The following is a 57,671-nucleotide window of genomic DNA, read 5'->3' on the forward strand; positions in this document are numbered from 1 at the left end:
TCCTGAAGCGGGCGCTGCCGAGCGATCCCACGGCCGAGATCCTGCACCTGACCGACCGGCTGGCGGGAAACGGAACAGGGCCGGCGACCCGCGGCGGGATCTGGTTCTCGGCCGACGGGTCGCGAGCCCTGCTGCTGGTCCAGACCGCCGCCCCCGGCTTCGACCTGGACGCGCAGCGGCGGACCCTCGACCGCATCCGCGCCGCGTTCGACGGCGCCCGCGCGGCGCGCGGCGCGGGTTCCGCGCGCCTGCTGATGACGGGTCCGGGCGTCTTCTCCGTCCAGGTGCGGGACACCATCGAGGCCGACGTGATGCGATCCTCCGTGCTGGCGACCCTGATGGTCGCGGGCCTGCTGTTCGCCGTGTACCGCTCGCCGCGCGTCCTGGCGCTGTCGCTGCTGCCGGCGGCGAGCGGCGCGCTGGCCGGCGTCGCGGCGGTCAGCCTCGGCTTCGGGACCGTCCACGGGATCACACTCGGATTCGGCGTGACGCTGCTCGGGGAGACGGTCGACTACGCCATATACCTGTTCACCCAGACCCTGCCCGGCACGCCGCCGGACAGGACGCTGCGCCGGATCTGGCGGACGCTGGTGCTCGGCGTCATGACGTCGGTGGTCGGCTTCGGGGCCATGCTGTTCTCCAGCTTCAACGGCCTGGCGCAGCTCGGACTGTTCTCGATCACCGGGCTCCTGGCGGCGCTCTGCGTCACCCGCTGGGTATTGCCGACGCTGCTGCCGGCAGGCTTCGCCACGGAACGGCCGGCCCGGATGGCGCCGGTCCTGACGGCGCTGACCGGCGCGGCGCCCGCGCTTCGGATACCGCTGGCCGCGGCGATGCTGGTGTCCCTGGGCTGGCTCCTCCATCAGGGCGACGACATCTGGTCCGGCGAGCTGTCGAGCCTCAGCCCGATCGCAGTGGCCGACCAGCAGCTGGATGAACGCCTGCGCCGAGACCTGGGCGCGCCCGACGTCGGCCATCTGCTGGTCGTCACCGCGACGGACCGGGACGGCGCGCTGGCCGCCGCCGAGAGGCTGGCGGGACCGCTGGAAGAACTGGTCGGCCGCAACGCCCTGGAGGGGTACGATACGCCCGCCCTGTACCTGCCGAGCCAAGCGACCCAGCGGGCACGGCAGGCGGCCCTGCCGGAACCGGACACTCTCCGCCGCACCCTGGCGCAGGCCCTCGACGGCCTGCCCTTCAGGCCGGACGCGTTCGAGCCGTTCCTGGCCAGCGCCGCCGAAGCCAGGAATGCGCCGCTGCTCGACCCGTCGAGCCTGGACGGCACGGGCCTCAAGCTGAAGCTCGACTCGCTGCTGGTCCGCGGCGGCGAAGGCTGGACCGCCATGCTGCCGCTCCGCGGCGTCACCGATCCCCAGGCGATCTCGGGGCGTCTCGGCCAGGATGCCGTCCTGCTCGACCTCAAGGCCGCGTCGAACGAACTCTACCGGACCTATCGGCAGGAGGCCCTGGTCCTGGCCCTGGCCGGCAGCGTCGCCATCACGGTCCTGCTCGCGGCCGGCCTGCGGTCGGTCCGTTCGGTGACCGTCGCGGTGGTGCCGGTGGCGGCGGCGGTCGTCATCACGATGGCCCTGCTGACCGCCCTGGGCCAGCAGCTCTCGATCTTCCACCTGGTCGGCCTGCTGCTGGTCGTCGGCGTCGGGTCCAACTACTCCCTGCTGTTCGAACGTCCCGAACCCTCGGCGGTCCTGCGCGAGCGAACCGTCGCATCCGTCACCATCGCGAATCTCTGCACCGTGATCGGCTTCGGGATGCTGTCCTTCTCCAGCATTCCGGTGCTCCACGGCATCGGCATGACGGTCGCGATCGGCGCCTTCCTCAGCCTGGTCTTCTCGGCGGTGCTCGTCGGCCGCCGAACGCCGGGGGAGGTCCGCCATGGCTGACCGGCGCGCCTGGCGGCCGTCACCGCTGATCCGCGGCTCCGTGGGGCTGCACGTCGCCGCAGCGGTCGGAGCGGCCGCCGTCCCCACCGCCTGGCCATGGGCCCTCGCGGCCGTCGCCGGCAACCATGCGCTGCTCGGCACCCTCGGCCTGTGGCCGCGCAGCGGCCTGCTCGGGCCCAACCTGACCCGCCTCCCGGAAGCCAATGCCCGGCTGGGACAGGTCGGGCTGTGCTTCGACGACGGGCCGGATCCGGAAGTCACCCCGGCGGTGCTCGACCTGCTGGACCGCGGAGGCACGACGGCCAGCTTCTTCTGCATCGCGGACCGTGCCGCCCGCCATCCCGCCATCGTCCTGGAGATCATCCGGCGCGGCCACTCGGTCGAGAACCACACCCGGCGCCATCCCCATGGGTTCGCGGCCTTCGGTCCCGCCGCGATCCGGCGGGAAGTCGGCGAGGCGCAGCGCATCCTGGCGGATCTGGCCGGCCGGCCGCCCCGCTTCTTCAAGCCGCCGGCCGGACTGCGCAATCCCCTGCTAGAACCCGTCCTGGCGGGCCTGGGGCTGCGCCTGGCGACCTGGACGCGGCGCGGCTACGACGCGGTGCGGCGGGACCCCGCCGGGGTCGGCCGGCGCTTGACCCGCAACCTCGCCGCCGGGGACATCCTGATGCTGCATGACGGTTCGGCCGCCCGCACGACGGCGGGGCGGCCGGTCGTGCTGGAGGTCCTGCCCGATCTGCTCGAGGCCTTCTCCGGCCACGGGCTGCGGGCGGTCTCGCTCGACGTGGTTCCGGATGACTGACGCCCTGTTCCGGGATCTGGTCGAGGCGGCGGCGCTCCCCTATCGGGAGAGCGGCCGCTACGCGTGGCACTTCGCAAAGGGCAAGCTCGGCGGAGATCCCGTCTTCCGCTTCCTGCTGCGCACCCCCGTCCTGCCTTCCGCTGGCCGGCTGCTGGACCTGGGATGCGGACAGGGGGTGCTGATGGCGCTCCTCCGGTCGGCTGCCGCCCGCCACGCGGAAGGGACGTGGCCCGCGGACTGGCCGCCGCCTCCCCGGAACCTCGATCTCCGGGGCGTCGAACTGGGAGCCCGCCGGGCGCGGACGGCGCAGGCGGCGCTGGGCGACGGGGCGGCCGTCGTCCACGGCGACATACGCGAGGTGCCCCTGCCCCGCAGCACGGCGATCGTCATCCTGGACGTGCTGCTTTACCTGGGCCGCGACGACCAGGCCAGGGTTCTCGCCCGTTGCGCCGAGGCGCTGGAGCCGGGCGGCGTGCTGGTGCTGAGGGAGGCGGATGCCGGCGCGGGAATCCGGTTCGGCGTCACCCGGTGGGCCGAGCGGGTCGCCTGCTGGTCGCGCGGCCAATGGCGGCAGCCCCTGGTCTATCGTCCGGCGCCGGAATGGGCGGCCTTGCTGGAGGGATTGGGTTTCACGGTCGCGATGACCCCGATGAGTTCGGGCACGCCCTTCGGGAACATGCTTTTCGTCGCCCGCCGGGAGGCCGCCATGCCTGCAAACTACCCTTCCGTTGACTGAACTGTTAAGAATGCCATTTCGTTGTCGATGACTCCGGCCATTCCGTCCGTACTTGCTCCACAATCGCGAAGCAGCCGAAATTGCAGCCACTTACCGTAAGCCGCATGTGCGTCGTCAACAGCTTGGGGTCCGGACGGGAAGCCACCCTGGAGGCGCTGCGCACCGGCCGTGGCGGCTTGAAGCCCTGCACGTTCGAGACGGTGACGCTGGAAACCCATGTCGGGGAGGTGCCCGGCGTGGATGATGCCGGTCTTCCCGCCGATCTCGCCCCCTATGACTGCCGCAACAACCGGCTGGCGAACATGGCGATCGGCCAGGACGGCTTCGAGGCGGCCGTCGAGGCGGCGCGCGCGAAATACGGTCCGCACCGCGTAGGCGTCTTCCTGGGGACCAGCACCTCGGGCATCCTCAGCACCGAGGTGGCCTATCGTCACCGCGACCCGGCGACCGGCGCCCTGCCCGCGGACTTCAACTTCGCGGCGACCCACAGCACGGGCTCGCTGGCGGATTTCGTCAGCCGGCGGCTGGGGCTGGAAGGTCCCGCCTTCGTCGTCTCCTCCGCGTGCGCCACGACCGCCAAGGTATTCGCCAACGCCGCCCGCATGATCGAGGCGGGCCTCTGCGATGCCGCCGTGGTCGGCGGCGCCGACTCCCTGTGCCTGACCACCCTGTACGGCTTCCATTCCCTGGAACTGGTCTCCCCCGGGGCGTGCGCCCCGTTCGACATCGCCCGCGACGGGGTTTCGCTGGGGGAAGCCGCCGGGTTCGCCCTGCTCGAACGTGGGGAAGCCGCGGCGCATGACGGCGCGGTCAGCCTGCTGGGCGTCGGCGAGAGCAACGACGCCTATCACATGTCCACGCCCCATCCCGAAGGGCTCGGCGCCAGGCTCGCCATGGAAAGGGCGATGACCCGCGCCGGACTGAAGCCGTCGGACATCGACTATGTCAACCTGCACGGCACCGCGACACCCTATGGCGACGCGGCGGAGGACCGGGCGATCACGGAGCTGTTCGGCACCGCCACGCCGGTCAGCTCGACCAAGGGCTATACCGGACACACGCTGGGTGCGGCCGGCATCGTCGAGGCCATCATCAGCGTGCTCTGCATGCAGGCCGGCTTCATGCCCGGCAGTCCGCAGACCCGGACGCCCGACCCGGCCCTGGGGAGCCGCTACCTGCTGGCCAATGAGGCCGCGCCCCTGGACAGGGTCATGACCAACTCTTTCGGTTTCGGCGGCACCATTTGCAGCCTGATCTTCGGTTGGGCCCGCTGATGCATGTCTTCGTCGAAGGCGTCGGCGTCCTCGGGCCTGGATTGCCCGGCTGGCAAGCCTCCCGCGGCATGCTCGCCGGCCGCGTTCCCTACGTCCCCGCCCCGACCGTGCTGACGGCCAGCCCGCTGCTGCCGCCGGCGGAACGCCGCCGGAGCGTTCCGACGGTGAAGCTGGCCATGGCCGTCGGCATGGAGGCGATCGTCCATGCCGGGCGGGATCCCGCCGCCGTGGCCACCGTCTTCACCTCGTCGAGCGGCGACCCCGACACGATCCACCGGATCCTGGAAACCCTGGCATCCGACCAGCGCGAGCTGTCGCCGACGCGGTTCCACAACTCGGTCCATAATGCGCCGGCCGGCTACTGGAGCATCGCCACCCAGTCGCGCGAACCTTCGACCAGCCTTTCGCACGAGGACGGGAGCTTCCAGGCAGGCCTGCTGGAAGCGGCGGCGGAAGCCGCGGTGGACGGCTGGGACGTGGCGCTGATCGCGTACGACCTGCCCTACCCCGCGCCGCTCGATGGCGTCCGCCGGATTTCCGACCCGTTCGGCATCGCCCTCCTCCTGGCGCCGCAGCGGACGGAACGCTCGCTCGCCCGCCTCGACGTCGCCGTATCCCCGGCCTCGGCCGAGCCGACCCGGATGACCGATCCGCGCCTGGAGAGTCTCAGGACGGGAAACCCCGTGGCCCGCGGGCTGCCCCTGCTCGCAGCACTCGCCCGCGGGGCGGACGACGCGGTCGTCCTCCCTTACCGCCCGGACAGGCGGATCACCATCGCGGTCGGACCGCCATGCCGATGACCCGCGACGACATCGCGGCGCTGATCCCGCATTCCGGGTCCATGTGCCTGCTCGACGCCGTCCTGTCGTGGGACGAGGGCACCATCCTGTGCAGGACCGCCAGCCACCGGCTTCCCGACAACCCGCTCCGTTCCGGCGGACGCCTGGCGGGAATCTGCGGCGTCGAGTATGCCGCCCAGGCCATGGCTCTCCACGGCGGCCTGACCGGCGGCGGCTCGCGTCCGTCCGCGGGCTATCTCGCGAGCATCCGTGACCTGGCCTGCCATGTCGGGCGGCTCGACGACATCGCGGACGACTTGGCCATCGGGGCGGAAAAGCTTCTGGGAGAGGGCAACCGGGTGATCTACGCCTTCACGGTCCGCGCGGGCGGCCTCGACCTGCTGACCGGCCGCGCGGCGGTCGTCATCGACGCGGACAGGACATGAGGCGGGCGCTCGTCACCGGCGGCAGCGGCGCTCTCGGCGCGGCCATTTCGAGGACGCTCGCCGGTGCCGGCTGCCATGTGGCGATCCACGCCAACGGCGGCGGCAGCCGGGCCGAGGCGCTCGCGGCCGAGATCGCCGCTGCCGGCGGCTCGGCCGAAACCGTCACCTTCGACGTGACCGACGCCGAGGCGACGACGTCGGCCTTGGAGTTGCTTCTCGAAGCCGGCCCGATCCAGATCCTGGTGAACAACGCCGGCATCCACGAGGACGCGGTCATGCCGGGCATGCGCCGCGATCAGTGGACCCGTGTGATCGACGTATCGCTGAACGGCTTCTTCAACGTGACCCAGCCCCTGCTGATGCCGATGATCGGCACGCGCTGGGGCCGGATCGTCAGCGTCTCGTCCGTGGCGGCCATCGCCGGCAACCGGGGGCAGACCAACTACGCGGCGGCCAAGGCCGGGCTCCACGGCGCCACCCGGTCGCTGGCCCTGGAACTGGCGCCGCGCGGCATCACCGTGAATGCGGTGGCGCCGGGAATCATCGCCTCCCCGATGGCGGAAGCCGCCTTCGATGCCGAGACGATCAAGCGGATGGTGCCCATGAAGCGGGCGGGACGGCCGGAGGAGGTCGCGGACCTGGTCGGATTCCTCGCGTCGGACCGGGCGTCCTATATCTCCGGCCAGGTGATCTCGATCAACGGGGCGATGATCTGAGCCGCCGCAAGGCCAGCCAGGGCAGCCGCGCGATGAAGCCCAGCATCAGACGCACATGCATCCAGGTCAGCAGGGCATTGTCGCGGACATAGTTAAAGTGGGATACGCCGCCCTCCTCGGGCTTGAAGTAGCGGACGGGGGCCGGCACGTTGATCGGCCGCAGGCCCCGCCAGCACAGCCGCACGGAGGCTTCCGGATCGAAGTCGAAGCGGCGCATCCAGCGGTTTCCTTCCATGACGGCCCGCAGCGGCGCGATCGGGTAGACGCGGAAACCGAACAAGGAGTCGCCGATGCCGGTCCACAGCGTCTCCAGGTCGGCCCACCAGTTGGAGATCTTCCGGCCGCCGACCCGGAGCCGCGGGGCCGCATCGTCGAACACCGGCTTTCCCAGGACCAGCGCGTCGGGATGGGCCTGCGAGATCGCCTGGAACCGCGGGATCAGGTCGGCCGGGTGCTGGCCGTCGGCATCCATGGTCAGGGCATGGGTGAATCCCTGCCTCTCCGCCTCGCGCAGGCCATGGAGCACGGCGGCACCCTTGCCGGCATTGGTCGGCAACGCCAGCACGCGCAGGCCGGGATCGCGCTCCGCCAGGCGGCGGAGTTCCTCCCCCGTACCGTCGGTGCTGCCGTCGACGACGACCCAGACCGGCGTCCAGTGGCGCCGGGCGGCCCGGACGGTCTCGAACAGCTTCGCCCCGGTATTGTAGCTGGGTATCAGGACGAGGTGGGTGGTCGACGGCGACGTGATCAAAGCTCCGACCTGTAATAGCTTTCCAGGTTCCGCACCAGGCCGCGGACATCGGCCGTCGGTTCGAAGCGGCGGCCCAGCCTCACCTTGTAGACCAGCGGGAACTCGGGCTTCCGGAAGAAATCCCAGCCTTTGCCGAGGAAACGCGAGTTGCTCTCGATGAGGATGGTCTGCACCGGCACGCCGGCGATCTTGGCGATCAGCGCGAAGCCGCCCTTCAGCGCGTTGATCGGCGGACGCTCGGTGCGCGTCCCTTCGGGGAAGATCAGGAGCTGGCATCCGCCCCGGACCTCGTTCGCCGCCGCCTTGACCAGCGACGACGGCGCGTCGTTGCGGATATATCCGGCCATCCGGGCTCCGCTGCCGAGAAGCAGGTTGTCATAGACCTTGGCCTTGGCGATGCAGACGACCTGTGGCAGCCGGGAGATGACCAGGACGGCGTCGAGCAGCGACGGGTGGTTGGGGCAGATCACCAGGCCGGCATCGTCGCGTAGCGCGTCCAGCGCGGACAGGTCGCACTTCAAGATGCCGCAGGCCCGCATCACGGCGAGATACCAGCGGAAGCCCGACTTGATCATGAAGCGGCTCAGCGGACCGCCCAGGCGGCGCGGCAGCACCAAGTCCAGGAGCGCCGCCGGCAGGCTCCAGGCCAGGGACAGGCAGGCGAAGAGGAACAGCAGGCCGTAGAACAGGAAATACTCCCGGACCCGCCGTATCCAGCCGAACATGATCAGGTCGTTTCGGCCGCCGGAACGCGAACGTTCCGCCGCCGCTTCCGCCAGGCCAGGAAGTTGCTTTTGAAGTCCAGCGCCGCGTTCATATAGTAGATCGCCTTGAATATCCTGAGCCGGGACTTTATGGGCGAGGGACGGAACACGTCGCCGGCCAGCAGCGACAGCAGGGCCTCCTCCACCCTGAAGACGTTGCGCGGTCCCATGAAGAGATTGCGCAACGCCGGGGTGGTGACGCGGTAGATGTACCAGGAGAAGGTGCCGATGCCCTGCCGGATCTCCTTCTCGAACCTTTTCAACGCCGCGGCCTGCCGCGCCGGTTCCCGCAGGCAGAGATCGACCGTCTCGGCGCCCTTGAAGGCGCTGTTCATGGCGAGATAGACGCCGGTCGAGAACACCGGATCGATGAAGGCGAAGGCGTCGCCCAGCATGATGTAGCCCGGTCCCGCCATCCGCTCCGCCTGGTAGGAGAAGTTGCCGGTCCCGGTCACCGGCCCGGTCAGCTCGGCATCCCTCAGCCGCTCGGCCAGGGCCGGGCACAGGGCGATCGTTTCCTGGAAAAAGGTGGTCTGGTCGGTCTTGCGAGACTTCAGGTAATAGGGCCAGCAGACCGCTCCGACGCTGGTCGTGCCGTCCGCCAGCGGGATGAACCAGAACCAGCCGTGATCGAACCAGAATACGGTGATATTGCCAGCGGCCTTGCCGGGCAGCCGGTGCGCGCCGGTGAAATGGCCGAACAGGGCGGCACTGTTGTGCTTGCGGTTCCGGTGCTTGATGCCGAACCGGGAGGCCAGCAGCGTGTCGCGGCCGGACGCATCGACCAGGAAGCGGGAGCGCAAGGTCCGCAGGCCGCCGTCCTCTTCCCTGGCGGTGACGACCGCTCCGCCTTCCGCCGGAAACTCGACGTCGGTCACCTTGCAGCCTTCGACGACGGTCGCACCCTTGGCGGCGGCGTTCCGGATCAGGATATGGTCGAACTCCGACCGGCGGACCTGGAAGGCATAGGGCAGGCGCTTGTCCCAGGCGTTGGCGAACTCGAACGTGATCGCCTTGCCGTGGTAGGGCGACACGAACTCGGCGCCGTATTTCAGCATGCCGACGCGCTCGACCTCCTCCAGGACCCCGAGCTTCTGCAGCAGCGGGAGATTGAGAGGGAGCAGAGATTCTCCGATGTGGAACCGGGGATGGCGATCCTTCTCCAGCAGGACGACCCGGTAGCCCTTCCCGGCGAGGAGTGCCGCGGCGGTCGATCCGGCGGGGCCGCCCCCCACCACGAGGACGTCGCAATCGTGACCGGAGCTGTTCGACATCATCCGCTTGCCGCTCTCTTCCGTTACCCGACCATGGGCCCATGAGAGCTGCTTGTACCAAAGCAGCCGATCCACCCGCTAGCAGCAAAAACCGGTCGAAGCCGTTCGTCTGAAGCAGTAACGAGGAATAGTCGCGAAGTGTCCGCCGTATAGACCCTGGCACATCGCCGGGAAAACCGGCCGGATCGGGGCAAATCTGCTTGATCGCGGAGTACCGTCCACCCAGAATGCCGCCGCGATCGCAGGCAGGCGAACAACTCGGCGGTGCATGTTGCGTTTGTGGAAGGCTCTTCTTGTCGGCACTGTCGCTCCCGTGGCGGCAATGTTCTCCGCTGCCGGGTCGGCCGGAGCACAGGAATCGGACAAGCCGCTGTTCGAGATCGGGATCGGCGGGGGCTTCGGCCTCGTCCCGGATTATCCCGCCTCGGAGCAGAGCCATGTCCAGGGCGCCGCCCTGCCGTTCGTGATCTATCGCGGTGACGTCCTTCGGGCCAGCCGCGAGGGGCTTCAGGGCCGGGTCTACCGCTCCGACCGCGTCACCTTGGAGATCAGCCTGGAAGGCGCGCTCGGCTCGTCGGCGGACGACAACGACGCCCGCGAGGGAATGCCCGACATCGACCTGCTGGGCGAGATCGGTCCCGGCCTGCGGATCAACCTGCTCCGCAATGCGGACCGTACCGACCGGGTCGACCTGACGCTGCCCTTGCGGGGCGTCTTCTCGACCGATCTCTCCCGGGTCGAATATCGCGGCCTGGTGTTCGCGCCGGACATCGCTTATGCCAAATACGGCCTGTTCGACCGGGACGACCGGCTCCGGATCAGCGTCGGGCCGATCTTCGCGACCAGCCACCTGATGGATTATTACTATCAGGTCGATCCCCGCTTCGCCCGTCCGGGCCGGCCGGCCTATGACGCGGAGGCCGGATACCTGGGATCGCGCCTTCAGACCTCGCTGACCATGCCGGTGACCGATCGCATCTCGGTCTTCGGGGCCTTCCGCGGCGAGGTTTTCTCCGGCTCGGCCAACGAGGACAGCCCCCTCTACAAACGCGACGTGAACCTGTCCGTGGGCGCCGGCCTGACCTTCTCGATCTACAGTTCGGCCAGCAGGTCCACCGCGGCGGAAGGGCTGCTGGATTGACCACGACGTCTCATCATCGGGAGCCTTGACGGTGTCGAACGATCGGAAACGCAGCGCCGCGGAGCCAGTCGAGCCGCATCCGGTGATGCCGGACTATTACGGCCGGAAGACACAGCGGGCTGGCTTCGTCCGTCACCTGTTCAACGAGACGGCCCATCACTACGACCGGATCAACCGGCTGTTCTCCATGGGCTCCGGCGCTTGGTACCGCCGCCACTGCCTGCGGCGGGCGGGGCTCCGGCCGGGCATGAGGCTGCTCGACGTCGCGGTCGGAACCGGGCTGGTCGCCCGCCAGGCGGTCGGGCTCTGCGGCTCCGGCGCCGACGTGATCGGCCTGGATCTCAGCGAATCGATGCTGGCCCAGGCGCGGCGGTCGCTGGACATACCGTTGATCCAGGGGTTGGCGGAGGATCTGCCGCTGGCCGACGCCAGCGTCGATTTCATCACCATGGGCTACGCGCTGCGGCACGTCGCCGACCTGACGGCCACGTTCCGCGAGTTCCACCGGGTGCTGAGACCGGGCGGAACGGTGCTGCTGCTGGAGATCAGCCGCCCGACCCGCCCGATGACCCGGCACGCCATGAGCGCCTATCTCGGCTGGGCCGTGCCGCTGCTGTCGCGGCTGACGGGCGGCGGGGCGAGCGGCCGCACGCTGATGCGCTATTACTGGGAGACGATCGACCGGTGCGTGGCGCCGGAGGTCATCACGCAGGCGATGACCCATGCCGGGTTCGCACAGGTTCGCTGCGACGCCGAGTTCGACCTGTTCAGGAACTACAGCGGACGGAAGGACGGCAGCGGCTTTTCCTGAAAAGGCGAATGGACGGACCGGACCGGCAGCAACTTCCATCGCCCTCCGCTCCACCCGTTAGTATCCATGCTTCCTGACCAGTAGTCGTTATCCATCTTCTCGCATGCTGACGGTCGCTTTTTCACCGATAGTCGGCGCCCGACGCCCCCTCGCCGGGGCGGAGACAACTGAGGGAACGACATGACGACTAGAGCGATCATTTTCCTGATGGCCGGTTTGACAATGCTGGCGGGCTGTGCCAGCCAACAGGAGGCCCGCACCTCCACGCAGGGCGCCAACGCATCGGCGGCCCCTTCCGAACCGGGCGCACGCATCGTGAAGTCCCGCGACGGCAGCTTCGAAGGAGAGGTGATCGGCACGCCGTCACCCAGCAGCCGTTTCGCCAAGCTCCAGATCGGCATGACCATGCGCGAGGTATCGAGCCTGATCGGCGCACCGGACGACATGATCCGGCATGAGACCGGGAAGCGCTGGATTCCCTTCTACTTCGGCAACGACGCCCAGCGGCTCCAGGTGATCTACAGGAACGAAGGCTGCCTGACCTACACCGGCGGCAATGTCTTCGGCGGCGGTGACAACGAATTGATCCGCATCACGGTCGCACCGAAAGGCGGCTGCCTGGATACCTGAGGCACGGGCGGCGCGGTAGCCAAAGGCCGGGCGATGGTATCGGCGGAGCTGGAAAAGGTTGGCGATCGGGTCAGGGATGGAGCGGTCGGTCAGGATGGAAGCGACCATCCGGCCGGTCACCGTGTCGAAGCCATGTGCAGCTTGCGCCACGTTCGCCGCCTGCTGGTGTTGAGTTTCTCGACCAGCCACTCGCCCGGCCCGCTCAGCTTCAGGCCGGAACTGTCGACCAGCAGGTGGATCGGTCCGCCAGTGACACGAGGCTGCGCCGGCAGCTATTGGCTCCGATCCCGTCGGTCAAGGATGGAGAGATAGCTGCGCTGGCCCTGACGGGATCCGGAACCGGCAGGTCGATGCCGAGCAACCGGAGGAGCGGAGCGATCAGCCCCTTGGTCTTCTACAACCCTTGGTAGAATACGGCGCGTAACGTCAGAGCTGCCGTAATTGCCACGTCGGAGTAGTGTGGCTGACCGCCCGGCGCCGTCCGGGGCGCCGCTTTCCGGGGTTCTAAGCCCAAACCCTCGAAATTTTTGGAAGCTTTGCCGATCAATGGGTTAGCCTAACCTGACGTTCGCCAGCAGGGCTTCCGGGTCGATCGCGTGCTTGCCGCCGCGAAACGTGTAGTGCCCGAGCAAGTGGATATGCTGCCAAGCCACCGGGGAGATTTTCTGCAGCAGTGCGAGTGCTTTGCGGTCGTCCTCCCGGCGGTACCGCTCCAGCAGCGTCGAGAGCAGGACCGAGTTGTAGGCGATGATGACGTTGGCGACCAGCCGGCCGCACTGGTTGCTGATCGCGATCGCGAGGTCGGTCCGCCCGATCAGTTGCTTGCCGCCGCTGACCTGGGTGAGCACCGCGCGCAGCTGGTGGTAGGCCTCAATGCGGTTCTGGGAGCGGTGGACGTCACGCTGCAGCTGTGGGTCGCGGAGGTAATCGAGCGTGTAAAGGCTGCGGATCAGCTTGTCGTACTCGAAGACCGCCTTGCGGGTCCGGTCGTGAGGGGACAGGGCACACAGTTTCCGCACCAGGATGGCCTGGCTCATCTCTTTGAGCCCGAGCGTGGCGACGATCCGGTCGATGCTGGCTTTCTCCGCGACGATCAACGCGCGGTCGATCCGGCCGGCTGGCTGAACCAGACAGTCCTGGTAGTCCTCGATCGGGTTGCCGCAGTACAGGTGCTTGAGCTGTGCTTGCCGGCGGGTGAACCGCGGCGCCAGCTTCAGCCCGAACCAGTGGAGGATGGCGAAGTTGGCGCGGTTGATGCTGTGCATGTCGCCGGTGATGGTAGTCGGTGCGATGTCCGAGGTGTTGTGGTAGCAGATGTCGAAGACGTAGTGGCTTTCATGCTCGTGAGCGCCGATCAGCTCCGTTTCCAGCGGCACGTGGTTGGCCAGCAGCGTGTAGGCGACGACGCCCCTGCCGGTGCCGAAGTACTTGCGCGAATGCCGCGCTTTGGCTGTCGGCACGGCGACCGAGAACTTCTGGCCGTCGACGCTGCCGTACAGGACTGCCGGATCGAACGAGTAGAAGGGGAAGATGCCGAGGCCGGCGATGAAGTTGCTGACCCGGTCATTGGCTGCTTTCAGGGTCGACAGGCGCAGGTGCTGCTGATGGGTCGCCTCCAGGACGTGGTACGGGATGTCGCTGGTCTCGGCCATGCCCAGGTTGCCGTGGTTCATGGCCTGACCAAGGATCACGGCCGTCAGGCTGTCGTCGTCGGTAATCCTCTTCGCATAGCGGGGCTGCAGTGGGGTCAGCGCCGACAGAAAGCGGCAGCGCTCGTCCACGAAGCGGAAGATATCGGCGATACCGCGCGCCGGCAGCCGGGCATAGAAGGCGGCCTGCAGCGCTTCCTCCTTGTCGACCTTGGGAGTGCGCCACGACAGGGTCTTGCGCCCGGGGTCGTACTCGAGGTGCTTGAGCTTGCCTTGGCGCAGGTCGCGGTCGAAGATCAACCAAAGTCGATGCAGGTCGGCGCACAAGCCGTCGAGCGTCGCGTCCACGGGTTGGCGCAACCAGGGACTGTCGAGATCCCGGAGCGCCTCCGCCGCCCGGTCCGACGCGACCAGCTCGTCACCGAAGCGGCGATGCCGGACGCTGTCGTCCAGGTGGAGTTCGCCGGTGGCGAGGCGCTTGCGGAGCTGCCGGTAGATCCAGAACTCGTAACGGTACCCGCGCAGGCCGGTCGCCTTGCCATCGTCATCGACGTCGAGCAAATGCGGACGCAGCCGGTCGGGGATGGTGTTTTCCGGGAGCTCGCCGAAGGGCCTTTGGGCGAGGCGCTGTTGACGGGAAAACACGCCCTTCATCCAACGCAAGGCGGCGAGCCACGGATTGTCCGCCGTGGTGGCCGAGACCTCGAGCGCCATGGCGAGCGGGCGCAGATGCTTCCTGCAGCGCGCCGCCGTGCGGTCCACCGCCTGCCAGCGCAGTTCAAGCTGGCTGACCGGCTTTTCGCACAGCCTCTGGCCGGCGCCGAGCATCGCTTCTCTCGGCAGGATCGTGAAGGCCCGGTGGCGGACGGCCCCGAACGGCGTGGCGTCGTCGACCGTGTCGTCGACATAGAGCAGGAGTACGCGGCCAATCCGGGATCCCTCCTGCTGCCGGCCGGCTTGTGCCTGGACGAAGGCGGCCTCCGATTCCTCCTTGGTCTGCCCTTCCATCTGCCCCATGTGGAAACCGAAGGCCTCGACCAGGTTGTCGGTAAGTTGGCGGAAGCGCTGCCAAGCATAGCACAGCAGGTACAGGTGGGTCTGGCCGGGCTTCAGCCGGCGCAGGTCGTAGACCGTGTAGTAATGGGCGAGGCTCGCGTAATAGGCGACGTTCTGCTGCGAGATGTCGAGCTTGGGCAACAGAGTCTTCGCGACCCGGTGCAAGGGCGCCAGGGTGGTGCGCTTTTGGCGCTCCATCGCCATCATGCGGTAGCCGAAGTGCTTGGCGTCCTGCTTGAGCGCCGCCAGTTCCGAGAGGGTGTCCTCGCGCACGAGGAGGCCCTGCAGGGCGGCGCGCGCCTCCTCGTCCAGCCCGTCCTCGACAAGGTGTTCCAGGCGTCGGCGTTCCGCCGTGAGCACCTCGCTGATGATGCCCTGCAGCGTGGTATAACCTGGGCGCACGATGCGCCGGGTGGCCAGGAAGGCCAGCAGTTCCGTCAGGATGAAGGTCGCGGCCACGTCCCGCTTCGCCAGAAGGCCGGCCCTGCCGACGACCGCCGCCCGGTCCGTGTCCGCCCAGAGCCGATAGCCAAACAACCCGGCGATTTCCCGGCGTTGGGCGTAATGCTCGTTGGCGCGGATCGGCTGCGGCGTCAGCGCGCTTCCCGGAAAGTAGCGTTCCATCAGGAAGGCGATGTCGCTGGACGGGACGTCGGGCCAGGAGAAGCCGAAGAAGGCCTGCTTGGCCTTGAAATACCCGATCTGCAGCAGGCACCAGACCTGTTCCGCCAGCCCCTTGCGCTGGTCGACCAGAGCGCGTTCAGCGGCGCTCAGGGCGAAGAACTCGGCTCGCTGGAAGTCGTCGAAGTCGGGCAGGCCGTACAGAGCGAGCCTCTCGGCCTCGGAAAGGACGGTCAGCCGCTTGCTGCCGTCGGCGCGCATCGGTCGGTCGGGCACGCGGTTGTTTCCATCGGATGGACTGGGCTGGGACTTTCCCTATAAAGTGTCTTTTCGGGAAAGTAACCTGTTTCGGACCCAGGTAGGGCTTGGTCCGGAAGGCGCCGGCAACCACCGCGCCACTGATCGTTTTCGGGAAAGTCTGTTTACCGTGCGACCGCCGCCGAAACAACCCAATGCCGAGCGCCGCAGCCGGGAGCACTTGACTCCGACCGAGATCGACCGACTGATCACAGCCGCCCAACGGCTCGGACGTCATGGCCACCGCGATGCGACGATGATTCTGATCGCCTATCGCCATGGGCTGCGCGTCTCGGAACTGGTCGGCCTGCGGCGCGAGCAGGTAGACCTGAGCCTGGGGCTGCTGCATGTGCGCCGTCGTAAGAACGGGCTGCCAAGCACCCATCCCCTACGCGGTCCGGAAATCCGAGCCTTGCGCCGGCTGTTCCGCAATCATCCGGACACGCCCTACGTCTTCGTCTCCGAGCGCAAGGCACCGATGACCGAGGCCACCTTCCGTAAGCTGGTCGCCCGCGCCGGCGAAGCGGCCGGGCTGGGCATGCCGATCCATCCGCACATGCTGCGGCACTCGACCGGCTTCAAGCTGGCCAACGACGGCCAGGACACCCGCGCCATCCAGCATTACCTGGGCCACCGGAACATCCAGCACACCGTCGTCTACACCCACTTGGCGGCCGATCGCTTCAACGGCTTCTGGGACGACTGAAAAACAGCCGAGACAATCAAGCCAGGAAGCCCAACCCATTGAATTTAGAGGATTTCAAAAATTTCGAGGGTTTGGGCTTGGAACCCCTTTCCCCTGCACGCCGTCGGGCAAGACATCCCCCACCGCCTCGGCGAAATGCCAGCCGTTCTTCCGTTCCAGCAGTGCTAGAGCCGTGCCCGAACAGGTCGATCCGCTCGAGACATCTGATCCGATGCGTTGCGCCACGGGCGCAACCTACGACCGTCGGCCCGCATCACCTCCGCCCTGCGTCGAGCCGTAGGTTGCGCCCATGGCGCAACACAGTGCGTCGAGTGGAACGGCCGGCTGCGAGGACTAGAGCGTTTCAACCCGATCGGGGACCGCTTCGGTTCAATCAGCCTGCCGTTCCACTCGCCACGATGCGCATCGGTTCGGCTGCCCCGGGACGAGTCTACTTGATCGGGTATAGCTCTAGTCGTTACTCATCTATCGTATTCTGATAGAGTCTATGGAAGAGAACGAAATCGGGCGGAAGACATCATGTTCAACGCAGCAGTCATGTCGATCGGCCTTGCAGCCCTGTTTGTCACGCAAGCTGATGCGGCCGTCATATACAACTGGCGCACCGAAAGCATAGAGCGGGGCGTTGAAATGGCGGGGCAGATCGAGTTCTCGGAACAGGCTGTTCGTGCCCGCAGAGCCTTATCCGATTTCACGGGCTTCGGTCAGCCCCCGGCGGGATCGCCTGATGATTGGCCAAGGTTCTTCTATCCGAACGGGGATGGGGACGGTGATGTGGACCTGGATCCCGACATTCTCGGCCTCTCCTTCTCCATCCTCGATATCGGCGGAGGGACCATAAGCTTGGATCTTGGTGAGAATCGCGGCCTGTTCTTCGAGATTTTTGCCAACATCGCCTTCGATGAAGGACTCACGCCATCCGGAAGCATTGCGCTGAGGGGCGAGTTCAGCGGGTTCAGGTTGGTTGGGTCAACCGACTCCGCGCCGTTCTGGACAGCCGAATACGGCTCCGATGGAGCATGCTTCCAGCGATGTCTCTCGACCGGAACCTGGGTGCTTGATCCTTCCTCCCTCGACGTAGCTGAACCCGGCAGCCTCGCACTGGTGCTGACCGGCATCCTTGGCATTGGAGTTCTGGTGGGACAGAGCTATACGCGGATGCCCTGGGCGGCACGGGGCGAGAAGGGATGGCTGTCGCGCAGGCATGCGGACCTCGCCCCCGTATCGCGATGGAGTCCATGAGGGGGGCGAACAGTCAGCAGTGCTCATGTCGCTGTTCGCCGGCGTTTGCTCTTCGCCGTTCCCGGTGTCAGCCCACCCGACGGAGGTGAACCTTGCGCCGATATCACCTGCCCATCCTGGGAGCCGCCGCCATAGCTCCCGCCCTCGCATATGCTGCTCCGGCCTACACGATCGTCGATCTGGGGGATCTTGGAGGAGGGCTCAGCGTCGGGAACGATATCAGCGCCAACGGGCAGGTGACGGGATACAGCCATATCGCCCAGGATGCCCCTCCGCACGCATTCCTCTGGGATCCCGCGACCGGCATCCACGACCTCGGCACGCTCGGAGAGAAATACAGCTCAGGCACCGGCATCAACTCCAGGGGGCAGGTGACGGGAGAAAGCACGGCCGCGGACGGGAACAACCGCGCATTCCTGTGGGACCCGGTGAACGGTATGCAAGACCTCGGCACCCTCGGCGGGTCCGGCAGTTCAGGCGCCGACATCAACGATGCCGGGCAAGTGACGGGGCAGAGTCAGAACGCTGACGGCCTCTCCGTCACCTTCCTGTGGGATCCCGAAACCGGCATGCAGGATCTCGGCACCCTCGGCGGTGGATACAGCTCCGGCTCGGCCATCAATCCCGATGGCCTGATCACCGGATCGAGCGAAACCGCGGAAGGAGTCCTTCCGCGTGCATTTCTATGGAGCCCGGCCAACGGCATGCAGGACCTCGGCACGCTGGCACCCTTTCCGTCCGCCAGCGCCGGCTACGGCATCAATGCCCTCGGTCAGGTCACAGGAGAGACCGAAACGATCGAGGTTCCGCACAGGGCCTTCGTCTGGGATCGGGCGAGCGGCATGAAAGAACTCGGCACGCTCGGCGGCCGAGGGAGTGCCGGCTTCGATATCAACGCCAGCGGCCAAGTTACGGGCACCAGCGAACCGGCGGACGGAACCACGCGTGCCTTCCTCTGGGATCCGGCGTTCGGCATGCTCGATCTGAACGATCTTGTTCCACCGGACCTGGGGTGGGACGTCCTCGAAGAGGCCCGCGCGATCAATGACGCAGGGCAGATCACCGGTTATGGCTTCATCAATGGGCAGGCGCGTGCTTTCCTGCTTATGCCGTCCGTGCGTACGGATATACCCGAACCCGGCACACCGGCACCGATGATGGCGGCTCTCCTGGTATTCTGGTTGCTGGGAGGGCGCTGCCGGTTCAGGGCAGGCTGGACCGGACCATCGTGCTGCCTTGGATCACAAGGTATGCCGACGGTTGATGACGGCCCTCGGCATCGGTCCGATCACCGCGACCGCACTGGCGGCTGTCGGTGATGCCACGGTCTTCGAGCCCGGCCTTCGCTTGACGGCGTGGCTCGGCCTGGTGCCGCGCCAGCGCTCGAGCGGTGGCAAAGAACGCCCTGCGTATGTCTCGCAGCCCCTGCCCCACACTGGCCCGCCGGCGCGTCGGTCATCCGGCCGGCCGGAGCGACTTCGGCGGACGGCCCCGGCGGCGCGGCGTGTCCGGTGCCGGTAAGGGCCGGTCCTCGAGCAGGCCCTGGGCGACCGCCTGGGCCAGCAGGTTCTGCACCGACGAGGTCGACCAGCGGGTCTCGCCACGCGGCGTGCGGCAATGCAGGTGTTCAAGATGGCGGGCGATATTCGCCAGCGTCGGGATCTCCAACGTCCGGACAGCCATTGCAACCAAGGTGACTAGATCGTCGCTGTCGCGCCGTCGGGGCGTCCGCTCCAGCACGGCCTTATCGACAAAGCCGTCTCGCGCCAGCCGGCGCACCGCACGGGCCAGCGCCGGGCCAGTCCACGGGCCGCCATCGGGCCGGCGCGCTCCTTTCCGGGCGAGGGTGCGGGCAACCGTCTCCCAGGGATACGCAGGGCGCATCGCCCGAACCTCGGCCAGGATGTCGTCGGCGACGCGCAGCACGTCGGCATCGCGCCGGGCATCGCGGGCACCGTGAACCGCGCGGATCACCGTCTCGGAGCGAAGCCGGAGACCTGGATTGCCGCCGATCCGCCCGAGCTCCCTGGCGGCCTTCAGACCCGCCCTGGTGCGTTCGCGGATCTCGTCGGTCGACACGCGGGCGTACCCGATCAGCGCCATTGCATCCTCTCCGGTGATGGACGCCCCTGTAACCGGAAGAGCGCCCTGCTGGACTATTTTACCAATTTGACAGACGTCTGCAATCGGCCGTTTGGTGAAATACCGGAGGGTTGCGGCGGGCTTGGGTGCGTGTATGCCCCGTGCTGCCGGACGGCGCCGCCAGCCGGCATGAAACAAGTCGCGAGGCCGTTTCGGCATCGGGGAGCGGCGCGATGCCGTGCCCGAACGGCGAGCGTTCGCATCATCGGCTCGGGACATTCAGCATGATCCATTCCCCGGAATCCGGCTTCTCCCACGAGCCTCCCGACAGCGACAGCCCTCACAGGAAACGGCAGTCGGCATAAGGGTCGCGATCGATTGACGGCGGAACACGGCTGTTCTAAAGGATAATGCTGATAACCTTGAGAGAGCAGCCGCAGGAGAGTCCATGACGGGGCGGACCATTCCCGACCGGAGCGTTGCCGCACGATGTCTCATGATCCCGGCTGGATGCTAGGGGACAGTGTCGGCCTGCAAGCCCTGGAGCGCGCGGCAGCCGCGCTCGGTCGGCTGGACAGCGCCGTCACCGGCCATCCGCTGGCGCTGGCATGGCGGCATCGAACCCGCCTCGCCTCGGTTTGCCGGCATGCGGCGACCGATGGCCATCGCATCGACCCGTACCGTCTGGGTGCCATGATCGAGGGCCTGCGGCTGAACGTGGACCGCCGCCAGTCGCTGGTCGACCGCTCGATCGAGATGACGGGATACCTGCTGGCCTGTCGGCATCACCGCCTGATGGCGGTCGCGGCGGACCCTGCCGGGCCGCCGGCCGAGAACCCCGACAGCGAGCGGACCGAGTTGGAGGCGGCGGTCGGGACGGCACTGGCGCACCTGCATTCCGGACCGGCCGAAGGCCCGGTGCTGTGGACGGCCGCCGCCGGCATGATGAGTTGGCTGGAGCGATCCGACGACCGCGGCGCGATCCGGGCGGCGATCCCGCGACTGCTGGTCGAGCGCGGGCTGATGCGGTCCTTATGTCCCAACCTGACCGGCGATGCCGCACTGCGCGATGACCGCGCCACCGGTGATCGGCCACTCGTCGCGATCCTCGACGCCTTGGCGGGAGAGGCGGACGAGGGTGTCCGTCTGCTGCGGACGATGGAGAGGGCGTGGCTGAACGCCCTTGATGCCCTGGAGCGGCGGGCCGATCTGCCGTTGCCGGCTGCACAGGGCCGGCGCCGGGCGGTCCGCTCCGACTCTCCCCTGCCCCGCGCCGTCACCCTGCTGGCGTCCTCGCCGACCCTCGGGCCGGCCCAGTTGGCGCGGGTGCTCGGCCGCAGCATCCCGGCCGCGACGACGGCGCTGAACGAACTGGTCGGCCTCGGCGTCGCGGTCGAACTGACCGGCCGGCGAACCCACCGCCTGTACGGTTTGCCAGACTTGGCGCCGCTTCGTCTGGCCACTGCCGGGCCTCGCCGCCCGCAGGCCGGCCTGATCGGCCGGCCGCCGCTCCGGGAGGTGCCGGAGTCCGAACTGGATATGACGGAGCCGCCGCGGCCGGTGCTGGAACTCTCCACCCTGCCCCGCCGACACCAGCCCGACATGCCGGTCGATCTGGATGCGCTGCTGGCGGACACCGATCGGGCGATCGCGCGGACCAAACGCACGCTCGCGGGACTGGCCGGGATCCGGTCCCCTTCCTGAACGCCGTCGGCATGGGTCCGCGTGCCGACAGCGGCAATCATGCCCAGTCGGCGGCACCGCCATACCCGGATCGATTGCGGCCGACCGTGGTGGTAGGCTGTCTTCCAAGGCAACAACATCCACGTGGGTTAGCAGGAATGTCGAAGGTGCACTGCGTCCGCACGATCCGCATCGCGGAGCGGCCCAACCTGATCTGGATCGAGATCGAAACGGACGAAGGCCTGACCGGTCTCGGCGAAAGCTTCCGAGGAGCCCAGGCCGTCGAGGCGGTGATCCACGAGCAGGTCGCCCCCTGGCTGATCGGCCGCGACTCCCGCCGCATCGAAGCGGTATCGCGTCATCTGATGACGCCCTACCTGGGTTTCCATAGCACTGGAGCCGAGATGCGCGCGGCCAGCGCCATCGATCTCGCCCTGTGGGACTTGGCAGGAAAGCGCCATGGAATTCCAGCGCACGAGGCTTTGGGCGGGGCGGTCCGAACGGAAATCCGCGCCTATAACACCTGCGCCGGCTATGCCTACAACAGCGGCGGCGTCGCGCGGCGCGCCGTCCACGCCACGGACGCCCCTGCCGGGCCTTATGACGATCAGATCGCCTTCATGCGCGACGCCGGCAGTCTGGCGGAAAGCCTTCTGGCGGAGGGATTCACGGCCATGAAGATCTGGCCGCTCGACATCTACGCCGAGGTATCGGGCGGCCACATGATCGGCTTGGCCGACCTGAAAGCCGGGATCGATCCGTTCCGCCGAATCCGTGCTGCGGTGGGCGACCGGATCGACATCATGTGCGAGTTGCACAGCCTGTGGAGTGCCGGCGCCGCCCTTCGGATCTGCCATGCGCTGGAAGAGTTCGACGTCTTCTGGGTCGAAGACCCGATCGCCAAGATGAGCGATGCGAAGGCCCTGGCCGATCTGCGCCGTCGAACGCGGGTGCCGGTCTGCGGCAGCGAGACGCTGGGCGGCGCCGTTTCGTTCCGGGGCATGCTGGAAGCCGACGCGGTCGACGTGGTCATGCTCGATCTTGCTTGGTGCGGCGGGTTGACGGAGGGGCGCAAGATCGCGACCTTGGCCGAGGCCTACGCCAAGCCGCTGGCGCCGCACGACTGTACCGGGCCGGTGACCTTGATGGCCGGGCTTCATCTGGGCCTGCACGCCCCGACGGCAATCTTCCAGGAAGTCGTCAGGGCGACCCTGGCCACGTGGTACCGGGATCTTGTCACCGACCTTCCGGTGATCGTGAACGGCATGGTGCAGGCACCGACCGCGCCGGGGCTGGGCACCGCCCTGCTGCCGGACGTGCGCGGTCGCGGGGACGCGGTGATCCGCGAGACCGGCCAGCCCCGGCGTCCCGAATGATCCCGCGAACCCGTCCGGCGATCCCTGGCCCGGACGCCAAGCGATCCGAACACGGAGTCCTGCAGGGACCAGACGGCCTGCTGGCTCGGCACGGTGGCCTTGTTTGATTTGCCGTAAGTCGGCCTCGGCCGAAGGCTGACCTACCGCACTCGGCTCCTTGGAACTTGTCAGAACCACTGTGCAGCACCATCGGCGCCATGCGGAATCGAAGATACCGGGGTCCCAAGATTCCGGTCCACGCGCCCGCGGCTTGCTTCAGGAATGGTTCACGGAAAGAGCCGCCAACTCATTCGTCAGAAGGAGCAGCGGATCCGACGTTCTACCGACGGCGGTCTTCTCCGTTTACCAGGTAAACGGAGAAGACCGCCTTCTGAAGGGCGATCCGTGAAAGCGCCTTGCGAACGACGGTGTGGCCCTGCCCTTCACGGGACGCTAGGCGCAGCATCACGGATCGGTGCCCGCCCGGCTACAATGCTCGTCCTGACACGATCACCTGGCAGATTTCCGGCGTCGTTCATTGAAGCCGGTGTACGGTGCCGACTGCCCGCATGCCGGAACGATGCAGCGCGTCTCCGTGCCTGATCCGACCAAGACGGCGGTCCGACAGAACGATGACGGAGGAAGCGGCAGAATGGCTGCGGACATGGATTGTTCGGATTCGGCTGAGCCGATACCGCTTCCGCGTGGCAGGGCTACGACCGCTGCATTCTCTCGGGAACCAGGGGCTTTACGCCAGAAAGTTTGAGAGAGCATCGGTGTCGTCGGCGTGGGCGCTGCCGGTATTCTGATCCTCTAAACCAGCGCCGCGGAGGTCGGGCATCTGAAAGGTTATTTGCGGATACCCCAGAGGTCCTGCCCACGAACCACCTTCGGTACGGCCCCGTCGACATGGAGGATGCCGCGAGGTGCCGGAAGAGATCTGCGAAGTTCTCGTTCCGGCTTGTGGCGGGTTCGGACTTCAATACGCCCTGCGGGAGACCGGTTATCCTGATCCCAGTCACGGTCCCAACGTCGAAGCCGTCGGCATCGCCGACTATATATACGATCGCGTGACCTTGGAAGGCATCAGGACCGCCGACGTCGCACTCCATGCATTGAATTTCATCAATTTCACGACGGGGTTCGGTGCGGGCAAGAGCCCTGACCCGGATCGACATCCGTAGTCGGGGATCAACCTGTTCACGACGACAGGCCCGCTGGACCCGTCGGCTGTCCTGTGCAGCATTGCGGATCTTTCATGAGGTCCCTGCCGCTACGACTCCGTTTACCGGGTAAACGGGACACACTGGGCCGTGAACTGCATCGAAGCATGTCATGCTTCTGTTTTTGAGTCTCCGTTTCCTATAAGACCTTCCGGAATGCCAATCACCAAGGGGTGTCCACGGTGGACGATGCGGTCATGATGAAGAAACCCAGATCGAAGAAAGCCAGTGGAACGCCGGCACCGGAAGAAGTGTCCGTTGAGCCGCTGAAGCTTCCCCGGAAGCTGCTCATTTCCGGTAGCAAGGGCGGTATCGGCAAGACCGGATGCAGCCGCATCGTCGGGGTCGCCGCGAGCCTGGACGGACTGAAGGTCGCGCTCGTCGATACCGATGACCAGAGAAGCCTGGCCGCCTGGCATACCCTGCGGGATGAGTCCGGCTACGAGACTCTGGCGAAGCTCGACTGCTTCCCGATGGACATCACGACTGCTCCGGAGGAGATCGGCAAGCTGACCGGCTACGACCTGGTTGTGATCGACACGCCCAACGCCGTGCAGGCTTACCGAGACGCAGTGATCCGCCTAATCGGCTTGGCGGACTTCGTCCTGCTCCCGACGGGAATGACCTTCGATGATCGCCGCTCCGCCATACCCTGGATGGGCGTGATGAAGCATTACGGCAAGGAGGCCGCGTTCGTCATGAACCGCGTGAAGCGCGGGACGGTGGCGTTCCGCGACGCCAAGAAGCTGCTCCTGAAGGAGGGCCGTCTCTGCCCGGTGGACATCCCAGATCTCGAACACATCCATTCATTCGCCGACCAGGGCCTTTCCGCAGTGGATATAGACAATGCCAAGGGCCGCGACGACTGCATCGGGCTGTGGCACTTCGTCCGTAACGAAATGAGGCTTTGATGGTCAGTCTTACCCAAGCGAAGAAGAAGGCCGCCGTCGCCGACACCCGGGCGCTCTCCTTCATTGGCGACCCGGAGGAGACCCGTTCCCCGCCGGCCTCGCCGGACGCCGGCCTCGACCGAATCGTCGATCCCGAGGATGCAGACGCGTTTCGGGAGCATCTCGACCGCCTCTGGCGTGAAACCCGCCAGCGCGTGCTGGCGATCGGTCGCAACCTGTTGAATGCGCTGGAGAAGCTGGAGGATCAGCCGGGGCGTTTCGAGCGGCTGATAGAGGGTCTGCCGTTTTCGCGCCCGATCGCCAGCCAGATGATCGCCATCGCCAAGGCGGTGGAGGAGCGGAAGCTGGTCGAGGAGGAGATTCCGCCCTCCTATTCCGTCGCCTACCAGCTGACCACCCTGTCCGACGAGGAGATCAAGCGCGCCCGGCAGTCCGGTCTCGTGCGGCCTGACATCGGCCGGAAGGACATCATCGAGTTCAAGCGCTCGCTGCGCGCCGCCAAGCCCCGCCAGGGCACCCTCGACCTGCGCCGGCTTAAGGCCCAGCGCGACCGTCTCCGCCGCGCCCTGGCGGAGGTCGAGGACAGCATCCGCCTGCTGGAGGGCGGCGGGGTTCAGGGCACTGCGCACCACGGAGTCGACATCGTCGGCGACTGAGCGATCCGGCAGCGGTCCGCCGGACCGCTCCGATGCCGTATCCGGCGGTGGACCGGCAGCCTCGTCGGGGGAGGGCAGGGGGGTGCCGGCGATCCTGCCGGGCCACTTGCCTTCAGCCACCAGCCGGGCCTTGATCTCCTCGAAACGGGCGATCTCGGCCTGCCGTTCCGCTCTTCGGCGGTCCTCCAGGGCGGCGCGGTCCTCCGCCGAAAGCGGTCTCGGCGCTTGCAGCGAGGCGGGCATTTCCAGGCAGCGCCTCAGGCGGTCCCGTTGTTGCCGGGCATCTCGGACCAGCGACTCGCACAGGGTCCGGAATTCTCCCGGATGGGGAGCCCGACGGTTCTTCGGATCGCGCCGCCAGCGCCGGCAGGCCTCCTGGACCGCCCAGAGCGGGTATTCCTCGACATCCTCACCCCACTCGGCGGCGATATCCTCCTCCATTTCAGGAGGCCTGTCGGCCTGCCGGTATCTGGACAACAAGACGGCGATGGCACGCATGGCCCTGCCGTTCTCGTCCCAATCCTGCGGACGCAGGTAGTCGTCGAACCCGGCCAGGATCCGCCGGGCGGCCTCGGCCTGACGGGCGGGCAGGGGAGCAGGGTGCCACGGCTTCTCGGCGGTTCCCACGAAATCGGGCCGACAGGCCGCCGTGTCGTCTCCCGGATCAGGCGTCGTGAGCGTAATGCGCTCGGCGTTCAGCAGCCGCGCGAGCCCAGGCGTCAAATCGGGCTTGACCGGCAGGCCCCTGGGCAGCGCGGCTTCGGGGGAGATCGGAGCGCGGGGCAGGGCGTCGGGGGTCGCGGGAAGCGTTGGGGCATGCATGCGTCTTCCTTTCGGTGAGCAGCCAGCGGCGGAACAGGCTCGAAGGGTCGGTGAGCGGCCTGCCGCCGTGATGAAGGATGAACTTGCGGGCGACCAGGGCGATGTCTTCCGGCGTGAGGTCGCTCCGGTGGTCGCGGGCGAATACCAGGTCGGACGGGTCGGGAGTCCAATCCTCGTCCAGGACCGCCGTTCCCGACCCGACCGTCTGCCCGGTCCCGGAATTCCCCGCCTCTCGCGCATCAGCGCGTTCAGGGGGAGAGGTTTGTTGTTCAAGGTGTTCTGTATCGCGCTGGACGACAGCAGCCTCCGCCGACAGATCCTCCGAAGGGAGAGGGCCTGCCGTTTCGGGCCCGTTGTCCAGGTTATCGGAAAAGATCCGGAACAGGGCTTCATGCCCCGCGAGACGGTATGTGCAGGTGCGGATCCTCGGGTTCGGATGTCGGCCCTTCGCGATCAACGCGAGGTCTACGAGCTTCGCCAGGATACGGTTGACGGTACTGCGGTCGAGCTTCGACTTGGCGGCGATCGTGGATTGCGAAGGCCAGCACAGACCGTGCCGGTCGGCATGGGCGCAGAGGACGAACAGGACGGCCAGGTCGGCGGCGCCCAGGTCGGGATGGTCCAGATAACGGGCCGGAACGAGCCCGATCCTCTGCCTGGAACGGCATTCCATGCAGCAAATCCTTTCAAGTCGTCGATCGGGACGACGGGCCGTCGTCATCCCGGCGCAATCCATCCTGACCATGTCCGGTCCGGCGATCCTTCGGCTGCCGGGACCGGTCATGGAGTGAGGACCGCATCCGGATGGCCCGCATCCCTCATGGGATCTTCCGTCCGATTCACACGCCGATGTTCGGTTTTGCCCTGCCAGTATGGCCCCCACCGCGTCATGATGACGGTCAGGGGTGGATAAAGGCGCCGGCGCGCCTGCCACCATGCCGTCGCCCGCGTCAGGGTGACGGGCCGTGGGGCATGGTGGTGCGACCTTCCGCCTGCCATCAACCCCCCCGTCGCGTCACCCTGCGAATCGCTGCTCCGCGTCGATTGGAATAATCCTGGACACCGGGTCGTTGGGTTCGACCGACACCCGGGGTGCTCGGCCGAGGCGCCATCATGCCCCCGTCCACGTCACGGTGACGTGTCCGGGGGCATGATGGCTCCGAAAGCCTCCCTGTGACCGGGAGTGACGTGTCCGGGGGCATCATGGCATCCGAAAAATCCCGGAGCATCAGCCATCATCCCCTCGGACACGTCACCCTGATGGGTCCGGGGCGTCGGTGACGTCGAAACCGTTGTGACATTTCGATATCACCCTTTCGGGCGGCAGCCATGGTCGCGAACGAGGGGGTTTGAGGATGGCGCGGTGCGATCGACACTCCACCGCACTCGCCGAATCGACGTGCGCGGGCGTCCTGCGCGGGCGCCATCATGGACCCGAACAGGTCATCGTGACGTATAGGAGGCCGTGATGGCCCCGGAAAGGGCTGACGCGGGGGTTTGGCCGGCCTCGAACTCGCCCTGTTCGGCGTTGCTGGCGCCTTTATGGCCCCCGGCGCGTCATGTTGGGCAACCCGCCACCTTTCGACGGGTTGTCAGGATGGCCCCTGACGGGTCACCATGACGTCCTGGGGGCCATGATGGAGCGGGGCCCGGGAGAGGTTCTCGTGCAGGATTTCGATACCGACAGTTTCGATGCCGCCCTCGGCGGCTGCGGCAGGGGCGCTACCGGATCGACCGGCGCCGGCAAGGTGCCGGAGGTCCTGCCGCCGGATCCAGCCATGCGGACCAGCCCGCTGGCCGTGTCGAACTGGATTCACGGAGACCCCAGCTTCCTGAAGGTGCGGGAACTGATCGAGGTCGTGGATCCCGAGCTGTCGGTCACCGACCGCAAGCTGCTCGACGCCATGCTGGCCCATGCCACTGATGCCGTGGTGAGCGTCGTCGCCAGCGGCAAGTCGTCTCCCGGCACGATGCTCTACTCCGCGCTCGCGACCGACATGAAGCGGGCGATGGGATGGGAAGGGCACAAGAGCAACAAGAGCCTGCTGGCCGCGGCCCGGAAGCTGCAGGGGTCGGTCATCACGATCGGCTATTTCGCGCCGGGCGACGACAATCTCCGCCACATGAACATCAGCCTCGTCACCCTGTCCGACGTGCCCGAGAACCAGGGCATCGTGTACTGGCGCTTCAGTCCCGAACTGGAGAAGCTGATGTCCACGCGAGGCGAGCGGTTCCTGGTGCAGTTGAAGGTGCTGGCCAAGCTCACCTCCGGCTACAGCCACCGCCTTTATCAACTGCTCTGCGCCAATGCCGACCGCGAGACCTTTTCCTGGACGGTGTCGGTGGGTGATCTGAGGCAGGTGCTGAACGCGGCCGCGACGAGCTACGACTCGTGGGCGGCATTCGAGCGTCGCGTGCTCAAGGTGGCCGTGGACGAGATCAACCGGTATGCCGCCTTCCGCGTCCGCTACGAGTTGATCGCGGACGAGCGGACGCGACGGCGGACCCATGTGACCTTCGTGGTGGAGGGGCCGACCAGCGCTCTTCCGCCCGCCAAGATGGAGGCCGAGCCGCAGGACCTGCCGGGGCAGCTCACCCTCGACCTGCCGGCGGTCGATCCGGCTTGCGAGATCGATCCGGCAGCGTTGGCCCGCAGGCTGACGGCCCAGACCCGTGAGCGTCTGCGCGCCGACTACGGCCATGCGCCGATCGACGACCTGGTGGTGGCCTGGGCGGAATGGTGCGCCCGGCACGGCGTCAAGGTCGACCGGCCCGCCCGGGTGTTCGAGCGCTGGCTGACCACCATGTTCGGGGACCTGGTCCTGGCCGTGCAGCAGGGCCGCCCGGCGGATTGGACCGAAGCCCTGGGCCGCGACCTGGACCAGCCCAACTGCAGGGCCATGTTCGCGCTCAGCAACATGGTGGCCCAGCAGCGCCAGCGATGGCTGAACCTGGCCCGGCGCAAGGCTGCCGACAGGTCTCTCCGGTCGAAGCTGCCGGGGACGTCGGTCGAGGCGGTCCATTTCCACGAGTGGGTCCACCTCGTGCTCGACGAGTTCGCCATGGCCCATCCGGTCTGAGCCGCCAAGGCAGGGGAGAGGAGGGCGAGCGCCACCGGCAGCGTGATGAGATGGACGGGAGCGCCGGGAGACCGGCAGGAGGTTTGAGGTGAAAGTCCTCTACGGTGAAGGAGTAGCGACCCACACCGGCCCCGAGTCATGCGCCGCGACCCGTGAGGGTCGGGGCGAAGCGTTGACAGGGGAACACGTAGGCCAGCCATTGAGCGGCGAAAGCCACCTTCGGGGTGCCGATGCCCTCCGTCCGGCAGAAGGCAACACGCCCGGCGTCGCGACCGCGAGACGCCGGACGGCCCCGCGTCGTCGTAGACCCTGGCATGCGTCGATGCCTCCTGCACGGGAACCGGGAGATCTCCGGGGCCGTCTGCGTGAGCCGCACGCAGACCGCGGTGGGAAGACCGGAGGTCGTCGCCACCGATGAACGGCCCGGAGAAGTCGGACTCGCCCGTAGTAGCGGAGAAGCTGGCGAACACGGCGGCCATGGCCGCGGCGGAGCCGGTGGAGCGAAGGGGCGGGACCAAGGAGAATGCGGACCCGCAAACCACGATCCGGACGCAGAGCCGGGAAGCCGTGTCACGTGCGCAGGCCCGCATACGAGAGGCTGTTGCCAGGAACAGACAGGAAAAGCTCACTGCGCTCCTGCACCACGTCAGCGTGGACGTGCTGCGGGCGGGGTTCTTCAGCCTGAAGAAGACCGCCGCACCCGGCATCGACGGCGTGACATGGGCCGACTACGCGGAGGATCTGGAAGCCAATCTCGCGGACCTCCACGCCCGTGTCCACCGGGGAGCGTACCGCGCGCTGGCCTCCCGCCGACGGTACATTCCGAAGGCGGATGGCCGGCAACGGCCGCTCGGCATCGCCGCCCTGGAGGACAAGATCGTCCAGGCGGCGGTGGTGGCGATCCTGACGCCGATCTATGAGGCGGAGTTCCTGAGCTTCAGCTATGGGTTCCGTCCCGGGCGCGGACAGCACGACGCGCTGGACGCGCTTGCGTACGGGATCGGGAAGCGGCGGATCAACTGGATACTGGATGCTGACATCCGATCGTTCTTTGACACGATCGGCCATGACTGGCTGATCCGTTTCCTCGAACATCGGGTTGGTGATACCAGGGTCGTCCGGCTTATCCGTAAATGGCTGAAGGCAGGGGTGCTCGAAGAGGGGCTCTGGATCGAGACGCAGGAAGGGACGCCGCAGGGCTCGGTGGTTTCGCCACTCCTTGCAAACGTGTACCTTCACTACGTCTATGATCTCTGGGCGCAACAATGGCGAGGCCGTCACGCGACCGGCGACATGATCGTGGTGCGCTATGCGGACGATACCATTGTCGGCTTCGAGCACCAGCACGACGCGGAGATGTTCCTTGCCGACCTCGCGGCCCGCCTCGCCCGGTTCGGGCTGGGGCTCCATCCCGACAAGACACGGCTCATCGAGTTCGGTCGGTACGCCGTGCCGAACCGACGAGCGCGTGGACTTGGCAAACCGAAGACCTTCGACTTCCTGGGATTTACGCATTACTGCGCAACCCAACGAAGTGGCAAAGGCTTCGTGCTGGGACGGGCGCCGATCCGAAAGCGGATGCGAGCGAAGCTGCGAGAGATCAAGGACCACCTCCGGGCGACCCGCCACGACGGGGTCGATGTCCAGGGAACCTGGCTCGCCCAAGTCCTGCGCGGCTGGATGGCCTACTACGCCGTGCCCATGAGCGGATCGGCGGTCTCCGCCTTCCGGCACCACGTGATCGAGCGATGGCTCCGCGCCATACGGCGCCGGGGGCAGAAGCATCGGTTGCCGTGGGATCGGATGAAGCGCATCGCCGACCGCTACCTGCCCAAACCACGCATCCTGCATCCCTGGCCGGAGCAACGGTTCCTCGTCAGCATCCAAGGTAGGAGCCCGGTGCGGTAGCACCGCACGCCGGGATCTGTGCGGGGGGCGGCTGGAAACAGCTGTCCCTACCGCGACCCTCCCGCATCTGGCACGTCAGTGCCACGTAGCGGATAGGTCCCCTTCATCACGGAGATTGTGCGATGTCTGCGGCATTCATCGGTCTCGATCTGGCGAAGTCGGTGTTTCAGGTTCACGGTGTTGATGTTCAGGGCAAGGTGGTTGTGACGAAGCGGCTGCGGCGGGACGCGGTGCTGGCGTTCTTCGCCAACCTGGCGCCGTGCGTGGTCGGGATGGAGGCCTGTGCCGGGTCGCACTTTTGGGCGAGAGAGATTGCCCGGCTTGGTCACACGGTACGCCTGATGGCGCCGCAGTATGTCAAGCCTTACGTGAAGCGCCAGAAGAACGACCGGGCCGACGCCGAGGCGATCTGCGAGGCGGTGCAGCGGCCAAGCATGCGCTTCGTGGCGGTCAAGAGCGAGGAGCAGCAGAGCACGCTGGCGATCCACCGGGTGCGCGAGACGCTGGTTGCTCAAAAGACCCAGCTGATCAACGCGTTGCGCGCTCACCTCGCCGAGTTCGGCATCATCGCCCCCCAGGGCGCCGGCAAGATCGCGCAGCTGACCGCCGTGGTGGCCGACCCGGAGGACACCCGGGTTCCCGCTCTGGCACGAAGCGTTCTCCAAAGTCTTGTCGACCAACTGCGCGACACCGAACGCCGGATCGAGGACCTTGATGCCCGGCTGGCCGAGCAGGCTCAGGCGGACGAGGTCTGCCAGCGGCTGATGACGGTTCCCGGCATCGGCCCGATCACCGCGACCGCACTGACGGCGACGATTGGCGACGCCACGGTCTTCGAGTCCGGCCGCCATCTGGCGGCTTGGCTCGGCCTGGTGCCGCGCCAGACCTCGAGCGGTGGTAAGGAGCGCTTGGGGGGCATCTCCAAGGCGGGCGACGGTTATCTGCGCCGGATGCTGGTGAATGGCGCGCGGGCGGTAATGCGCTGGCAGGGCACGAAGTCGCCGTGGCTGGCCGGGCTGCTGAAGCGGCGGCCCTTCAACGTCGCGGTGGTGGCGCTGGCCAACAAGCTGGCCCGGATCGCCTGGGCAGTGATGGCGCGCGGCGAGGAGTACCGCAAGCCTGCCATGACGGCCGAACCGGCGACGGCGTGAGGCAGCGATGAAGGCGCCATCCGCACTGGGGATCCCGACCAGAGCCAGGATAGCACCGTGCTCGCTCCGGCAAGGCCGAGCCGCCTTCGGTGGTGGCCCTGGCGGGCCAGCCTTGCCGTTCGCTGCGCGCGGCGCTCCTGATAAAGACAGGTCGGGGCGGAGAGGTGGTCCCGCTGATCGAACAAAGAGGTTGTCAGAAGGAAGAACTGGATGAGCAGTTCCGCCCGGTCAGCTCCCTGACCAGGGCCACCCCCTCACCTTCGGTTTGCGAGGGCACTCGCGACGTGATGACACCATAGGTCGGACCGGGATTGGCAGAACCCGCCTGCAACAGCGAGCGAAACAGCTCGACAGCGTGATTGGGTGTCGATCCGCGGATCTCATCAGGGCCAGCAGTCCTGCGGACTGCATAAACAGGCCGAATAGATGGCAGCAACCGGCTTTTGATGTCGCAACGTTCCAGGAAGCTCTTGCAAGGCGGGGGCCGTCCATAGATGTTGCAGGGATATGCGGGATCGCGTAAGGGACGACCTGTTTCGATGTTCCGGATCCCGCCTTCATGCCGCATAAAGCCAACGCTGCTCGCCGCCACCATATTCCGCGGCCGAAGCGGCGGGTGACGAACTGGGTGGTGTACAACGAGGCGCTGCGCCGGCGGGCCCGGACGCTGGAGTTGCCGGCGCAGACCCGCGCCACCGGTGGAGCGATCCACCTGCTGGTCGACAGTTCCGGGCTGAAGCTGGGTGGCCCGGGCGAATGGCTGGTCGAGAAACACGGCACCAGCAAGCGGCGGTCATGGCGCAAGCTGCACATCGGCTTTGACGCGGTGACCGGCCGGATCGTCGCCTCCATCCTGACCTACCGCGACGTCGATGACGCTTCGCAGGTTGAGCCTCTGCTCGACCAGATCGCCGAACCGATGGAGCTTTTCCTGGCCGACGGCGGCTATGATAGAACCGGCGTCTACACCGCCCTGGAAGAGCGCCATCCGGACGCGAAGGTGATCGTTCCACCCCGTGCTGATGCCGTGCTCAGCGCCACGGCGGAAACCGAGCCCACCCAGCGCGATGGCCACATCCAGGCGATCGCTGACAAGGGGCGAATGGCTTGGCAGCGTGACAGCGGCTATAATCAACGGGTCGGTGTCGAGGGCCAGTTCGCGCGCTGGAAGCAGGTCATCGGTGATGGACTGCGCTTCCACAGCGACCAGGTCCGCGCTACCAAGGTTGCCGTCGCCGCCCGGGTGCTTAACCGAATGCTCGATCTTGGACGCCGGGACTCCGTCCGCGTCGCATGATCACGCTGGAGAATGGGGCCTCCTTGGTTCTGTTGCAGCTTTTCGCGGGTCAGCGGATTGGATAGAAGGGCGTGCTTTGGGGCGAGGGAAGCGACCACGGCATGCGGAAGCGCAAGAACCCGTTCAAGGGTCGGCAGTTCACGTCGGAGGTGATCCTGTGGTCGGTGCGCTGGTACTTGCAGTTCCCGATTTCCTACCGCGATCTGGAACTGATGCTGCGGGATCGGGGCGTGTCCGTCGACCACACGACCCTCTACCGCTGGATCCAAGCCTACGCGCCGGAACTGGAGAGGCGGTTGCGGCCGCATCTGCGCCCGACGAACGGCTCGTGGCGGGTCGACGAGACCTATTTGAAGGTCAAGGGCCGCTGGGTCTACCTGTATCGGGCGGTCGACAGCCGCGGCCAGACCATCGACTTCCGGCTCAGCACCCGACGCGACGCCCAAGCAGCCAAGCGCTTCTTCAGAAAAGCCCTGGCCCGCCCGAACACGGTCAACCCACGCACCATCACGGTCGACAGGAACGCCGCCTATCCCAAGGCCGTGGCCGACATGAAGCGAGACAAGCAGCTCTGGCGCTTCGCCAGGCTGCGTCAGGTCAAGTATCTCAACAACATCGTGGAACAAGATCACCGGCGAGTAAAGCGGCTGGTTCGTCCCGGCCTGGGTTTCAGGAGATTTCGAACCGCGTGGCGCACCCTGGTTGGTTATGAAACTCTGGCGATGATGAGAAAAGGACAGGTGAAAGGGATTGGTGGGGACGACATCGTCGCCCAAGCCGCCTTCATGAACGCGCTGTTCAACGTTGCCGCCTGAGGATGATCTATACCTGCGACAGTTTCGTCTCCATCAAAATTTTGCAACAGAACCGGAGAGCCTGCTTCCACCAGCCTCTCGCGTTCACGTCGGCACCCTCCAGAACCCTGCCGGTAGCCGCCTCCAGGATGCCGTCCGGATTGATGAAGCCGATCCAGGCGTAATCGGGATAGGTATCCTGCAGTCGCTGAAGAACGCTGCGCCGGGAGTCGCGGGAAGCTTGCGGCGATCTGACAACCTCAAGACTCGCCACGACGAGAAGGTCGCGGTACCGCTCAAACATGCCCCGATCGAGTTTGTCGGCCACTTGTCCGGCATATTGGTGAAGTTGCGCACCAATCATGTGCTGGATGCGCTTGCCTGCTTCAGCCTGGAGCAGGGCCGCAGTCCCGACGGTGAAGGTCAACCCCACACCTCCAAGACATGCAGCAAGGACTATCCTCAGACTAAACCGCACGCGATGCTCCTTTCGGGATCAAACACCGAAAGTCACGATATCATACATCAGTTGATGAACGCATAACCTATTTGCCCTAGGATTGTTCCGGAAAGTGGCCGAGACCAGCTAGCGCTTGTTTCGCCTGTACGACTCAGGTCACATGTTTTATATGGCTAGGAATATGGGCGATCCGCTGCCGCACCAACATGTTACTATCTGCCTGGAGGCTAGTTATGCTTGTTAAGCCTCATGTCCTCCTGGTCGATGATGAAGTTCTCGCCATCATGGCTCTGGAGCAAGAACTTCTTCAAGGAGGTTTTCGCGTCACAACGGCGCTTAACGGGAAAAAAGCGCTTGAACATTGGCGTCATGATCATTTTGATGTTTTGGTGAAAGATCTTAGAATGCCTTTAATGAGTGGCAATGATTTGATCCAACAACTTCGCAGTGATTACCCGAAGCTACCTGTTGTGGTTATCAGCGGGTATATCACCGCAGAAATTTCAGGCGAATTGAATAAAATGTTTGGGCGCCCACTTGTCATCATGGCCAAACCGGTCCGACTTGAAGATATCATCCAAGCATTAAAAAAATTACTAACTGAAACAGGACAGTAAATCCATGTAATCACCGCACTTTGGTTCGTTTGCGCATGCCCATGCAGGGCACGGTCATGAGGCAGCCAAATCCAGGCGTTGTGAGTTCCGGCAGGGTCGGCGTGGATATTCGGTGCGCTTTTTCCTGAAGATCTAGACGTATGCGGTGCAGTTGGAAACGTCCTAGTGCGCTGACGCATAAAAAAGATTCAGAAAGCGACTTGCAAGATCGTGTTCAGACTGCATTCTTGCCGCTCTCGGTGCATCGCTTGTTTGCATCAGTGTACTAGCGCCAGTAGGTTCTCTATGCCCTGTTGAATAACGGTGGGTCTCGGACAGGCAGCGTACCTTCAGATTGTGCATTAGGCGTTTTGGCGCCTGCGATGCCGTACCAAACTCAGCCCAATGCCTCCGACGGCGATCAGTGCCAGCGTTCCCGGTTCCGGGACCTCCGCGACTGTGACCGGCGTGAGCAGGAAGGCATTCAATTGGCCGTTGGGATTGGCGCCGAAACCAGTGATCTGCCCGGCGTCGTTGATCCCTTCTCCACTCCAGAGGGTCCATCCCGACTCCGGAGGGATCAAATCGTTCAGGTCGAACAAGCCCGTGCCATCCCATAGGAAAGCCCGGTCGACGCTGCCCGCAGTAGTGCTTTGTCCCGTCACCTGGCCGCTGTTGTTGATGCCCCGGCCGGCGTTGAAGACCCCTTCGGCGAGGGCGCCTAGGTCCTGCATGCCGGTGGTTGGATCCCACAGGAACGCATTGAAGACGCCTACACCGGTGCCGCTGCCTCCCGTCACCTGGCCTCTATCGTTGATATCATCGCCGAAGCTGTTCGCCCGGCCAGTCGGTCCCGCGAGCGTGCCAAGATCCTGCATACCGGTCAGCGGGTCCCATAGGAACGCATGGTTGCCGAAGTTCTCAACGCTGCTGCTTCCCGTCACTTGGCCGCTGTCGTTGATGCCGGAGCCGACGCTGATTCCGGGAAACTCCTTGCTTAGGGCGCCGATGCTCCGTATGCCGGTTTCCGGGTCCCACACGAACGCATTGACGATGCTCGGGCCGAAGTTGCTGGCTCCTGTCACCTGGCCGCTGTTGTTGATGTCGGCACCATCGCTTATCTCATTCTCGCCGCCGCCGCCTGTACCGAGGTCCCGCATGCCGGTGGCACTGTCCCACAGGAACGCACGTTGGCTATCGTCTGCGTTGGTGCTGAACCCTGTGACTTGTCCGTTGTCGTTGATGCCAAAGGCCTGGCTGACGCCGCTGCTTCCGGCAAGTGACCCGAGGTCCCGCATGCCGGTCTCCGGGTCCCACAGGAACGCACGGGGGCCAGTAGGGGTCCCGCTGGTCCCTGTCACCTGGCCGTTATTGTTGATATCGAAACCGCCGCTGCCTCTACCGCCGGGGAGCGTGCCGAGATCGGTGATGGTGTAGTTTGGGACGGCGAGTGCCGGGACGGGAGCGAGAGCAATGGAGCCCAAAAAGAACAGGTAACCCAGGTGCATGACTAGGTGCATGAACTGCCTCCGTGCAGGTATATGGCCGATTTTTACGGTCTTTTTATGTGAAACTTAGAAAGTGCAGCTCAGTATGATGGAGGAAGCGCATGGCGGGGTGCGCGCCGTAGGGCACTATGCTTGAGGATAACACCGCAGCGGTCTCCGGTCCAAAATCGACCAATTGAAGATCTGACTACCTGTCCGACAACGGTGGGTTTTGAATAGTGCCGACAGAGCCCGTTAAAAAAGCCTCCGCAGCAAACACCGCGGAGGCTTTCGTTCAGCTAGGCTAATGGTCAGGCGGCCCGGACGGTTGCGATAAAGCTCGCGACTTCACCGCGCAGCTTCTCTGCCTCGCGTGCCAGGCCTTCGGAAGCGCCGAGCACCTGCGATGCGGCGGCTCCGGTCTCCCCGGCGGCCTGGGTCACCCCGGTGATGTTCACCGCCACCTCGTCGGTTCCCCGCGCGGCTTGGCTGACGTTGGAGGAGATGTCGCGCGTGGCGGCGCTCTGCTCCTCGATCGCGGCGGCGATGGTGGTGGTGATCTCGTTCATCTGGCCGATGATCCGGCCGATCCCGTCGATCGCCGCCTGCGCGCCGCCCGTCGCCCCCTGGATCTCGCCCACCTTCGACTTGATCTCCTCGGTCGCCCGTGCGGTCTGGGTCGCCAGCGACTTGACCTCCGACGCCACCACCGCGAAGCCCTTGCCCGCCTCCCCGGCCCGCGCCGCCTCGATGGTCGCGTTCAGCGCCAGCAGGTTGGTCTGCCCGGCGATCGTGTTGATCAGCTCGACCACCTGGCCGATCTGCTCGGCAGCCTGCACCAGCACCTTCATGGTCTCGTTGGTCCGCCCGGCCTCGGCCACCGCCTGGCCGGCGATCTGGCTGGAGCTGCTGATCTGCCGGCCGATCTCGGCGATGGAGGAGGACAGCTCCTCGGTCGCCGCCGCCACGGTCTGGACGTTCGCCGAGGCCTGTTCCGACGCGGCGGCCACGGCGGTCGCCTGCTGGCTGGTGGTGTCCGCGGTGTGGGTCATCACCGACGCGGTGCTCTGCATCTCGGTCGCGGCCGAGGCGACCGTCTCGACGATGCCTTTGACGCTGGCTTCGAAGCCGTCGGCCAGCTTCAGCATCGCGGCCTTGCGCTCCGCTGCCGCGCGGACCTCCGCCTCGCGGGCTTCCTGCTCCATCTCGCGGGTGCGGATCATGTTGTCCCTGAAGACCTGCACCGTGCCGGCCATCTGCCCGATCTCGTCCCGGCGCCCGACCGCCGGGATCGCCGCATCGGTGTCGCCGTCGGCGAGCCGCCGCATGGCCTCCGTCATGGAGATTACGGGGATAGCGATGCTGCGCCCGATCAGCCAGGCGAATGCCAGGCCCAACATGACGGCGGCGGCGCAGAGCACGACAGCGGTAGTCTTGGCAGCTTCCGCGTCACCGGTGGCCTCCGCCTCCACCTCGGCCTTCCTGCCTGCTGATATCGCGTGGATGTTGCCGGACTTCTCCCGGAGCGAAGCCATGGTCTCGGCCATGGAACCGTTGACCAGGCTTTCCATCTCCAAGGCCAGCGACGCCAGCTCCGCGAAACCCTGACTATAGCGTGCCAGCAGCACTCTCGCATCCTTCAGCCGTTCCCCCTGTCCAGGGGCGGTCAGATGCGTGGCCAACTTGCCGAGCTGAATATCGACGCCGTCAAGTTCCTTGGCAACGCGTTCAGCTTCCTCCTTCTTCTTCGAACCGAGGAAGCGGGCAGCGACAACCCGGGCCAGCAGGAAGTTCTCTCCCGCCTGGGCCGTCTCAGCAATCACCTCGGTATTGCCGCTGGCAATTTCCGCCAGGCGCATGTCGGTCAGCATCTTGCGCAGCTTGACGCCGACATCGTTCAGGATCTCACCTTCGAGTGCATTCCGGCGAGCACTCTTCTCGATCACACTCTTGAAAGAGGAAGCGTAAGCTGCCTTCAATTCCAAGATGTCGTCCGCGGCTTTGACATTCTCCGGATGCGTCATCAACCCCTTTGCCGCGAGGAGCGAGTTTTCGGCGTCGGCCCAGCTTGTGTTGAATTCGGCAACGTCGGCATCATCGCCGCTGGCGAGGAACCGCCGGACTGCCAGCCGCGCCTCGATGAAATCCGTCTCCGCGACCGAGATGCTGACAGCGATTCGGGACTGCGTGGTGTAGGCTCGCAGATTGTTCTGACCGTCCTGGGCCGAGAACCAGGACATTCCACCGAGCCCGGAAAGAAGGAGCAGCAGGGCACCGAAACCGGTATAGATCTTGGTGCGCGTTTTGAGGTTGCCGAAGAAGCTTGAGGAACTCTTCTCTCCTACCATGCTCTGTATGTTCATTTTATACCTTGCCGATCATGTTATACCGCATCCGGTCTGATCGCGATTAAAGCAAGAATATATTAAGCAAGTCTTCACAATATTCCGGCGGTGCTGTGAAGACTCCACAGATTACCTGCGGCGGCCTTGCCGGCTAAAGCATGCGTCGAACTGCCGATGGTGGAGAGCAAACAGGCACAGGAGGTCGGGGTCAAACATGTCCGGTGTCACCCGAGCATCGCCCTTGAGCAGGATTTCGACGGCATCCTCATGTGCCAGGGCGGCTTTGTAGGGCCGCTCGGCGCGCAGCGCGTCGTAGACATCGCACAGGCGGACCATGCGGCCGCTCAGCGGGATCTCCTTACCTTTAAGAGCATGAGGGTAACCGGTGCCATCATGATTTTCGTGGTGCGACAAGGCCATTTCGGCGGCGAGTGGGCAGAGGTGGCGCAGGCGTGCATAGCCGAAGCGGACATGCTCCTGCACGATCCTTCGCTCCGCCTCGTCCAGCGGACCACGTTTGAGCAGAATGTTGGCCGGTACCCAGAGCTTACCGATGTCATGGACCCTGGCCGCTTCCCGCCAGCGGATGGTTTTTGCCGTGTCGAAACCGGAAAGCCGGCACAGCGTCCCGACCAGATCACCGACCATGACGTTATAGGCTCCCACCTCATGGGCATCCTCTCCGAACAGGGTCAGAGCCTCGACAATCCCGAAGGATGAGACGGCAGCATCGTGGATCAGTGTGTCGGCCATAGGCTTAGAGTGCCTAACATAACCATCGTTCGACGAAGCGGAAGGTGATGAGGGCTGCGGCGAGGTGGTTGAAGGCGGCAAAGATATCGATCCGGCGTTCGTAGCGCACGGAGGTCCGCCGGAATTGGGCGAACCATGCCAAGGTGCGTTCGACCTTCCAGCGGTGCCGGCCCAGGCGCTCGGTGCTGTCGATGCCGCGCCGCGCGATCCGGGGAATGATGGCGCGTCCGCGCAACGCACGCCGGCAGCGCCGGAAATCATAGCCTTTGTACCGCTTTCAGCGTTAGCTAAAGCTCCCGCATGCAGCTTGGCGGGACGGCGGCGGGGCCGGCCGGCGCACTGGCGGATGGGCGGGATGGCATCGACGGTGGCCTCCAGCATCCGGCTGTCGTGGATGTTAGCGGCCGACAGGGTCACGGCCAGCGGGATGCCGTTGGCGTCGATGACGACGTGGCGCTTCGAGCCCGGCTTGCCGCGGTCGGTCGGGTTCGGCCCGGTCTCCCGGCCCCCCTTTTTGCCGGGACGCTGGCGCTGTCCAGCGCCGCCCGGCTCCAGTCGATCGCGTTGGCCTTGCCCAGCCGGTCCAGAAGAACGTGGTGCAACCTCTCCCAGACCCCTGAGGCCTGCCAGTCGCGCAGCCGCCGCCAACAGGTCATGCCCGAGCCGCAGCCCATCTCCTGCGGCAGCATCTCCCACGGAATGCCACTTCGCAACACGAACAGGATGCCGGTCAGCGCCGCCCGGTCATCGACCGGCGGCCGACCGCCTTTCGGACGGGGCGGACGGGACGGCAACAGCGGCGCCACGACCGCCCACAGCTCATCGCTGACAAGGGGTTTCGCCATGCCCGTCAGATAGGCGGCGTCAGCCTCTCATCAAGGTTTTGTTAGACGCTCTTAGTCATTTATCCGGGGCAAGTGCTAAGCTATTAAATTAGCTTTCATTTATTAATAATTTACGAAATCCCGACGATGAAGTGTTGTGAATGTCGAGCACTGATGAGGCTTTCACGCCTTCGAAAGCGGTAGGGTTTCGGGTAAATGAGGTGGCTCCGCTTGTCTGAACAGATTTTTCGGCGGATAAGTGGAGCACCTGCCGGGTTCAGGCTGCCGCGATCTGCGGAAGCGGGGTGAAGTAGGCCTGATCGGGTGTTTGCCGGTCAAAGGTGCGTATTCCGGCGAAAGCGCCCTGGCGTTTCGGTTCAAACCGCCCACCGTTTCGGTGATTTCGCCCACCCGCCCCATGGGACGGGTGGGTGGGCGGCATCGTGATCCATCGTTTTCATCTTATGCTGGTATCGTCGCTCGTGCCAGGGGTCACGATGGCGTTGCAGATCTGGCTGTTTTCTGGTCTGCCGCCCGTACCCGGCGCATGGACTCGCCCGTGAGCTCGATGCGCAATGCCCGGTGAACGACGCGGTCGAGGATCGCGTCGGCGTAAGTGGCATCGCCGATCGACCGGTGCCAGTTCGCCACGGGGATCTGGGTTGCCAGCACCGTGGCGGCACGGTCATGCCGGTCGTCGATCACTTCCATCAGGTCGAGCCGCTGAGCCGCAGTGAGCTCGGTCATGGCCCAGTCGTCGATGATCAGCACCTCCAGGCGGGCCAGGCGGCGCAGGACGCGGGCGAGCGAGCCGTCGAGCCGGGCGGTCGCCAGATCGTCGAGCAGGCGCGTCAGCCGGGTGTAGAAGACGCCGTAGCCTTCCCGGGCCGCCTGGTTGCCCAGCGCACAGGCCAGGAACGTCTTGCCGATGCCGGTCGGGCCGGTCACCAGCAGCGGCTGGTGCTCGCGAACCCAGCGACAACTCGCCAGATCGCGGATCAGCGTGCGATCGAGGCCGCGCGGCGTGCGCCAGTCGAGATCCTCCAGGCAGGCGGTCTGGCGCAGCCGGGCCCGCTTCAGCCGGCTGGCCAGGGCGGTGTTGGCGCGCTCCGCCGTCTCGCGCTCGACCAGCAGGGCAAGCTGGTCGTCGAAGCTGAGCTGGTTGCGCTCGGGCTGGCGCTCGAGGTCTTCCAGGCCGCGCGCCATGCCGTACAGCCGCAGCCGGCGCAGAGCCTCGTGGGTCGGATGCTTCATGCTCTCGGGTCTCCTTGTTCAGTTCCGGTAGTAAGAGGGGCCGCGCAGGTTGGCGTGCTCGCCCAAGCCGTCGGATGAGGCTGGCGGCGGACCGCCGCTGGTGAGCCAGCGCTGGACGTAGCGCCAGGATCGGACATTGGCTTCCAGGGCGGCCTGACAGGCTTGTTCCAGCCGGTCGGCGCCGTGGGCGCCGCCGAGCCGGAGCAGGCCGAGACCGGCACGCACCGCCTGCTCGCGATGTTCCGCCGCCGCCAGGATGCGCTCGAACAGCAGGGTCGCCGCCGAGCCGACCGCGGCGAACTCGGCCTGAAGGTGTTCCGGCGTGTAGCGGGCCACCGCGCGGTGGGAGGCCGGCTGGTGAGCTTCCAGCGTCGTCCGGCTGCCGGCCGAAGCCCGGGGATGGCAGGCGACGCGCCGCCCGCGCAGGAAGATGCTGATCAGGGCGGCGGTCGCGTGGACATCGACCGTCTTGCCGATCGCGGTGTAGGGCACCGAGTAGGCGGCGCCGTCGATCACGACATGGTAATCGGGCGCCAGCTTGTAGCGGCTCCAGGTTCCCGGAACGAAGCGGTCCGCCGGCAGCGGCCGCAGATGGGCACGCTCCCGCTCGGCCAGGATCCGCGCCCGGCAGCTGTCCTTGTCGCCGCTCAGCGGTGCTGCGTTCAGCATGGCCAGGTGCTCCCGGATCGCGGCGTTGGCGGCGTCGAGGCTGACGAAGACGGTGTCGCGGATCGGCGCCAGCACGCGCCGTTCGACCTGCAGCACCGCATTCTCGACCGCTGCCTTGTCCCTCGGCTGACGCACCCGCGTCGGGACGACGGCGATCCGGTAGTGCTGGGCAAGGTCGTGGTAGCCGGGGTTGAGGGTGGGATCGTAGAACGAGGCGTGGCTGACGCCGACCTTGAGGTTGTCGGGCACCAGGCGGGCCGGAGCACCGCCCAGGTGCTCCAGCAGCCGGACGTGGGAGGCCAGCCAGTCCTCCGACCGCTGCGTCCAGGTCGCTTCGGCGTAGATGTAGCCGGAGTACGGCAGGCAGGCGACGAAGATCTGCGCCGGGCGGGCATCGGCGCCGACCCCGATCATCAGGGTCATGCCGGCGTAATCGACTTCCAGCGCGTCGCCCGGCAGATGGTCGCGCCGCATCCGGGGAACTGCCCGGGCGGCCTGCCAGTCCCGGAAGCGCTGGACGAACTGGGTGTAGCGGTAGCCGTCGGGATGGCAAACCAGATACTCCTGCCAGAGCAGTTGGAGCGTCACGCCCCGCCGGCCCAGGTCCCGCTCCACCGCTGCCCAGTCCGGCAGGGGACGTGGCTGCGCCGGCGGTGGCGGGAACAGACGCCGCTCCAGCTCCTCGTCGCTCCACTCCTTCACGTCGCCAAAGCGCAGGTCCGCGCTCTCGAGGCGGCGCAGGTAATCGCGCACCGTCGTGCGCGGCATCCGGCATGCCGCCGCGATCCGGCGCACGCTCGCCCCGAACTCATCGCGCAGCCGCAAGACTTCCCTGATGCGTCGCATGTCCGATCTCCCTCGCGGCATCCCACCCTCCCTGCCCATTGTCGCAAGGACCCCAGTGTAGATGCCGATACAGGATCAGACGCCGCCCATCTCTACTCCCACGTGTGGGCGAAATCGCCGAAACGGCAGGGCGGTTTGAACCGAAACAGGGGGGCGCTTTCCCCCGAAATCAGAGGGCGGATTCAGCCGAAATATGCATCAAGGCTGGAATGTGGCCTGCGGGAGTTGTAAAAGCCGAAGTAACTGGCGAGCGATTTCCGCGCCTCGGCCACGGTATTGTAGGCTTTCAGGTAAACCTCCTCGTACTTGACGGAGCGCCAGAGCCGCTCCACGAACACGTTGTCGCGCCATGCGCCCTTGCCGTCCATGCTGATGGCGATGGCGTTGTCGGTCAGCAGGCCGGTGAACGCAGCGCTGGTAAACTGGCTGCCCTGATCGGTGTTGAAGATCTCCGGCTTGCCGTAGCGGGCCAAGGCTTCCTCGACCGCCTCGACGCAGAACCCAGCCTCCATCGTGATCGACAGCCGCCAGGACAGAACCCGCCGGCTGAACCAGTCGATGACGGCAGCGAGATAGGCGAAGCCGCGTGCCATGGGAATGTAGGTAATGTCCATGGCCCAGACCTGGTTGGGACGCGTGACCGGCAGATTTCGCAGCAGATATGGGTAGATTTTGTGCCCCGGCGCCGGCTTCGAGGTGTTGGGCTTGCGGTAAATAGCCTGGATCCTCATCCGCTTCATCAGCGTGGCGACATGACGGCGGCCGGTTTGGAAACCTTCGGCAGTCAACAGGTCACGCAGCATGCGGCTGCCCGCGAAGGGGAAGTCCAGATGCAGTTCGTCCATCCGGAGCATCAGCGCGAGGTCGGCGGCCGAGGCCGGCCGAGGCAGGTAATAGACGCTGCCCCGGCTGACGTTGAGCATCCTGGCCTGTCTGGTGATCGGCAGATCATGCGAGCGGTCGATCATCGCTTTGCGCTCAGCAAACCCGCTTTGCCGAGCGCGCCGGCCAAAAAATCGTTCTCCAGCGTCAGCGCTCCGATCTTGGCATGCAGCACCGTCAGATCCACCGCCGGCCCCTGACTGTCGCCGCGATCGTCCGATCCAAATACCCCGGCTGCCCCGTCGAGAAGCTGCGCCTTCCACTGCGTGATCTGGTTGGGATGAATGTCGAACTGCTGCGCCAACTCGGACAGCGTCTTCTCGCCCTTGACGGCGGCCAAGGCCACCTTCGCCTTGAAGGCCGGTGTGTGGTTCCGACGTGGTCGTCTTGTCATTGCTTCTCCTGTCCGGCACGCATACTGGCCGCTTTCAGGCAGAAACTCCACTAATCCCGATGTTCAGATTTCCTGAGCCAGCTCTAACACGAGCTCGGCTTCACACAGTTTTAAGTCACCGTAAAGCATAATCCCTCAGGTTTCGCACATTTCTGATGGGCATGATGCATCCTGTGCTGATCCGCAGGCATGGGAAGTCTCTCATGAGTCTGGGCAAGATCGTCTGGACGGTGTCCTTCGTGCTGGTGCTGTGCAGCATGCCGATGTTGATCCCCGACCTGATCGGGATCCAGCGCTCGGTCGAGGTCTCCAGTGGTGCGGGGGACCGGTACGATGGCGAACTCTCCGCCGATCTGCTGCGCTTCCAGGTGGCTGTCCGTGACCTTGAGCCGGGCAGTCAGCCGGAGGTGATCGAGGAGGTGATCGAGGAGGTGGTGCTTCGGCTCGACAACGTGTTCACCCGGCTCAACGCCTTCCCGGAGCCGGACAGCGCCGGCTGGTACACCTGGGCTGCCGGGCGCGAGGCCGGTGCGGCGGAAGTCCGGCGGGTCCTCGACCAGATCGACCGTGACCTGCCACTGCTCCGGACCGATCCGGCCGCTTTCCGGGCAGTGGCAGACCGCAGGGCCGAGGAGGCGGTGGCCATCCACTGGCGAATGCAGCTTGCCATGGGAGAGCAGCAGAACACGCTCGTCGGACGGCTACAGCACCAGGTCAGCGTCTTCCAGATGAAGCTGCTGGGCTACGGCGCCGGCTTCATCGTGCTGGTGGGGGCGCTGGCATGGCTGATGCGCAGCCACATGCGCTCCGAGAAGGAGCTCCAGGCAACCAACCGGCAGCTCCGGGACCTGAGCGAGAGCCTCGTCGTCGCACGTGACGCGGCCGTGCGGTCCAACGCGGCCAAGTCCAACTTCCTGGCCAATGTCAGCCACGAGCTGCGCACGCCGCTGAACGCCATCCTGGGGTTTTCGGAAGCGCTGGCGAGCGGCATCTTCGGCCGTCTGCCCGGCCGCCAGGCGGAGTATGTCGGCGACATCCACCTTTCCGGTCAGCGCCTGCTGGCGCTGATCAACGACATCCTCGACCTGGCCAAGCTCGACGCCGGCAAGCTGGAGCTCCGGGAAGAAGTGGTCGCCCTGGACAAGCTGGCGGCCGAGGCGATCCGGGGGCTGCGGGAAACCTCCAGCGCCGCCGGCGTCACGGTCGATCTCACGTCGGTCGCCGGCGGCGTGATGGTATTGGGCGACCCGCTGCGGCTCCGGCAGGTCCTGGACAACCTGCTCTCCAACGCGGTCAAGTTCACGCCCACGGGTGGGCGGATCGAGGTGGCGGTGGAGCGGCTTGCCGACGGCCACACAGTGGTCATCGTCACCGACACCGGCATCGGCATTCCGGCCGGGGACTTGGCGCGCGTCTTCCTGCCGTTCGAGCAGTCCGACAGCCGGCGGGCGCGTCCGGCCCAGGGGACCGGGTTGGGACTGCCGCTGGTGCGCCAGCTGGTGGAGAGCCATGGCGGTACGGTCGGGATGTCGAGCGAGCCCGGTGTCGGCACCGAGGTGACGGTCGAGCTGCCGCCCGAACGCGCGCTCCCGGCAGAGGGTAACCCACGATCGATCATAAAGGGGAATTCCGCCGCGAAGGGTTGTCCTCGCAACACGGCATGATACAGGTTCAGAGGTGACGAAGGGCTACTGGGCGGATTCAAGCGGTCGTCGCAACAGCCGCTGTCTGCTTCGCTTTATGGATGGCTCTGAGGAATTCGTCCAGGGCCTCGGCAGGCGTTTTCCAGCCAAGAGTTTTGCGCGGCCTGGTGTTGAGGGCGAGCGCGACGGCTGCCAGGGTGTCTGCATCATGCATGCTGAGGTCGGTGCCTTTGGGAAAGTACTGACGCAGCAGCCCGTTGGTGTTCTCGTTCGTGCCGCGCTGCCAGGGGCTATGAGGGTCACAGAAGTAGACCTGGATCCCGGTGGCGATCCGCAGATGGGCGTGTTGTGCCATTTCCGCGCCCTGATCCCAGGTCAGCGACTGCCGCAGATGCTCGGGCAAGGTGGTGATCGTGCGCGTGATGGCGTCGCGGACCGCTTCGGCGCCATGGCCGGCGAGCGCCGGCCCGTTCTTGACACGCGGCCCACTGGCGTGACCCGGCATCGGAGGCAGGTGGAGCAGCAGCGTGAACCGCGTCATGCGCTCCACCAGGGTGCCGATTGCCGACCCTCCCAAGCCGATGATGAGGTCGCCTTCCCAATGCCCCGGCACCGCCCGGTCAGCCACCGCCGCCGGGCGCTGGCTGATCATGATCTCCGGGGCGATGAAGGTCTTGCCCCGTCTGCGGGTGCGGGCCCTCGGAACGCGCAGAGCCCGGCCGCTCCTCAGGCAGGCGGTCAGGTCGCGGCGCAAGGCTCCCCGGCCATGAATGAACAGCGCCTGGTAAATGGCCTCATGGCTGATGCGCATCGTCTGGTCCTCGGGAAAGTCAAGCCGCAGGCGGCGAGCAATCTGTTCCGGGCTCCACGCCCTGGCCCACCGCCGGTCCTGCCGGGGTCCGTGACGGCGGCCCTTCCACGTCACGGCCGGCCCGTGAACCGCCGTTCCGTCCGGAGTGACGACCGTGCCGGCCAGACGATCCTGCACGTACTGCCGCAGCGCCGGGGTGACCGCCAGCTTGGCCGGCTTTGGACGGCGCGCTGAGCGGTCACGTGTCAATCGGCTTCGAATAACCAGCCAGCATCGGCGTCCAATATCCAACCATTCTTTTGGTTGTAGAACCTCTTGTCCAGGGAGTCCACCGGAGGGACCCGCGCGCTGCGGAGTGCCCGTCATGACCGACGTAGCGGCGCGTGTGGGAGGGAACCTGTGGGCCCCCCGGACAAGGCACGGGCGGAAGGAAGGTCAGGAGCGGTTCTTGAACCGCCAGCTTTCGTTCCCGGTCTCCAGGATGTCGCAGTGGTGCGTCAGCCGGTCGAGCAGGGCAGCCGTCATCTTGGTGTCGCCCCCGAAGACGGACGGCCACTCGGCGAAGCTCAGGTTCGTCGTGATGAACACCGACGTCCGGGAATAGAGCTTGCTACATCGACCAACACACTGCGTCAGGAGATTCCACTCAGATCGAATGGATCCGGGTGAGTGCACCGCACCATCCCTGGCTTGGACGGGTTGTTCGTGTAGTGCGGCGGTTGCGACGTGACGACGGAGTGGATCTGGTCGTTGAAGGGGAGGGATGGTCAACGGCAGATGATGCCGCTGGGATGGACCGAAGCCGCCCGTGTCGAGGAACCCATCATGCCGGTCCTGCGCTTGACGCCCGGAAGCCTGCGCGCCCTGGTTCGGTTGGTCAAAGCCTGCCGCACGTCCCTGCCTGCGGAGGCTCGCCATGCCAACCCCGATCCCGATGTTGTGGAACATTCTGCCGCCGGAGGCCCAGAGCCCCATGGTTGCGCTGTGGAGCGATCTGCTTCGGCGCCGGCTGACGGGCCGGATGGCTTGCAAGGAAACGCCCCATGACCCCCTCGCCCAAGATCGAACCCCGCCATCAGCGACTGCAGGCGATCGTCTACATCCGCCAGTCGACACCGAAGCAGGTGCAGAACAATCAGGAAAGCACCCGGCGTCAGTACCAGCTGGCCGAGCGTGCACGACAGATGGGATGGGCGGCGTCACAGATCCGCGTCATTGACGAGGATCTCGGCCTCTCCGGGGCGAGCAGCCGTCGGCGGACCGGCTTCCAGAGCCTGGTCGCAGCCATCGGCCTGGGCGAGGTCGGCATCATCCTCGTCACCGAGGTGTCGCGCCTGTCCCGCTGCAACAGCGACTGGCATCGCGTCATCGAACTGTGCGGCGTCTTCCGCACCCTCATCGCCGATGAGGACGGGGTCTACGACGCGCGCGACCCGAACGATCTTCTCCTCTTGGGTGTCAAGGGCACCCTCTTCGCGGCCGAGCTGCACATCCTGCGCGGCCGCATGCGGGGCAACCTGCTGAACAAGGCGCGCCGGGGAGAACTCGCCCTTCGTCTGCCGGTCGGCTTCCGTCGGCGGCCCGACGGGGTCGTGGTGCAGGACCCGGACGACGCCGTGCGCCTGGCGATCGCCACGGTGTTCGAGCGCTTCGCCGTGCTGCGCAGTGCCCGGGCCGTGCATCGCCACTTCCTGGAGAACCGGCTGGCTCTGCCGCGGTGCGCGCAGACCGGCGCCACCGCCGGCAGCATCACCTGGGTGCGGCCGACCTACCAGATGATCCAGCAGATCCTCACCAACCCGGCTTATGCCGGTGTGTTCGTCTACGGCCGGCGACGGCGCGAAGCGGTTCCCGGGGATCCGCCCGAGATGGTCGACCGACGTGTCGCCTTGGCGGAGTGGGACATCGTCGTGCCCGATGTCTACCCGGGGTACCTGACCTATGACGCCTACCTGGCCAACCGCCGGGCGTTGAAGGACAACCTCTACAACTTCGCACAAAAGGGGCGCGGCGCTCCGCGCGAGGGGATTGCCCTGCTGACCGGATTGGTCGTCTGTGGCCGGTGCGGACGTCGGATGGCGGTGAGCTACGGCTCGGAGTATCACAGCTATCACTGCCGGCGTGCCCAGGTCGATTACGGGGAACCGCTGTGTCAGTCCTGCCCGGTCGGGACGCTGGACACCATCGTGAGCGCCGCCTTCCTCGATGCGATGGAGCCGGTCGCAATGGAGGCCACCCTGGCCGCCCTGGAAACGCTCGAGCGTGAGCAGGAGGCCGTCGACCGGCATTGGCAGCTACGCCTGGAGCGTGCCCGCTATGAGGTGGCGCTGGCACAACGCCAGTATGATGCCGTCGACCCGGACAACCGCCTGGTCGCCCGGGAGCTGGAACGGCGCTGGAACACGGCGTTGGGCGCGCTGGAGGCGTTGGACAGCGAATATGCGCTGGTGCGGCGGACCGACCTGATGCCGTTGAGCGCCGCCGAACGGGAGGAGGTTCGACGGATCGCCGCCGATCTGCCGGGTCTGTGGCGCGCGGAAACGACCATGCCGGTCGACCGCAAAAGACTGCTGCGTCTGGCGGTGGCCGCCGTGACCGTGACGGTCGACCGCACAACGCGCCGGGTCGACGTGGTCATCCTGTGGACCGGCGGCGCCACCTCCACGCACGCGGCGTTCCTGCCGCCGATCGGCATCCATGCCACCACGGACGCCGCGGTGATCGCCCGCATCCGGGAGCTGTCCAGGAAGTTGCCCGACCATGCGATCGCCCAAGCGCTCAACGTGCTGGGCCTGCGCACGCGAACCGGAAAGGACTGGACCTATGAGCGGGTCCGTTCCATGCGCAAGCAGCACGGCATCCCGACCGACTGCCCGATCAAGACCGGCCCCCTGGAGCCCCGGGCGGACGGCCGGATCTCCGCCAAGGCGGCGGCGAGGCGGCTGGGCGTCACGCCGTCGCTGGTGCAGGTCTGGGTCCAGCACGGGGTCCTGGCGTGCGACCAGCGCTGTCCCTGTTCGAAGCAGTGGATCCGGTTGACCGACGCGGACGTCGCGCGGCTCGACGGCTCCGCCGACGTGAGCGGGTTGCCGACGCTCACCGAAGTGGCTGAGGACACCGGCCTGGAGCGCGACGCAGTCTGGACGCGCGTCCGCCAGGGAGACTACATCCCCATCCGAACCCCGCGTGGCCGCGGCCAGTGGGAATGGCGCCTGAAGGAGCGTCCAGCCGGCAACGAGCCCGTTCCGCCGTGCGCCATTGGAGCAGGCCGACACAGAGGAGAGCAGTATGGATAACGATCTAGCAGCGTATGGAACAGCAGCTGGCCGCCATTCTGGGAGAACGGCAGGTAGCCAAGCTCGTCCAGCACCACCAGATCGACGCGGGTCAGCTGGTCGGCGAGCTTGCCGGCCTGACCGGCCCGAGCCTCGCCCTCCAGCCGGTTCACCAGGTCGATGACGTTGAAGAACCGGGCGCGCGCGCCGCGGCGTACGCAGTTGGCGGTGATGGCGATGCAGATGTGCGTCTTGCCGGAACCCGTCGGAACGACGGCATACTGCCCGATACCAGGGGCAGGACGCGACCATCCACTATCCTTTTCACCCGCGCTACGGCGAGCGGGTGAGCGTTGTCCGGCACCACAGCTTCCGCGGCGTCACCATGCTGGTGGTCCGGCAGCCGGACGGAACGCTGACCCATGTGCCGGAATGGATGACTCTCCCCGCCGCCGGCGACGCCGACATTCGCGATACCCCGCGTTTCCCTCTGGCCGTCCTGCGTGACCTGCGCCTGACCGCCGACGCCGGCCTATCGTTGGTCTCCGGTTGGGATCAGGGAGGGCGCCATGGCACGAGGCGGAGTATCCGCGCAACGGGAACTGTTCGGGACGACGGAGCTGGCGGCCAGCCTGCCCTCGGAGGTGGCGAGGCGGCTCCTGCCGCTGCTGGAGCAGCTCCTGACGGAGGTCATGGCGGCCGAGGCCGCAGCGACGGAGGGGAGCGATGAGCAAGATCACGCCTGACCACCTGGCGCGACAGGCCTACGTCTACGTGCGCCAGTCCAGCCCGGACCAGCTTCTGCACAACCACGAGAGCCGGCGCCGGCAGTACGGCCTGGCCGACCGCGCCCGCCAACTCGGCTGGTCCGAGGTCATGGTCATCGACGACGACCTCGGCCGCTCCGGGGGCGGAACCGCCCGGCCGGGCTTCGAGCGGCTGCTGGGGGCGATCTGCGAGGGCCGGGTCGGCATCGTGCTCGCGCTCGAGGCGTCGCGCCTCGCCCGCAACGGCCGGGACTGGCATACCCTGCTGGAGTTCTGCGGCCTGGTCGGATGCCTGCTGGCCGACGAGGACGGCGTCTACGACGTTCGTTTCCCGAACGACCGGCTCGTGCTGGGCATGAAGGGGACAATGAGTGAGATGGAGCTCGCCGTGCTGCGCCAGCGTTCACTCGAGGCCCTGCGCCAGAAGGCGCGGCGCGGCGAGCTGTTCTTCAGCGTGGCGGTCGGCTACGTCAAGACCCGACATGACCGGATCGAGATGGACCCGGACGCGCGGGTCCGCGAGGCGATCGCCCTGGTGTTCCGCAAGTTCGCCGAGTTCCAGAGCATCCGGCAGGTCCACCTGTGGCTGCGCCAGGAGCAGATCCGGCTGCCGGCGACCGATCCCGTGGCCGACAGCCCGCGCACCGTATGGAAGCTGCCGGTCTACAACACTGTCCACCACATGCTGACCAACCCGGTATACGGCGGGGCCTACGCGTTCGGCCGGACCGGCAGCCGGGTCACCGTCCGGGACGGGCGCAAGCGGGTGGTCCGTGGCCATCGCCGGACCCGGGACGACTGGGAGGTGTTGATCCCGGAGCACCACGAGGGCTACATCTCGTGGACGGAGTTCGAGAGGAACCAGCAGCTGATCGCCGATAACGCCAACAGCAAGGGGCTGATGGCCCGCGGCGCGGTGCGCCGCGGCGACGCGCTACTGGCCGGCCTGCTGCGCTGCGGCCACTGCGGCCGGCGCCTCCATGTGTCCTACAGCGGCACGGAAGGGTTCTGCGTGCGCTACAACTGCCGCGGCGCCCACATCAACCACGGCACCGAGCGGTGCATCTCGTTCGGCGGCCTGCGGGTCGACGCCGCCGTGGCGGCGGAGGCCCTGCGCTTCCTGGCCCCGCTGGGGCTTCAGGCGGCGCTGCAAGCGATCGAGGCACGCGAGGCGAATGCCGGCGAGACCCGGCGGCAGGCCGAACTGGCGCTCTCCCAGGCCCGCTACGAAGCCGAGCTGGCCCGCCGCCAGTACGATGCCGTCGATCCCGACTACCGCCTCGTCGCCGCCGAGCTGGAGCGGCGCTGGAATGACCGGCTGGTGGAGGTTCACCGCCTGGAGGAACAGCTCGCGGCGCTCGACTCCGGCCAGGCGGCGGCGCTCACGGCGGAGGAGCGCGCCCGACTGATGACGCTCGGCGCCGACGTCGAGGCGCTGTGGCATCACCCCGGCGCCACGGCGGAGACGCGCAAGCGCATCCTGCGGACGATCATCGTCGAGATCGTGACCAAGGTCGTGGGCGAGACCATCGAGCTGGTGATCCACTGGCAGGGTGGCGATCACACCCGCCTGAGCGTGGCGAAGAGCCGGACGGGCCAGCATCGGTGGGGAGCCGATGCCGAGACGGGTGATCTCATCCGGGCCCTGGCCCGGCAGCAGCCCGACGCGGGCATCGCCGCCATCCTGAACCGGGCCGGCCGGCGCACCGGCAAGGGCAATACGTGGACCGAGGCGCGGGTCCGCACCTTCCGTAACGCCCACGGGATTGCCGTCTACCGGGCTGGCGAACAGGCCGAGCGCGGCGAGCTGACCCTGGAGCAGACGGCGGAACGCCTGAAGGTCAGCAAGATGACGGTGCTCCGGCTGATCGGCAGCGGAATCCTCCAGGCGCGGCAGGTCTGCAAGGGGGCTCCCTGGGCCATCCCCGAGGCCCAGCTGGCGGGGCTGGAGGTCCGGGGCGTGCCGTCACGCCGTCCGGTAACACAGGATCCGGATCAGCGGACCCTTGACTTTCAATGACATAGCGAGGTGGGCATTATGACGCGAGAGCGGTTCCGCCGACGAACACGGCGTTGCGCTGGGTTTCCAGGAAGCCGCCGTCGTGCAGGTCGCACACCAGCGCTTCGTTCACCGGGCTGGCCGCGAAGTCGAACTCGGCAAGCGTCCTGGCCAGCGGCAGCCTGGCCGCGCCGAGCTGGTAGCGGATCGAGCGCGCCTTCTTCTCGGCGCGCTCCGCGGCCAGCAGGTCGCCCAGGATCTGCTGGACGGTGCGCTGCCGCTTCAGGCCGTCGGCCATCACCTCGTCGTAGACCGCGCGCATTCCCGCCAGGCTGAGCTCGGCCATCATCGCCATCAGCTCATGCCGCTCCATGACAGCCCTCCCGTGCCGCGCGCAGGCCGTCGTAGCGCGTGCAGTCGGCGGCCGGTTCGATCGTCAGCGTCAGCGCCGCCGGCACTGCCACGGGCGCCGTCGGGGTGACGTCGTGGCGCCGGGCGAGGATGTTCAGGATGACGTCCCGGCTGTGCGTCCCGCTCGCCAGCGCCTCGCGGCAGGCGGCCTCCACCGCGTCCAGGCCGTCGGTCAGGATGGCGGCGAGAATGCCGACGAACTGCCGGTCGGCTTCGTCGGAGCGGCCCAGCCGGGCCCTCACCTTGGCCAGGGCCGCAGGCAGCTCCCACTGCCGGAACGGCGCCCCGTTGCGCAGCGCGCCGGGCTTGCGGGCGAGAACCGGCAGGTAGTGCAGCGGATCGTAGATCGTGTGGCCGTGCCCGAAGGCCCGCCGGTGCTCGGCCACCACCGTGCCGTCGCACCACGCCACGAGCCGGTCGGCGTAGGCGCGCACCTGCACCGGCTTGCCGGCGGCGGCCGCCGCCACGCTGTAGCGGTTGCGCTCGAAGCGGATCAGGCAGGTCTTCGACGCGCTGGCCGTGATCTCGTGGAAGCCGTCGAAGGCATTGGCCACGGCGACCAGCGCCGGCCGCTCCGCCTCGAACACCGCCCACACCGTCCGGTCGGGGAACTCGGGATGCGGTGCGGTGCGCGCCCACGCCTCCACGGCGTGGCGCAGCCGCTCGTTTACTTCCTCCAGCGTCGCTGCCCGCAGGCGTGGGATGAACAGGCGGTGGCGCAACGTGCCGACCTGGTTCTCGACCTGCCCCTTCTCCCAGCCCGAGGCCGGCGTGCAGGCCACCGGCTCGACCAGGTAGTGCGAGCACATCTGGGCGAAGCGGCGGTTGAAGCGCCGCTCCTTGCCGACGAACACGGCGTCAACCGCCGTCTTCATGTTGTCGTAGATGCCGCGCTCGCACAGGCCGCCGTAGAACGCCGCGGCGCGGGCGTGGGCGTCGAACACCATCTCCTGGGTCTGGCGCGGATAGACCGCCACGAACGGCATCCGGCTGTGGCACAGGCGCACGTGGGCCACCTGCACCTTCGTCGTCACCCCGTCCAGGACGATCCACTCCTCCGCCCAGTCGAACTGGTAAGCCTCGCCCGGTGCGAAGGTCAGCGGCACGAATGCCTCGGCCGTCGCCGCCGGCTGGCGCCGCTTCCACCGCGTGATGTAGCGCCGTACGGCGTCGTAGCCGCCCGCGAACGATCAAGTCCCCAGGCGTGGTGTAGGAGCGCCCGTTCCGGGGCAGGCCCGCAGGGAGGCGTAGCCGACCGGAGGGCCTGCCCCGGAACGGGCGGTCATCGTGGTTCTCGGGTAAAGTCTGGTCACCACAACACATACCTGATCCAAGGTGACCACGATGACCGACGAGATGATGACGCTTCGCTCGATGCTTGAAAAGGGCACAGATGCGGATGTGCTGCGTGAGATGATCGGCTTTGCCGCCCAGCGGCTGATGGAGATGGAGGTTCAGGCGGTGACCGGTGCCGGTCACAGCGAGCGCTCGGCTGACCGCCTCGCACAGCGCAATGGCTACCGGGATCGCGACTGGGAAACCAGAGCCGGCACGGTGGAACTGCGCATCCCCAAGCTGCGCAAGGGCAGCTATTTTCCAGGATTTCTGGAGCCGCGCCGGATGGCGGAGAAGGCGCTGACGGCGGTGATCCAGGAGGCCTACATCCAGGGCGTTTCGACCCGCGGGGTGGACGATCTGGTCAAGGCCATGGGCATGAGCGGCATCTCGAAGAGCCAGGTCAGCCGGTTGTGCGAAGAGATCGACGACCGGGTCAAGACGTTCCTGAGCCGTCCGATCGAAGGCGACTGGCCATATCTCTGGATCGATGCGACCTACGTCAAGGTCCGCCAGCAGGGACGTATCGTGTCTGTCGCCGTGACCGTCGCAGTGGCGGTCAACACCGACGGCCGGCGCGAGGTGCTGGGCATGGACATCGGTGCCTCGGAGGCCGAGACCTTCTGGCTCGAATTCCTGCGCAAGCTCAAGCGTCGCGGTCTCGCTGGCGTCAAGCTGGTGATTTCCGACGCCCATGAGGGCATCAAGGCAGCCGTCCAGCGCGTGTTCCAGGCGACATGGCAGCGCTGCCGAGTGCACACGATCCGAACGCAATCGACGCCTTGCGGTTCAGTTCCAGAGTGGCGTTCCAATGGGCGGCGATCAGCAGGACGCGCCGCCGCCGCTCGCCGGCTCCCTCGGCTTGGCGGTGCTAGGGTGCGAAGGGTACATCCGAACGAGGTGTGCCCATGCCGCGAACCAGAAGCCCGCCGGCGGCGCGGGACTGGACGATCCGGTCGGTCTTCGTCCGTACACGCGACGGCTCCGCCCGTCTCGCCCGCGCCTATCGCCATCTGCTCCAGACTGATCAGCCCGAACCGCCAGGGGACGGCTCCGACAGTCCCGATTCGATCATTGAAGGAGGAGCGCCATGCGCGCCGCCATCTATGCCCGTGTCTCCACTGAGCGCCAGGAACGCCAGCAAACCATCGACAGCCAACTCGACGTCCTCCGCGCCTGGGCCAACACCGCGAACCACGAGTTGACCGACGCCCATGTGTTCCGCGATGAGGGATACAGCGGGTCGCGCCTCGACAGGCCTGGCCTGGACGCCCTGCGCGATGCGGTGCGCGACGGGGAAGTCGATGTCGTTGCCGTTCTCGCCCCTGACCGGCTGGCCCGGCGCTACGCCTACCAGGTGCTCCTGCTGGAGGAGTTCCGCCGGGTGGAGTGCGCGGTCGAGTTCCTCAACCGCGCGATCTCCGACGATCCGGGCGACCAGCTCCTGCTTCAGATCCAGGGCGCCGTCGCCGAGTACGAGCGAGCGCTGCTCGGTGAACGCTTCCGGCGCGGTAAGCTCCAGAAGGCGCGGGCTGGGCAGTTCATCGGTCCCCGCGCGCCCTACGGCTATCGCTACCTGCCGCGCCATGACGGCGCCGCCGGTCAGCTCGTCGTCGATGAGGCGGAGGCCGAACTGGTGGGCCTGCTTTATGGCTGGCTCGCCGATGAGGGTCTGACCCTGCGCCAGATCCTGAGGCGGCTGAACTTCGGCCCTTGGTTCCCGCGCTGCGGCCGGCGGCCCTGGTCGCCATCCACCGTCCACCATATCCTGTCGGATCCCGTCTACACCGGGACCGCCTATTCGAACCGCTACGAGTACCTGCCGTCGCGCAAGCCGCGCAGCCGCAAGCCGTCCTACTCGGGCAAGGGGACCCGCCGGCTCCGGCCCAGGGAGCAGTGGATCGCCATTCCCGTTCCGCCGCTGATCGATCAGGACACCTGGGACCGTGCCCAGGCCCAGCTGGCGCGCAATGCCGTCCTGTCATTCCGGAACAACCGGAAGCATAATTATCTGCTGCGCTGTCTGCTGACCTGCGGGGAGTGCGGCTTGGCCATGTACGGGATCACCAGAAAGGCGGCGGATGGGCGTGAGTTCGGGTATTACCGGTGCGCCGGCAAGGACTGCGTGTCGACCGCCCGATCCTCGCCGTGTCCGCGGGCGCAGGTCAAGGCCGACGATCTGGAGAAGACGGTCTGGGACCATGTCGTCGGCCTGCTCAGCGATCCCGACCGGCTGTTCGCCCAGTTCCAGGAGTTCGCCGGGGAGGCTGGTCAGGCTGCGGCGCGTGGTTCGGACGCCGAGCGGAAGCTGCGGACACGCCTGGATGGGCTGGCGCGTGCGGACCGGCGTCTGCTCGACGCT

The 57,671-nt window shown here is 66.6% G+C and carries 42 protein-coding genes and 8 pseudogenes (1 of these 50 only partly in view); 31 read left to right on the plus strand and 19 right to left on the minus strand.

The annotated features are described in order from the left end of the window. From IGS68_RS29670 to fabG, 7 genes are all read left to right on the plus strand, one after another. On the plus strand, nt 1–1,901 hold the 3' portion of the coding sequence (locus IGS68_RS29670; protein WP_201082766.1) for an MMPL family transporter. The gene continues 436 nt to the left of window position 1, outside the view; only the last 1,901 of its 2,337 coding nucleotides appear in the window; its start codon lies beyond the left edge, outside the window; its stop codon occupies nt 1,899–1,901. Further along, entirely contained in the window at nt 1,894–2,703 is an 810-nt protein-coding gene (locus IGS68_RS29675; protein ID WP_201082767.1) for a polysaccharide deacetylase family protein, read from the plus strand. The genes IGS68_RS29670 and IGS68_RS29675 overlap by 8 nt, the downstream gene beginning before the upstream one ends. After that, nucleotides 2,696–3,439 (plus strand): class I SAM-dependent methyltransferase, encoded by a 744-nt coding sequence (locus tag IGS68_RS29680; RefSeq protein WP_201082769.1) that lies wholly within the window; start codon nt 2,696–2,698, stop codon nt 3,437–3,439. The genes IGS68_RS29675 and IGS68_RS29680 overlap by 8 nt, the downstream gene beginning before the upstream one ends. Before the next feature lie 80 nt (nt 3,440–3,519). Next, nucleotides 3,520–4,713, plus strand: coding sequence for a beta-ketoacyl-[acyl-carrier-protein] synthase family protein (locus IGS68_RS29685; protein WP_201082771.1), 1,194 nt, complete (start codon nt 3,520–3,522; stop codon nt 4,711–4,713). Continuing rightward, a complete protein-coding gene (locus tag IGS68_RS29690; protein WP_201082773.1) occupies nt 4,713–5,513 on the plus strand; it encodes a beta-ketoacyl synthase chain length factor in 801 nt (266 codons plus the stop codon). Before IGS68_RS29685 ends, IGS68_RS29690 begins: the two co-directional genes overlap by 1 nt. Beyond that, a complete protein-coding gene (locus IGS68_RS29695) occupies nt 5,504–5,938 on the plus strand; it encodes a phosphotransferase (protein ID WP_201082775.1) in 435 nt (144 codons plus the stop codon). The genes IGS68_RS29690 and IGS68_RS29695 overlap by 10 nt, the downstream gene beginning before the upstream one ends. Beyond that, a complete protein-coding gene (gene fabG, locus IGS68_RS29700; protein ID WP_201082776.1) occupies nt 5,935–6,654 on the plus strand; it encodes a 3-oxoacyl-ACP reductase FabG in 720 nt (239 codons plus the stop codon). Before IGS68_RS29695 ends, fabG begins: the two co-directional genes overlap by 4 nt. On the opposite strand, the gene IGS68_RS29705 is transcribed toward fabG, so the two are convergent. From IGS68_RS29705 to IGS68_RS29710, 3 genes are read right to left on the minus strand one after another with little or no spacing between them, the layout of a single operon-like run. Then, on the minus strand, nt 6,635–7,402 hold the full coding sequence (locus IGS68_RS29705; protein ID WP_247881482.1) for a glycosyltransferase family 2 protein: 768 nt from the start codon (nt 7,400–7,402) through the stop codon (nt 6,635–6,637). The genes fabG and IGS68_RS29705 overlap by 20 nt on opposite strands. After that, nucleotides 7,402–8,130: a lysophospholipid acyltransferase family protein gene (locus IGS68_RS35780; protein WP_247881473.1), complete on the minus strand. Its 729-nt coding sequence runs from the start codon at nt 8,128–8,130 to the stop codon at nt 7,402–7,404. Before IGS68_RS35780 ends, IGS68_RS29705 begins: the two co-directional genes overlap by 1 nt. Before the next feature lie 2 nt (nt 8,131–8,132). Next, entirely contained in the window at nt 8,133–9,446 is a 1,314-nt protein-coding gene (locus tag IGS68_RS29710) for an NAD(P)/FAD-dependent oxidoreductase (protein ID WP_201082780.1), read from the minus strand. A 319-nt stretch (nt 9,447–9,765) separates the two neighbouring features. Here IGS68_RS29710 and IGS68_RS29715 point away from each other — a divergent pair, with 319 nt between their 5' ends. The 3 genes from IGS68_RS29715 to IGS68_RS29725 all read left to right on the plus strand — a co-directional run bounded on the left by IGS68_RS29715 (nt 9,766) and on the right by IGS68_RS29725 (nt 12,025). Next, complete coding sequence (locus IGS68_RS29715) at nt 9,766–10,584, plus strand: MipA/OmpV family protein (protein ID WP_201082782.1); 819 nt, start codon at nt 9,766–9,768, stop codon at nt 10,582–10,584. Between the two features lie 31 nt (nt 10,585–10,615). Continuing rightward, a complete protein-coding gene (locus tag IGS68_RS29720) occupies nt 10,616–11,395 on the plus strand; it encodes a class I SAM-dependent methyltransferase (protein ID WP_247881474.1) in 780 nt (259 codons plus the stop codon). Between the two features lie 180 nt (nt 11,396–11,575). Continuing rightward, nucleotides 11,576–12,025 carry a YajG family lipoprotein gene (locus IGS68_RS29725; protein WP_201082784.1) on the plus strand — a complete coding sequence of 150 codons (450 nt, stop codon included), beginning with the start codon at nt 11,576–11,578 and terminating at the stop codon, nt 12,023–12,025. Nucleotides 12,026–12,576: 551 nt separating this feature from the next. On the opposite strand, the gene IGS68_RS29730 is transcribed toward IGS68_RS29725, so the two are convergent. Beyond that, entirely contained in the window at nt 12,577–15,612 is a 3,036-nt protein-coding gene (locus IGS68_RS29730; RefSeq protein WP_201082842.1) for a Tn3 family transposase, read from the minus strand. Nucleotides 15,613–15,778: 166 nt separating this feature from the next. Between IGS68_RS29730 and IGS68_RS29735 the strand changes: the two genes are divergently transcribed. The 4 genes and pseudogenes from IGS68_RS29735 to IGS68_RS29750 all read left to right on the plus strand — a co-directional run. Continuing rightward, complete coding sequence (locus tag IGS68_RS29735) at nt 15,779–16,354, plus strand: tyrosine-type recombinase/integrase (protein WP_201082843.1); 576 nt, start codon at nt 15,779–15,781, stop codon at nt 16,352–16,354. 519 nt (nt 16,355–16,873) lie between these two features. Further along, a complete protein-coding gene (locus IGS68_RS29740) occupies nt 16,874–17,596 on the plus strand; it encodes a hypothetical protein (protein WP_201081750.1) in 723 nt (240 codons plus the stop codon). Nucleotides 17,597–17,832: 236 nt separating this feature from the next. After that, entirely contained in the window at nt 17,833–18,915 is a 1,083-nt protein-coding gene (locus IGS68_RS29745; RefSeq protein WP_247881483.1) for a hypothetical protein, read from the plus strand. Continuing rightward, nucleotides 18,845–18,994: pseudogene (locus IGS68_RS29750) on the plus strand (transposase); the annotation flags it as partial. The gene IGS68_RS29745 and the pseudogene IGS68_RS29750, both read left to right, overlap by 71 nt. Nucleotides 18,995–19,051: 57 nt before the next feature. Here the strand turns inward: IGS68_RS29750 and IGS68_RS29755 are convergent. Continuing rightward, nucleotides 19,052–19,699: a hypothetical protein gene (locus IGS68_RS29755; protein ID WP_201081754.1), complete on the minus strand. Its 648-nt coding sequence runs from the start codon at nt 19,697–19,699 to the stop codon at nt 19,052–19,054. A 468-nt stretch (nt 19,700–20,167) separates the two neighbouring features. Here IGS68_RS29755 and IGS68_RS29760 point away from each other — a divergent pair, with 468 nt between their 5' ends. From IGS68_RS29760 to IGS68_RS29780, 5 genes are all read left to right on the plus strand, one after another. After that, a complete protein-coding gene (locus IGS68_RS29760; RefSeq protein ID WP_201081756.1) occupies nt 20,168–21,382 on the plus strand; it encodes a hypothetical protein in 1,215 nt (404 codons plus the stop codon). 137 nt (nt 21,383–21,519) lie between these two features. Further along, nucleotides 21,520–22,737, plus strand: a complete 1,218-nt coding sequence (locus IGS68_RS29765; RefSeq protein WP_201081758.1) for a mandelate racemase/muconate lactonizing enzyme family protein — start codon at nt 21,520–21,522, stop codon at nt 22,735–22,737. Between the two features lie 905 nt (nt 22,738–23,642). After that, on the plus strand, nt 23,643–23,900 hold the full coding sequence (locus tag IGS68_RS29770) for a hypothetical protein (protein WP_201081760.1): 258 nt from the start codon (nt 23,643–23,645) through the stop codon (nt 23,898–23,900). Nucleotides 23,901–24,136: 236 nt separating this feature from the next. Continuing rightward, a complete protein-coding gene (locus IGS68_RS29775) occupies nt 24,137–24,850 on the plus strand; it encodes a ParA family protein (RefSeq protein WP_201081762.1) in 714 nt (237 codons plus the stop codon). After that, entirely contained in the window at nt 24,850–25,506 is a 657-nt protein-coding gene (locus tag IGS68_RS29780) for a hypothetical protein (protein ID WP_201081764.1), read from the plus strand. Before IGS68_RS29775 ends, IGS68_RS29780 begins: the two co-directional genes overlap by 1 nt. Before the next feature lie 664 nt (nt 25,507–26,170). Here the strand turns inward: IGS68_RS29780 and IGS68_RS29785 are convergent. Then, nucleotides 26,171–27,049 (minus strand): helix-turn-helix domain-containing protein, encoded by an 879-nt coding sequence (locus tag IGS68_RS29785; RefSeq protein ID WP_201081766.1) that lies wholly within the window; start codon nt 27,047–27,049, stop codon nt 26,171–26,173. 943 nt (nt 27,050–27,992) lie between these two features. Here IGS68_RS29785 and IGS68_RS29790 point away from each other — a divergent pair. From IGS68_RS29790 to IGS68_RS29810, 5 genes are all read left to right on the plus strand, one after another. Beyond that, nucleotides 27,993–29,408 (plus strand): replication initiation protein, encoded by a 1,416-nt coding sequence (locus IGS68_RS29790; protein ID WP_201081768.1) that lies wholly within the window; start codon nt 27,993–27,995, stop codon nt 29,406–29,408. Between the two features lie 414 nt (nt 29,409–29,822). After that, the gene (ltrA, locus tag IGS68_RS29795; RefSeq protein WP_201081769.1) at nt 29,823–31,316 is read left to right on the plus strand and encodes a group II intron reverse transcriptase/maturase; all 1,494 of its coding nucleotides are present in this window, start codon (nt 29,823–29,825) and stop codon (nt 31,314–31,316) included. A gap of 122 nt (nt 31,317–31,438) precedes the next feature. Then, entirely contained in the window at nt 31,439–32,467 is a 1,029-nt protein-coding gene (locus tag IGS68_RS29800; RefSeq protein ID WP_201081771.1) for an IS110 family RNA-guided transposase, read from the plus strand. A 559-nt stretch (nt 32,468–33,026) separates the two neighbouring features. Further along, nucleotides 33,027–33,764 carry an IS5 family transposase gene (locus tag IGS68_RS29805; RefSeq protein ID WP_201081773.1) on the plus strand — a complete coding sequence of 246 codons (738 nt, stop codon included), beginning with the start codon at nt 33,027–33,029 and terminating at the stop codon, nt 33,762–33,764. Nucleotides 33,765–33,865: 101 nt separating this feature from the next. Beyond that, complete coding sequence (locus IGS68_RS29810) at nt 33,866–34,579, plus strand: IS6 family transposase (protein WP_201081775.1); 714 nt, start codon at nt 33,866–33,868, stop codon at nt 34,577–34,579. Nucleotides 34,580–34,586: 7 nt separating this feature from the next. Here the strand turns inward: IGS68_RS29810 and IGS68_RS29815 are convergent, their stop codons facing one another. Beyond that, a complete protein-coding gene (locus IGS68_RS29815) occupies nt 34,587–34,985 on the minus strand; it encodes a PDC sensor domain-containing protein (RefSeq protein WP_201081777.1) in 399 nt (132 codons plus the stop codon). Nucleotides 34,986–35,251: 266 nt separating this feature from the next. Between IGS68_RS29815 and IGS68_RS29820 the strand changes: the two genes are divergently transcribed. Then, entirely contained in the window at nt 35,252–35,635 is a 384-nt protein-coding gene (locus tag IGS68_RS29820; protein ID WP_201081779.1) for a response regulator, read from the plus strand. Between the two features lie 341 nt (nt 35,636–35,976). Here IGS68_RS29820 and IGS68_RS29825 read toward each other — a convergent pair whose 3' ends face one another. From IGS68_RS29825 to IGS68_RS29855, 7 genes and pseudogenes are all read right to left on the minus strand, one after another. Then, complete coding sequence (locus tag IGS68_RS29825) at nt 35,977–37,134, minus strand: PEP-CTERM sorting domain-containing protein (protein WP_201081781.1); 1,158 nt, start codon at nt 37,132–37,134, stop codon at nt 35,977–35,979. A gap of 278 nt (nt 37,135–37,412) precedes the next feature. Next, nucleotides 37,413–39,464 carry a methyl-accepting chemotaxis protein gene (locus tag IGS68_RS29830; RefSeq protein ID WP_371821923.1) on the minus strand — a complete coding sequence of 684 codons (2,052 nt, stop codon included), beginning with the start codon at nt 39,462–39,464 and terminating at the stop codon, nt 37,413–37,415. Nucleotides 39,465–39,575: 111 nt separating this feature from the next. Next, a complete protein-coding gene (locus tag IGS68_RS29835; protein WP_201081785.1) occupies nt 39,576–40,199 on the minus strand; it encodes an HD-GYP domain-containing protein in 624 nt (207 codons plus the stop codon). A gap of 13 nt (nt 40,200–40,212) precedes the next feature. After that, nucleotides 40,213–41,044 (minus strand): annotated as a pseudogene (locus tag IGS68_RS29840) (IS5 family transposase). A gap of 471 nt (nt 41,045–41,515) precedes the next feature. Continuing rightward, the gene (gene istB / locus IGS68_RS29845; RefSeq protein ID WP_201072657.1) at nt 41,516–42,277 is read right to left on the minus strand and encodes an IS21-like element helper ATPase IstB; all 762 of its coding nucleotides are present in this window, start codon (nt 42,275–42,277) and stop codon (nt 41,516–41,518) included. 18 nt (nt 42,278–42,295) lie between these two features. Then, nucleotides 42,296–43,813 carry an IS21 family transposase gene (gene istA, locus IGS68_RS29850; protein ID WP_201072655.1) on the minus strand — a complete coding sequence of 506 codons (1,518 nt, stop codon included), beginning with the start codon at nt 43,811–43,813 and terminating at the stop codon, nt 42,296–42,298. A gap of 161 nt (nt 43,814–43,974) precedes the next feature. Further along, nucleotides 43,975–45,068, minus strand: a protein-coding gene (locus IGS68_RS29855) for an IS3 family transposase (protein ID WP_201081787.1) whose coding sequence is annotated in 2 segments (ribosomal slippage) — nt 43,975–44,801 and nt 44,801–45,068 — 1,095 coding nt in all. Because the reading frame shifts where the segments join, the coding sequence is not laid out codon by codon here. Nucleotides 45,069–45,271: 203 nt separating this feature from the next. On the opposite strand from IGS68_RS29855, the gene IGS68_RS29860 reads away from it, so the two are divergent. Next, the gene (locus tag IGS68_RS29860; protein ID WP_201081788.1) at nt 45,272–46,732 is read left to right on the plus strand and encodes a sensor histidine kinase; all 1,461 of its coding nucleotides are present in this window, start codon (nt 45,272–45,274) and stop codon (nt 46,730–46,732) included. Nucleotides 46,733–46,769: 37 nt separating this feature from the next. Here IGS68_RS29860 and IGS68_RS29865 read toward each other — a convergent pair. Further along, a pseudogene (locus tag IGS68_RS29865) lies at nt 46,770–47,762 on the minus strand (IS30 family transposase); the annotation flags it as partial. Between the two features lie 195 nt (nt 47,763–47,957). After that, a pseudogene (locus tag IGS68_RS29870) lies at nt 47,958–48,134 on the minus strand (ATP-binding protein); the annotation flags it as partial. A gap of 431 nt (nt 48,135–48,565) precedes the next feature. Here IGS68_RS29870 and IGS68_RS29875 point away from each other — a divergent pair. After that, nucleotides 48,566–50,818, plus strand: coding sequence for a recombinase family protein (locus IGS68_RS29875; protein WP_201081789.1), 2,253 nt, complete (start codon nt 48,566–48,568; stop codon nt 50,816–50,818). Here IGS68_RS29875 and IGS68_RS29880 read toward each other — a convergent pair. Continuing rightward, nucleotides 50,815–51,063 (minus strand): annotated as a pseudogene (locus IGS68_RS29880) (ATP-binding protein); the annotation flags it as partial. The gene IGS68_RS29875 and the pseudogene IGS68_RS29880 sit on opposite strands and share 4 nt — an antisense overlap. 303 nt (nt 51,064–51,366) lie before the next feature. Here IGS68_RS29880 and IGS68_RS29885 point away from each other — a divergent pair. Next, the gene (locus IGS68_RS29885) at nt 51,367–51,543 is read left to right on the plus strand and encodes a hypothetical protein (RefSeq protein ID WP_201081790.1); all 177 of its coding nucleotides are present in this window, start codon (nt 51,367–51,369) and stop codon (nt 51,541–51,543) included. Further along, complete coding sequence (locus tag IGS68_RS29890; protein ID WP_201081791.1) at nt 51,524–53,584, plus strand: recombinase family protein; 2,061 nt, start codon at nt 51,524–51,526, stop codon at nt 53,582–53,584. Before IGS68_RS29885 ends, IGS68_RS29890 begins: the two co-directional genes overlap by 20 nt. Nucleotides 53,585–53,600: 16 nt before the next feature. On the opposite strand, the gene IGS68_RS29895 is transcribed toward IGS68_RS29890, so the two are convergent. Both IGS68_RS29895 and istA (IGS68_RS29900) read right to left on the minus strand, forming a co-directional pair. Next, nucleotides 53,601–53,936 carry an ATP-binding protein gene (locus tag IGS68_RS29895; RefSeq protein ID WP_201081792.1) on the minus strand — a complete coding sequence of 112 codons (336 nt, stop codon included), beginning with the start codon at nt 53,934–53,936 and terminating at the stop codon, nt 53,601–53,603. Beyond that, nucleotides 53,923–55,161, minus strand: a pseudogene (istA, locus tag IGS68_RS29900) (IS21 family transposase); the annotation flags it as partial. The gene IGS68_RS29895 and the pseudogene istA (IGS68_RS29900), both read right to left, overlap by 14 nt. 157 nt (nt 55,162–55,318) lie before the next feature. Between istA (IGS68_RS29900) and IGS68_RS29905 the strand changes: the two are divergent. Continuing rightward, nucleotides 55,319–56,080, plus strand: a pseudogene (locus IGS68_RS29905) (IS256 family transposase); the annotation flags it as partial. Between the two features lie 319 nt (nt 56,081–56,399). Beyond that, nucleotides 56,400–57,455, plus strand: a pseudogene (locus IGS68_RS35785) (recombinase family protein); the annotation flags it as partial. Between the last annotated feature and the right edge of the window lie 216 nt (nt 57,456–57,671).

The organism is Skermanella sp. TT6 (assembly GCF_016653635.2).
In the GTDB taxonomy this organism is placed as follows: Bacteria; Pseudomonadota; Alphaproteobacteria; order Azospirillales; family Azospirillaceae; genus Skermanella; species Skermanella cutis.

Excerpts from the sequence above, each read along its gene's own strand:
- IGS68_RS29675 (WP_201082767.1), top strand. The coding sequence starts at position 1,894 with ATGGCTGACCGGCGCGCCTGGCGGCCGTCACCGCTGATCCGCGGCTCC.
- IGS68_RS29825 (WP_201081781.1), bottom strand. The coding sequence starts at position 37,134 with ATGCACCTAGTCATGCACCTGGGTTACCTGTTCTTTTTGGGCTCCATT.
- IGS68_RS29695 (WP_201082775.1), top strand. The coding sequence starts at position 5,504 with ATGCCGATGACCCGCGACGACATCGCGGCGCTGATCCCGCATTCCGGG.
- IGS68_RS29755 (WP_201081754.1), bottom strand. The coding sequence starts at position 19,699 with ATGGCGCTGATCGGGTACGCCCGCGTGTCGACCGACGAGATCCGCGAA.
- IGS68_RS29775 (WP_201081762.1), top strand. The coding sequence starts at position 24,137 with ATGATGAAGAAACCCAGATCGAAGAAAGCCAGTGGAACGCCGGCACCG.
- IGS68_RS29810 (WP_201081775.1), top strand. The coding sequence starts at position 33,866 with ATGCGGAAGCGCAAGAACCCGTTCAAGGGTCGGCAGTTCACGTCGGAG.
- IGS68_RS29835 (WP_201081785.1), bottom strand. The coding sequence starts at position 40,199 with ATGGCCGACACACTGATCCACGATGCTGCCGTCTCATCCTTCGGGATT.
- IGS68_RS29740 (WP_201081750.1), top strand. The coding sequence starts at position 16,874 with ATGTTCAACGCAGCAGTCATGTCGATCGGCCTTGCAGCCCTGTTTGTC.
- IGS68_RS29780 (WP_201081764.1), top strand. The coding sequence starts at position 24,850 with ATGGTCAGTCTTACCCAAGCGAAGAAGAAGGCCGCCGTCGCCGACACC.
- IGS68_RS29820 (WP_201081779.1), top strand. The coding sequence starts at position 35,252 with ATGCTTGTTAAGCCTCATGTCCTCCTGGTCGATGATGAAGTTCTCGCC.
- IGS68_RS29690 (WP_201082773.1), top strand. The coding sequence starts at position 4,713 with ATGCATGTCTTCGTCGAAGGCGTCGGCGTCCTCGGGCCTGGATTGCCC.
- IGS68_RS29875 (WP_201081789.1), top strand. The coding sequence starts at position 48,566 with ATGACCCCCTCGCCCAAGATCGAACCCCGCCATCAGCGACTGCAGGCG.
- IGS68_RS29680 (WP_201082769.1), top strand. The coding sequence starts at position 2,696 with ATGACTGACGCCCTGTTCCGGGATCTGGTCGAGGCGGCGGCGCTCCCC.
- IGS68_RS29760 (WP_201081756.1), top strand. The coding sequence starts at position 20,168 with ATGTCTCATGATCCCGGCTGGATGCTAGGGGACAGTGTCGGCCTGCAA.
- IGS68_RS29730 (WP_201082842.1), bottom strand. The coding sequence starts at position 15,612 with ATGCGCGCCGACGGCAGCAAGCGGCTGACCGTCCTTTCCGAGGCCGAG.
- IGS68_RS29895 (WP_201081792.1), bottom strand. The coding sequence starts at position 53,936 with ATGGAGCGGCATGAGCTGATGGCGATGATGGCCGAGCTCAGCCTGGCG.
- IGS68_RS29800 (WP_201081771.1), top strand. The coding sequence starts at position 31,439 with ATGTCTGCGGCATTCATCGGTCTCGATCTGGCGAAGTCGGTGTTTCAG.
- IGS68_RS29765 (WP_201081758.1), top strand. The coding sequence starts at position 21,520 with ATGTCGAAGGTGCACTGCGTCCGCACGATCCGCATCGCGGAGCGGCCC.
- IGS68_RS29860 (WP_201081788.1), top strand. The coding sequence starts at position 45,272 with ATGAGTCTGGGCAAGATCGTCTGGACGGTGTCCTTCGTGCTGGTGCTG.
- istB (WP_201072657.1), bottom strand. The coding sequence starts at position 42,277 with ATGAAGCATCCGACCCACGAGGCTCTGCGCCGGCTGCGGCTGTACGGC.
- IGS68_RS29710 (WP_201082780.1), bottom strand. The coding sequence starts at position 9,446 with ATGATGTCGAACAGCTCCGGTCACGATTGCGACGTCCTCGTGGTGGGG.
- IGS68_RS29890 (WP_201081791.1), top strand. The coding sequence starts at position 51,524 with ATGAGCAAGATCACGCCTGACCACCTGGCGCGACAGGCCTACGTCTAC.
- IGS68_RS29725 (WP_201082784.1), top strand. The coding sequence starts at position 11,576 with ATGACGACTAGAGCGATCATTTTCCTGATGGCCGGTTTGACAATGCTG.
- IGS68_RS29830 (WP_371821923.1), bottom strand. The coding sequence starts at position 39,464 with ATGAACATACAGAGCATGGTAGGAGAGAAGAGTTCCTCAAGCTTCTTC.
- IGS68_RS35780 (WP_247881473.1), bottom strand. The coding sequence starts at position 8,130 with ATGTTCGGCTGGATACGGCGGGTCCGGGAGTATTTCCTGTTCTACGGC.
- IGS68_RS29715 (WP_201082782.1), top strand. The coding sequence starts at position 9,766 with ATGTTCTCCGCTGCCGGGTCGGCCGGAGCACAGGAATCGGACAAGCCG.
- IGS68_RS29785 (WP_201081766.1), bottom strand. The coding sequence starts at position 27,049 with ATGACGACGGCCCGTCGTCCCGATCGACGACTTGAAAGGATTTGCTGC.
- fabG (WP_201082776.1), top strand. The coding sequence starts at position 5,935 with ATGAGGCGGGCGCTCGTCACCGGCGGCAGCGGCGCTCTCGGCGCGGCC.
- IGS68_RS29885 (WP_201081790.1), top strand. The coding sequence starts at position 51,367 with ATGGCACGAGGCGGAGTATCCGCGCAACGGGAACTGTTCGGGACGACG.
- IGS68_RS29805 (WP_201081773.1), top strand. The coding sequence starts at position 33,027 with ATGCCGCATAAAGCCAACGCTGCTCGCCGCCACCATATTCCGCGGCCG.
- istA (WP_201072655.1), bottom strand. The coding sequence starts at position 43,813 with ATGCCGCGAGGGAGATCGGACATGCGACGCATCAGGGAAGTCTTGCGG.
- ltrA (WP_201081769.1), top strand. The coding sequence starts at position 29,823 with ATGAACGGCCCGGAGAAGTCGGACTCGCCCGTAGTAGCGGAGAAGCTG.